We start from the raw sequence: 57,671 nt of genomic DNA on the forward strand, positions 1-57,671 counted from the left end.
GGCCGGTGCGATCGCGGAGACGGGCCGGCGCCACGGTCACGAGCTCTCCCGCTGCCACGCTTACTCGGACTCGACCGCCGACCTGCCGATGCTGGAGCTGGTGGGGCATCCGACGGTGATCAACCCCGACCGCGAACTGCGCAAGGAAGCCGTGCAGCGCGGGTGGCCCTCGCTGGCCTTCGAGAACCCGGTCTCCTTGCGGGCCCGGTTCCCCACCCCCTCGGCCACCACGGTCACGGCCGCTGCGGTGGGTGTCGGCGCCGCGGCCGCCGGAGCGGCCTGGTACGGACTGTGGCACCGCCAGCGCAAGCACCGCTACAGGTGACTCCGGAGGCGAGCGATCCGGCACGGTGCCCGCCCGACGGGACCGACCGCTCCCCCGCGCAGGCCGGACCGCGTGCCCACCGGGAACGAGTGGAGCGAAAATTCGCCGCAGACCTTGCGGTGACGCGCATCACGGCCTACAAAGGAAGTACGGACCCCTGAACAGGGACGTTGTGGAGGAGAAACAACGTCCTCCACAGGGCTCCGTGCGCGATGGCGGGAACCCACGCGCAGCCGCTGAATAAAGGCAAGGTCGTTCTCAGGGTTGCGTCACCGGGACGCCGGACGCCGAGCCCGCAGGATACGACGACGAGAACGCGCTTGGTACCCCGCAAGTTCGCGCCAGGGGGCGGCGCCCGTCGGTCGAACCGGCGGGCGCCGTCGTTCGCGCCGCTCCCCTCGTCCCGGGCAACACTCCGAGTCCCGGGCAACACTCCGATGCTCCCTCCGAGTGAAATCCCGTGCACTCGTTCCTGCCCGCTACGCGGCACTCCGAGTGATCGTTCCGGCGCGTAGCGTTGACCGCCCGATCCTCCGTGGGTAGCTTACGAATCCGACCGGGTATCCGGTGGAACAGTTGCGACCGAGGGCCACACGCCGAGATCGGCCACGGCGGTGCGGCGCGGGTCCGGTCGCGGTAACCGGGAGGTCACCGTGCCCTGGATGTTAGGCCGACGCCACCTGCTGGCAGCGGCGTTCGGAACCGTGACACTGGGATCCGTGCGATCGACGAACAGCACCGGGACCTCCCCGCCCCGCGCGGACCGGACCTCCGCCGGGGCGGAGTCCGCTCCGGCGGAGCGCTCCGCGGACGAGTCCACCCCCGACCGGGTGAGCAGCATCGTCGCGGCCATGTCGTTGCGCCAGAAGGTGGGGCAGCTTTTCGTCACCGTCGCCCACGGCGCCACCGCCGACGCCCCCCATCCGGGCAACCGGGAGGACTACGGAGTCGACACTCCCGCCGAGGTGGTGCGCGAGTTCCAGCTCGGCGGGGTCATCCACTTCTCCTGGACCGACAGCCTGCGGGAACCGCGGCAGATCGCGGAGCTGTCCAACGACCTCCAACGAACCGCGCTGGACTCGGGCGCGGGGATTCCGCTGACCATCGCGACCGACCAGGAGCAGGGAGCGGTCACCCGCATCGGCGAGCCGGCGACCGCGCTGCCGGGCAACATGGCTCTCGGGGCCGCGCGCGACCCGCACCGGGCCGCGCAGGCCGCGGACGTGACCGGGCGGGAGCTGCGTGCCATGGGCATCACCCAGAACTTCGCCCCCGTCGGCGACGTCAACGTCGACCCGGAGAACCCGGTGATCGGGGTGCGCTCGTTCGGCTCCGATCCGGAGCTCGTCGCCGGGTTGACCCGTGCCCAGGTGCGCGGTCACCAGGACTTCGGATCCGCCGCGAACACCGTCTCCGCGACCGTCAAGCACTTCCCCGGCCACGGGGACACCTCCGTGGACAGCCACACCGCGCTGCCCGTGGTCGACCACACCGCGGAGCAGTGGAGGCGGCTGGACGCCCCGCCCTTCCGAGCAGCCATCGCGGCGGGAACGGACTCGGTGATGACGGCTCACATCAAGTTCCCCCGGCTCGACGACTCCGGAGAACCGGCCACCCTCTCCCGCGAGATCCTCACCGGCATGCTCCGCGAGGAGCTCGGCTTCGCGGGGGTGGTGGTCACCGACTCGCTGCGCATGGAAGGGGTGCTCGAACTGCACCCGAACGAACCGGTGTCGGTGCTGGCGTTCCGCGCCGGGGCGGATCAGCTGCTGATGCCACGCGACCTGGGCTCCGCCATCGAGTCCGTCGTCGCGGCGGTGCGCTCGGGCGAGCTGTCCGAGCGGGACGTCGATCGCAGCGTGACGCGAATCCTGCGGATGAAGGAGCGGCGCGGTCTGCTCGACGACCCGCTGGTGGACCCGAACGCGGTCGGACGCGTGGTCGGCAGCGAGCGGAACGCTCACCGGGCGCGTCGGATCACCGACTCCACCGTCACCGTGCTGCGCAACGACTCCGGGCTGCTTCCACTGCGCGAACGACCGCGCGACGTGCTGGTCACCGGCTGGGGGACGGACGCGGTGGCGGAACTCGCCCGGCTGGTGCGCAAGCGCGGCCCGCGCGCGGAAGCCCTTCCGACGGGCTCCTCGCCCGACAGCGGGACCGTCGAGCGGGTGACTTCCCTGGCCCAGCAGCACGAAGCGGTGATCGTGCTGACCAACGCGGCCTGGAAGGAGTCCAACTCGGCTCAGCGCGACCTGCTGCGTTCGCTGGGCGGGACGCGCACCCCGGTGATCGCCGTGGCCGTGCGCGATCCCTACGACGCCGCCTACGCCGAGCAGGTGCGCACGTGGTTGGCCACCTACTCGCACCGCACCGTGTCCCTGGAATCGCTGGCACGGGTGCTGTTCGGCGAGGTCGCGCCCGTGGGCAAACTCCCGGTGCCTGTCCCCGACCCGCTGCGTCCCGGCAAGGATCGTTACCCGTTCGGTCACGGAGTGACCTGGTGAGGTGTTCAGCGGCATGAGCGAGTTGGACCGCAGGAGGTTTCTGCTCTCCTCGGCGGTCACCGCACCCGTGCTCGGAGTGGGCGGGGCCTCGAGCGCCGCCGCCGAGCGAAGGCGCGCTCCGGACGGGCGAGTGCGCACCGGCGCCGACGTGCTGGCCGCCGAGGGGTGGCGCAGGCTGCGCGGAACCCCGGTCGGAGTGATCGCGAACCCCACCTCCGCGCTCTCGGAGCCCCGAGCCGGACTTCCGCACATCGTCGACGACATGCACTCCGCAGCGGGGGTCACCACGGCCGCGGTGTTCGGCCCCGAGCACGGGTTCAGGGGAACCGCGCAGGCCGGGGGCTCCGAGGGCGACCACACCGACCCGCGCACCGGGATCCCGGTCTACGACACCTACGGTGCCGACGTCGGCGGACTGGCCGGAATGCTGCGCGACTCCGGGGTGCGGCACCTGGTCTTCGACATAGCCGACGTGGGAGCGCGGTTCTACACCTACATCTGGACCATGTACACGGCGATGCGGGCCGCCGTGCGCACCGAGGTCCCCTTCACCGTGCTGGACAGGCCGAACCCGCTCGGCGGCTCCGCGCTCGGCCCGGTGCTGGATCCGGGGTTCGCCTCCGGGGTCGGCGAACTTCCCGTCGCCCAGCAGCACGGCATGACCGTCGGGGAGCTGGCGCGCATGTTCGACGCGGAGTTCCTGCCGCGGGACGAGAACGCGCGCCTGCCGCGACTGGAAGTGGTCCGGGCACGCGGCTGGTCGCGGGAGCTGGGCTTCGCCGACACGGGGCTGCCCTGGATCGCCCCCAGTCCCAACATGCCCACTCCGGACACCGCTGCGGTCTATCCGGGCACGGGGATGTTCGAGGGAACGGTTCTCTCGGAGGGCAGAGGCACTACCCGCCCCTTCGAGACGATCGGGGCCCCGGGGATCGACTGGCGGTGGGCCGAGCAGCTCAACTCCGCGGGACTCGCCGGGGTGTTCTTCAACGAGACCTACTTCGTGCCGACCTTCTCCAAGCACGAGGGCTCCACGTGCGGTGGGGTGCGGCTCCACCGCACCGGCAGCGGGGACTTCGACGCGATCCGCACGGCAGTGGCCATGATCGTGCACGCCAAACGGCTTTACCCGGACGTGTTCGGCTGGCGCGCGGACAACTGGATAGACCGGCTCACCGGCTCGGACCGGCTGCGGAGGATGGTCGACCGGGGCGCGGACACCGCCGAGGTCGTGGGGGCCTGGCGTGCCGAGCTCGACGAGTTCCGCCGCGCGCGGGAGCCGTACCTGCTGTACCGCTGAAACGGGACGGGCGAAACCGAGATCCGGCGAGGTGGAGATGCGCAAGCCGATGTTGGCGACGGTGCTGGTTTCGATGTTGACCGCGACCACCTGCGCGGCCTCCTCCACCACCGGTGCGGAAGGAAGGTTCGACCTGCCGAAGGAGGGCTTCGCCCCGGTCGACACCCGGTTGCGCGACTCGTCCCCGCGGGAGGCCGGGCTGGCCCCGTGGCCGCTCGTCGAGGCCAACCGCAAGATCGCCGACTGGACCGAGGAGGTTCCCGGACGACAGCGCCCGATGTACGGCGGGGCCGTGAGCCTGGTGGCGCACAACGGCCGGGTGGTCAGCCACGAGGCCGCAGGCTACGAGCTGCGCTACTCCGACGCCGCGGGAACCGAACTTCCCCCCGAGGAGCGCGAGCGGGCCGAGACCTCGACCATCTTCGACATCGCCTCGATGACCAAGCTGTTCACCTCGATCGCCGTTCTCCAGCAGGTCGAGCGGGGACGGGTGGAGCTGGAGGAGCCCGCGGCGCGGTACCTGCCCGAGTTCGGCAACCACGGCAAGTCCGGGATAACCGTGCGCCAGCTGCTGACCCACACCTCGGGGCTGCAGTCCGTGGTGCGCCTGTGGGAGCTGCCCGCCGCGGAACGCATCCCCCACGTGATGAACCTGGAGCCGGTGAACGAGCCGGGCAGCAGCTACAACTACTCGGACCCGAACATGATCGTGCTCGGTGAGCTGGTCGAGCGGGTGTCCGGCAAGTCGCTGGATCGGGTGGTGCGGGAGCGGATAACGGAGCCGCTGGGCATGCGGGACACCGGCTACCTCCCCCCGCGTTCCGAAGTGGACCGGATCGCGGCCACGGAGTACCAGCGGCAGCCCTCGCGCGGGATGCTGCGCGGCAGGGTGCACGACGAGAACGCGTGGTCGCTCGGAGGCGTGGCCGGGCACGCGGGGATCTTCTCCACCGCGCGGGACCTGGCCGTGCTCGGGCAGGCCGTCCTGAACGGAGGCAGCTACGGGGGCGCGCGGATACTGCGGGAGCGCAGCGTCGAGCTGATGCTGACCGACTACAACGGCGAGTTCCCCGAGCACTCCCACGGCCTGGGGTTCGAGCTGCAGCAGCGCTGGTACATGGCCGGGTTGACCGGGCCACGCACGGCGGGGCACACCGGCTACACGGGGACCTCGATCGTGCTCGACCCGGCCTCGCGCTCGATGGCCGTGCTGCTCACCAATCGGGTGCATCCCTCGCGGGAGTGGGGATCGAACAATCCGGCCCGCGTCGAGCTGGCCGAGGGACTGGCCCGTTCGATGTCCGTGGAACCACGTCACGGGCCGACCGCCTGGTTCACCGGCGGCGGCAGCACGGAAGACGAGGCCACGCTCACCACCGAGCGGGTGCGGGCCACCGGGCGAGTGCGGGTGTCCTTCGACGCCTTCGTGGACACCCAGCGCGACACTGACGGGGCCGACCCGCTCCGGCTCGAGTACAGCCGGGACGGCGGGGAGAGCTGGCGGTCCGTCCCGCTGCACGTGCGCGGCCGCGGGGCCCCGCGCGGCCCGGTCACCGAGCTGGCCGGTTCCGGGCACCGCTCCTGGTGGAGGGTGCGCGGCACGGTCCCCGGTGGCGAGTCGGACTCGCTGCTGGTGCGCTGGCGCTTCTCCCCGGACGAGCGCTACGTGGGACGGGGCGTGTACCTGGACGGGATCAAGCTCTCCTCCGGAGGGGAGACGCTGTTCGACGGGGAAGCGGACCCGAGCGGTCTCACCGGTTCGGGTTTCCTGGTCGCCCAGCGCTGACCGGTGGGCCCGTCTCGACCGAAGGGAGGCTCACCGGCGCGCCCTCCCGCTGTCCCGCGACCGGGTGTCCCGATGACGAATAGCGACCCACCGGCGATTTCGTTGCGGCTTCGGTCGACTACCTCGGGTAATCTCGGGGTCGATTCCAGGCGTTGGCACAACGGAAGGGAGAACACCGTGTCCGTGGTTCCGCAGGATCTCGAGGACATCCTGAACAAGCGTTCGTTCGCCCACATCGCCACGACCGGTCCGAAGGGGGAACCGCAGTCGAGCCCGGTGTGGATCGACTGGGACGGCCAGTACGTCAAGTTCAGCCAGACCACCACCCGCCAGAAGTACCGCAACCTGCAGCGGGAACCGCGGGTGGCTCTTTCCGCGCTGGACCCCGAACAGCCCTACCGCTACATCGAGATCCGCGGAAAGGTCACCCGGGTGGAGGACGACCCGGACAACACCTTCATCAACAAGCTGGCGAAGAAGTACATGGACGCCGACGAGTACCCGTACCACCAGCCGGGCGATCACCGGGTCATCCTCTACATCGAGCCGGAGCACTCCACGCGGATGTGAGGGCCGTCCCGCACGATCCTCCCGCGCGGAGAACGTCGGGCGGAGGCGCCGAATACGATCGCCGCACGGACCCGGACCTCGACGCGGTCGTCGCGCACGAGATCGCACTGCTGGATCCGGCCGTGCGCGGCGATCCCGCCGCAGTGCGGAGATTGCTGCACGAGGACTTCTCCGAGATCGGGGCCTCGGGACGGTGGTGGGCCCCGACCACGGTCACCGAAGCCACCTCGGCCACGGCCGAGGGGCTCACCGCCGACGACTTCCGACCGGCACGACTGCCCCCGGACGTGGTCCTGCTGACCTGCACCGCTCGCCGGAACGACGAGACCACCCCGCGCAGCTCGGTGTGGGTACGCACCAGCGCGGGGTGGCGCCTGCGCCACCACCAGGGAACACCCCGCTGAGCGCGAACCGCCGAAAACCGGTTGGCCGCACTGCTACTCTGCACGGTGTGTTCGCACATCACCTGAGCTGCTTCTACATCAGGCCCCGCCGCTGACGGCGGCGGGCTGATCCCTTCTTCTCTCGGCTCCGCCGCCTTTCGGAGCAATCGCCGGTCCGGCCCTCTCCTCGGCCGACCGGCTCCGAAACGTCTTCAGCGGAGTTTCTCCATGTCCAAGCGACGTTCTCGCTCGTACACTGCTGCCGCCGCGCACCAGGGCGGCCCGCACGAACTGGGTCAGAACTTCCTCGTCGACGAGGCGACGATCGACACCATCACGCGGCTGACCGAGTCGGCACCGGATCCGATAGTGGAGCTGTGTCCCGGCGGTGGAGCGGTCACCGTTCCGCTCGGCGAGTCGGGAAGGCCGATAACCGCCGTGGAGCTGGATCCACGGCACGCGGGCCGACTCGAACAGCGCACACCGGACAACGTGCGCGTCGTTCGGGAGGACGTCCTGCGCTTCCGGTTTCCCCGGCACCCCCACACGCTGGTGGGAAACCTGCCGTTCCACCTGACCACTCCCATACTGCGGCGGGTCCTCGCCGCGGAGCACTGGCGAACGGCCGTGCTGCTGGTCCAGTGGGAGGTCGCGCGTCGCCGCGCCGGTGTCGGCGGTGCCAGCATGCTCACCGCCAGCTGGTGGCCGTGGTACGAGTTCGAGCTACACTCCCGCGTCCCCGCGCGGTCCTTCCGCCCGGTCCCCTCCGTGGACGCCGGTCTGATCACGGTGCACCGCCGCCCGCGTGCGCTGGTGACCGAGCGGGAGGCGTACCAGCGCTTCGTCAAGCGGGTGTTCACCGGCCCCGGGCGCGGGCTGCTGCGGATTCTGGTGCGCACCGGTCTGCTGAACGGAGCCGGTGCCGCGCATCGGCTGCGTGACCTGGGGATACCGCCCGACGCGCTGCCGAAGGACCTGACGGCCGAGCAGTGGGCGCAGTTGTGGCGGCTGTGCTCGGGGCCCGCGCGGAAAAGCCGCGGGCCCCGCGACCGAACCCCCTGATCGGGGCGAACGTGGCTCGCCGGGGTGGGCGTTCCCGCCCCGGCGACGCCGCCGGCGCTCCGGAGGGGCGGAGCGGCGTTTGACCGCCCAACAGTGATGTTAGTAACTTTCCCACATGGGCACACTCGACGAAGCGGGTTCCGAGTCCGGCGAGCACAGCCCACTCGTGCGGATCCGCTCCCTGCTGCCCGGGCTGGCACGCGCCGAGCAACGTGTGGCGCGGATCGTACTCGCCGACCCGTCCTCGATCGCCCACCGCAGCATCACCGAGGTGGCCGAAGCGGCCGAGACCAGCGAGACCACGGTCACCCGATTCTGCAAGGCCGTCGGGGTGACCGGATATCCCGAGCTGCGGATAGCGCTCGCTGCGGACACGGCGCGCACCACCAGCCGGGACCGGGACCTGGGCAGCGACATCTCCGAGGAGGACGACCTCACCCAGATCGTCGACAAGATCGGCTACGCGGACGCGCGAGCGGTCGAGGAGACCACGGGACAGCTCGACACGAACGCCCTGGCCCCGCTGATCGACGCCGTGTCCGGAGCCGGGCGCATCGACGTCTACGGCGTCGGCGCCAGCGGATTCGTCGCCCTCGACCTGCAGCAGAAGCTGCACCGCATAGGCCTGACGTGTTTCGCGTGGCCCGACACGCACAACGCGCTCACCTCGGCCGCGCTGCTGCGCGAGGGGGACGTGGCCATCGGGGTCTCGCACACGGGAGCCACCACGGAAACGGTCGAGATCCTGCGGGAGGCCCGCACCCGCGGGGCGACCACGGCCGCCATCACCAACTTCGAGCGCTCCCCCGTCACCGAGACGGCCGACCTGGTGCTCACGACGGCGGCCAGGGAGACCACCTACCGGTCGGGGGCGATGGCCAGCAGGATCGCCCAGCTCACCGTGATCGACTGCCTGTTCGTCGGGGTGGCCCAGCGTCACCTGGAGGACGCCAGGCAAGCCCTGCAGGCCACTTCCAGAGCGGTCGGCGGGCACCGCCTGCAGGTGCGTCCCGACAGGCGCAGACAACGGGAGGAACACCGGTGAACCACCACGAGGCGCGACGCTCCTCCGCCGGTGGGCGGGGCTCCGCGGCGGACGCAGCTGCGGAACGCTCCCCGACCGAGCTCGTGAACCCGCGAACCACCGACATGGACCGGCTGGGCACGCTGGAGCTGCTGCACCGGCTCAACTCCGAGGACCGCTCCGTACCGGAGGCCGTGGGCGAAGCGCTTCCCGAGCTCGCGCACGCGGTGGACCTGGCCGTGGACGCGCTGCGTGCCGGTGGTCGGGTGCACTACGTCGGGGCGGGCACCTCGGGACGGCTCGCCGTGCTGGACGCGGCCGAGCTGGTACCGACCTACAACGTCCCTCCGGAGTGGTTCGTGGTGCACCTGGCCGGTGGCAGCTCGGCCGTGTGGAGCTCCGTGGAGAACGCCGAGGACGACTCCGCGGCCGGAGCCGACTCCGTTGAGCGGACGGCCACGGGGTCCGACGTCGTGATCGGCCTGGCCGCCTCCGGGAGCACCCCCTACGTGCTGGGGGCGCTGGAGGCCGCGCACGGTTTGGGGGCCTCGACGGTCCTGATCTCGTCCAACCCGAATCGCTCCCGCCTGCAGGCCGTCGACGTGGCCGTCACCGTGGACACCGGAGCGGAACCGCTCACGGGTTCCACGCGGATGAAGGCGGGCACCGCGCAGAAACTGGTGCTGACGTCCTTCTCCACCGCCGTGATGGTCCGGCTGGGGCGTACCTACTCCAACCTGATGGTCAGCGTGGTGGCCACGAACGCGAAGCTGCGCACGCGCACCGTGCGGATCCTGCAGGAGGCGACCGGGGCCGCGTGGCCGGAGTGCGAGTCGGCGCTGCACGAGGCGGACGGCGACCTCAAGACGGCCCTGGTGCACCTGCTCGGCGGGGTGGAGGTGACCGAGGCGGCCGCCGCCCTGAACCGTTCGGACGGGCACGTGCGGCAGGCCCTGCGCGCGCTGGGCTCGTGAGGACCGAGCGCGGGACCTCGCTTCAGCCCGCGGTTCCCTCCGAGCGGACGGGCAGCTCGTAGGTCCTGCGCACGCTGGTCCCCAGCTCGCCGATGTCGGCTCCGTAGACGTGCAGCGAGATCGCGGTGTCCCGCCCGCAGTTGCGGACGAGGTGGATGTCTCCGGGAGGGGCGAAGCCGCAGGCCTGCCCCTGGTGGTTGGTCACGAGCGCCCCCGGGACCAGGTGAGGACCGTCCTCGGGCGACTCCCGCAGCTCGTAGTGCTGCTCGCTTTCCGCGCCCTGGTAGACACCGGTGACGCACCAGGCGACGTGGTCGTGGATCGGTGTCTGCTGACCGGGCAACCAGACCAGCGCCACGATGGAGAAGCTCGCGTCCGGTTCCACGTGCAGCACGTGCTGCAGGTACCGCTCCGGATCTCCCCTGCGCTGGTCCTCGCTGAGCAGCCCGGGAACTCCGAGGAACGGGCGCAGCGCCTGCCTGACCAGTTCGGCGGTGTGCGCCTGGCTGTGCCCGGGGCGCACGCAGTCGCGAATCGCGTCGGCCAGCTCGGCCAGGCCCTGATTCCGATGTCCGGTCCGCATGGTGGTCATACTCGAACCATGCCCAGCGGTCCGTGGTCCCGTCGACCACCGGATTCTTGGGTGGGGGCCAACTCCGACTTATAGCCGCACGATGCGCGGGCGCTTCCGGTCCTGCCGGAGCGCAATTTTGCCTATAACTGGGAGTTGTCCCCGAGGCTCATCTCCGTGCCCACCTCGCCGAAGATCTCCAGCATCGAAGCGGTGGCCGGGATCCGGTGCTGCTCCCGCAGCGCGTAGGCGGTCACGCGCCGGTGCTCGAGCCCGGCGACCCGCCTGCCCACCACGTTCGGGTGACGCAGGAAGGACAGCACCAGCGCGGGCATCACTGCTATTCCCACCCCCGCCGCGACCAGCCCCTGCACCGCGAGGTTGTCATCGGTGGTGAAGGCGATGTCCGGTTCGAATCCGGCCGCTGAGCACGCCCGGGTGAAGTGCTCCCTGCACCGGGGGCAGCCCGCGATCCAGCGCTGTCCCGCCAGCTCGGCCAGTTCGACCGACTCGCGCTCGGCGAGTTCGTGCCCGGTGGGCAGCACCGCGACCAGCGGATCGTCCAGCACTGCCTTGCCCACGATCTCCTCACCGCGCGGTTCCGCGGTGTCCGGGTAGCTGAACGCCAGGGCCACGTCGCAGTCGCCCCGGCGGAGGGCCTCCAGGGAATCGGGAGGCTCGGCCTCGCTGAGGCTGATGCGCAGGTCCGGGTGTCGCTCGGTGGCCCGGGCCACCGCCCGGGGGACCAGGGTCGCGCTCGCACTGGGGAAGGCGCAGAGCCGGATGTTGCCGCTGCGGAGCTCGCGCACCGCGGCGATCTTGTTGCCCGCCGCGGTCAGGTCACCGACGACCGACTCGGCGTGCGCCGCGAGGATCCGGCCCGCCTCGGTGAGCTCCAGCCCGCCTCCGGCGCGGAGGAACAGCGGAGTGTCCAGGCTCCGCTCCAGCGCCCGCATCTGCTGACTGACGGCGGGCTGGCTGTAACCGAGGCTGCGCGCCGCAGCCGTGTAGGACCCGTTGCGCACGACGGCGTGGAACACGCCGATATAGCGGGGATCTACCATCCTCGCAGGATACGAGCCGGTTCACCCGGAAGGCATCCACCGGAGGCGGGCCGGGACGCGCTCCCGGCGCCGGACGCTCCGGTGGACGATCCGCGCGGGAAGCGCTCAGGCCACCCCCACTGCGCGGCGCGCGAAGTGGATCTCGGTGGCGACCTGGCTCAGGGTCTCCGCGATCACGAGGGAACCGTGCCCCGCGTCGTAGCGGTAGAACTCGAACGGGTGCGCGCGCTGCTGCAGGCGGTCCAGGTAGTTCAGCACCTGCTGTATCGGGCACCGCGGATCGTTGTCCCCGGCCAGGACCAGCACGGGAGCACGCACCTCGTCCACGTAGGTGATCGGCGAGCAGTCCCGGTAGACCTGGGGAACCTCCTCGGGGGAGCCGCCGAACAGCGCCCGGTCGTAGGCCCGGAGGGGTTCCATCTCGTCCGCGAAGGCGGAGACGTAATCGGCCACCGGAACCCCGGCCACACCACCGGCCCAACGGTCCGGCTGGGTGCCCAGGGCCAGCAGCGCCAGGTACCCGCCCCAGGACGCGCCGGAGACCACGCTGAGCTCCGGAGTGGTCAGCCCGTCCTTGACGGCCCAGTCCTGCACCCGGGCGACGTCCTCCAGCTCGGTGAGCCCGGGCCTGCCCTCGATGGAGTCGCGCCAGGCCGATCCGTACCCGGTCGAACCGCGGTAGTTGACCTCGACCACGGCGAAGCCCGCCTCCAGCCACGCCGCGCGGTAGGACGAGAAACGGTCCTCATCGGCGGCGTGCGGACCACCGTGCAGGTTGAACACCGCGGGCATCGGCCCCTCGCCCGCGTCCTCCGGACGTGCGACCAGGGCGTGCACGGTGTCGTTGGGCCCGTGGGGAATCTCCACGAACACGTCCTCGACGGGCCTCGACTCCGGAGCGCGTTCACCTCCCGGAGTGAGCAGCACGCTGTCGGTGCCCTCCGCGGAGAGCACCCGCACGCGACCGGGGACCGCGGCCGAGGACCAGGTGTACTCCACCGAGAAGTCCGGGCGGACGGAAGCTCCGCCCACGGTCCCCTGCGAGGTGGGCAGCGGCGTGAGCGTGCCGTCGGCGAGGTCGTAGCGGTGGAGCGTCGTGCGCGCCTGGTGGGTGTGCGCGATCAGCAGCGCCGAGCCGTCCGGGTACCAGTCGGCGGAGACCTCGCCCGGCAGACCGAGATCGAGCTCGGTCTCGGTGTCCGTGGCCACGTCCCAGACGAGCAGTTCCTCGCGTCCGCGCCGCTCGTGCGAGACCAGCAACCGGGTGTCCCCGGTGACCGGGGCGAAGTCCAGGGCGGCCAGTCCCAGCCCCGAACCGTCCCACTTCTCGGCGAGCCTGGACCCGTCCGCCGTGCGCAGGACCCGCAGAGCGGGGTGACGGCTGTCGCCGTGCTCGGAGTGGGACAGCACCAGCAGGCTCTCGTCCCAGGACAACGTCGCCAGACCGCCGTCCTGTTCGTGCTGGTACACCACTCGCGGGGTCTCGCCGTCGCGGGAGACCCACACGGTCACCCCGTCGTCGGTGGACATCCCCAGCGCGATCACCCGCGAGCCGAGCTCCAGCCCCGCGGGGTAGCCGGCGTGCGTGGTGGGCAGCGGGTTCTCGGCACCTGCCGCTTCCCGCTCGTCGAACGGTTCGCTCTTCCAGGTGCCGAACTCGTCGCCGTCGGTGTCGTCGAACCACCAGACGCGGGTGCCGTCGGCCGAGAGCGTGCCGTGGAAGGTGCCGTTCGACCGGTCGGTGACCTGACGGTGCGTGTCCGCGGAGCGGTCCCAGGCGTAGAGCTCCCAGGTGCCGCTCACGTTCGACACGTACAGACTCCGCCAGGGTGCGTCCCTGGCCCAGTCCGGCAGCGACACGCGCGGAGCGCTGAATCGGGCGCGCCAGCGCGCCTCCTTGTCCGGATCGTCGAACAGTTTTTCCGGAATGTTGGCGCCTGGATACGTGCTCACCTCACCGATCCTGCCCGATCGGGGCAACGGGATGGGCACTGGGTAGGCGTTGTCGCTCGACCAGGCGAGGGAATGCAATCCGGTCGGTTGATTGTCCCGAGCAGCTCCCCGGGAGATGATCGAAGGGCTGGTGCTCACCCGGGCGTACCGAGCGGATACCCGCCGTCGTCGTACCCACCCGGCGGGGCAGAGCGAGAGCACGAGGGGGCCGCAACGCTCGCGGATTCCGCACCGCGAACACACGTGGAGTGACAATGATCTACGGGATCGACGTTTCGCATCACCAGGGACCGTTCGACATGCACCGCGCTCGGGCCGAGTCGTTCGAGTTCGTGTTCATCAAGGCCACCGAAGGGGACGGCTTCGTCGACCCGCGGTTCCGGGACAACCTGGCGGCCGCACGGTCGGCCGGCCTGCTGACCGCCGCCTACCACTACCAGCGCGAAGGAAGCACCGCCGCGGCGCAGGCCGATCACATCGCCGCGACCGTGCCCACCGACGTTCCCGTCATCCTCGACGTCGAGGACGGCGGTGGTGGGACCCGGCTCACCCGGGCGCTGACCGAGGAGCTGCACGGACGCGGTTTCCGAACCCCGCTGCTCTACCTGCCGGAGTGGTACTGGCAGCAGCTCGGAAACCCCGACCTGTCCGGATTCCCGCCCCTGTGGAAGTCCCGGTACCCCGACAACCGCGGCGGCTACGCCAGCGAGATCTACCAGCGCGTCCCCGAGCACTTCTGGAACGGATACGGCGGCAACCAGGTCGCCGTTCTGCAATTCACCAGTTCGGCGACGGTCGCGGGGCAGAACCCCGTCGATGCCAACGCCTACCTGGGAACCCGTCAGGACGTGGAAAACCTGCTCGCCTCGGAGGGAGAGGACATGCGCGACGACGAACGGAACGCCCTGTTCGACATACTGCAACAACTCACGGCCAGCCGCACGCCCGGAGAGTTCACGGGGTGGCCGTCTTATGTGGACCAATCAAAGCGCTTCACCCTCGTGGATTTCACGCGCTGGATCGACAAGCACGCCTTCGAGCTCCACCAGCAGTTCGCCCAGGGCAAGAACACGGCCGAGCTCGCGGCGGGCGGAGACGGCCAGCAGGCGGAGAACGAGCAGGCGCTCCGCTCCGTGATCGCCGAAGCGGTGAACTCGGTGCTGGACGCGGAAGATCCCCGCCGGGAGGAGGTCGTCGACGCGGTCACGGCCCGTCTCACCTCCGCGGCACCGCCGCACAAGGCCGAGCAAAGCAGCGAGGGCTCCGAGAGCTAGCGCTCCCGCGGGACAGGCGAGCAGCCCCCCACTCGCGCATAGCACCCGTCGCGTATCACACCCGGCACAGCCGAGCGAGCTGCAACCGAGCGAACCGCCGGCCACACGAAACGAAAAAATCCGGTTACCGAATGCCCTGGCACTCGGTAACCGGATCACTCAACGTCGGGGTGGCGGGATTTGAACCCACGACCTCCTCGACCCGAACGAGGCGCGCTCCCAAACTGCGCTACACCCCGGCTCGTCCCATCGGGACTCACCCTCGGCCTTCGACGGAGCCGCCGCCGACCGACAACTCACAGTCTATCTGATCCCCACACGGTCCTCGACGGGGGCCCCTTCCAAGCCCGGAACCACCTCCGAACCGCCGCCTTCCGAGCGCGGAACGAGCGTCAGCAGCGAAGCCTCCGGCGGGCAGGCGAACCGGACGGGAGCGTACGGAGAAGTCCCCAGACCAGCCGAAACGTGCAACCGCATGTGCGCTCCCCAGCTGGAAGGTCCCTTGGCCCGCGCGCGGTCCAGCTCACAGTTGGTCACGATCGCCCCGAAACCGGGCAGGCAGAGCTGACCACCGTGGGTGTGCCCGGCTAGCACCAGGTCGTATCCGTCACCGTCGAACGAGTCCAGCACCCGCGGCTCCGGGGAGTGCGTGACTCCCAGCCCCAGCTGGACGTCCTCCGCGGGGCTGCCCTCGATCTCCGAGTAGCGGTCCCGCTTGAGGTGCGGATCGTCCAGACCCGCCGCGTGCACGCGCACCCCGCCCACGTTCAAGTGGCTGCGCCGGTGCGTCAGATCCACCCAACCGCGCTCGGTCATGGCCGCACGCAGATCCCGCCACGGCAGCGGGTTGCCCCGGATGCGCTTCTTCTTCCCCGAGGGCAGCAGGTAGCGGGCCGGATTCTTGGGTTTCGGCGCGTAGTAGTCGTTGCTGCCGAAGACGAACACGCCGGGACGGTCCAACAACGGCCCCAGGGCGCGCAGCACCCCCGGGACCGCCTGCGGGTGGGCCAGGTTGTCACCGGTGTTGACCACCAAGTCCGGTTCGAGCTCGTCCAGGCCGGCCACCCAGCGCTGCTTGGACAGCTGGTTCGGCGTCATGTGCAGATCGGAGACGTGCAGCACGCGAAGTCTGGGGCTTCCCTCCGCGAGCACCGGCAACGTGGCCTTCCGCAGGGTCCAGTGCCTGCGTTCGATCCCCGCCGCGTAACCGAGCGTGGAGGCGCCCAGCGCCCCCGTGGCAAGCAGAATCCGACCGAGCGTGTTCACACCGTCCACCCTACGGCGCTTTTCCCCGCCCCGTGCGACGGCCTGCGGAGGCCGCTGCGCACTACTGTGCCGAACTGCGGGGCGGCGCGGGACAATCGTGGGCATGTCCGAGTTGAAGGAACGCCTGCGAAGCGATCTGACCGCGGCGATCAAACAGCGGGAAACCACGCGTACCGGGGTGCTGCGAATGGCCCTCTCGGCCATCGGAGCAGAGGAGGTGTCGGGCAAGGAGTCCCGGGAGCTCTCCGACGAGGAAGTCAGGGCGGTGCTGTCCAAGGAGGTCAAGAAGCGCGACGAGTCCGCCGCGGCGTTCGACTCGGCCGAACGCCCCGACCAGGCCGCGTCCGAACGTGCCGAGGGCGAGATCCTGCGGGAGTACCTCCCCGCTCAGCTCGACGACGAGGAGCTGGCCCGCATCGCCGGAGAAGCCGTCTCGGAGGTCGCCGAGGAGATCGGAGACACTCCGGGCCCGAAGCAGATGGGCCAGGTCATGAAGACCGCGAACGCGAAGGTCGCCGGCCGCGCCGAGGGCGGCCGGGTCGCTGCCGCGGTCAAGGCCGAGCTCGGCATCTGACGGCACCGGACGGCAGCTGACGGACGGTCCCGGCTCGTTCCGCGTGGCGGAGCGGGTGGCGCCCCACGGTCCCGTGGGCGGGTGACCCGTCCCTCGGACAGCGGTGCTTCCACGGGAGAAGCACGTCCGGAGGGCGGGCTCACCGTTCGGCGCGGTTCGATCGCCAGTAGGCCAACGCGTACAGCCGGGAACGCCCCAGTCCGAGCTCCGTTTCGCAGAACCGCCGGACGCGGTGCACGACATCGGCCTCGGCGCCCACCCACACGTGAGGGTTCGGCCCCAGGTCCGCCCTGCTCACCGCGTCCGGAAGCGACTCGGTGCCGTCCGCGGAAGCGGTGTCGCGGAACAACCAGGCCCAGTCCCCCGGCGCCGCCGCGGGGACGTACGCGCGCTCGGCGGAGTCGGCCACCTCGACGAACACCTTGACCGGGATCGTGCCGGGCAGCTCCTCCAGGATCGCGGTGATCGCGGGCAGGGCGCTCTCGTCGCCGACGAGCACCAGCGGATCCGCCTCGGGGGCGGGGTAGTAGGAGGGACTGGGGCCCACCGTGACCACCCGGTCCCCGGCCCGGACGTTCGCCGCCCAGCTCGCCCCCGGTGCCTCGTGCTCGTGCAGTACGAGATCGACGGCGAGTTCACGGCGCCGGGCGTCGAACCAGCGAACGGTGTAAGTGCGTTGCTTGGGCTGCTGCTCTCGGGGAGCGGCGAACACCTCTTCCCTGCTGTCCCCCAAGGGGGTGGGCATCCCGGGACGAGGCAGGCACAGCTTGATGCGCTGGTCGGTGCCGCTGCTGACGAAGTCCGCGAGCTCCTCGCCTCCGAGAACCACGCGCACCACTCTCGGCGTGAGCCGCTCGACCTCCCTGACCTCCAGCTGCCTGTAACGGGACCGCACCGGCGTCTTCCCTGGTTGTGTACTCGTCACGGCGAACCAGTGTAGAACCGTCGAGCCCACGCGCACCCCGAGCGACGACGCGAAGTCCCGTTCGACGGCACCAGCTCACCGCCCCTTTTCCGGAGCGGGCGGTGCGGGGCTGCGTGCGTGGTGTGGGGCAGCGCCGCGGAAGTCCGTTTCGGCCCCCCCACACCGACCGGGGCGACGAAACCCCGCCGGGGAGCGGGAGGTCAGCCTCCCCCGGAACCGCTGCCCCCCTCGTTGTTCTCACCTCGCCCGGCCTCGGCCTCGGGTCGTCGGGTCTCGGTGCGCGGTGGCGGGACATAGCCGGTACTCACCGAGAGGTTGATCGGCTTCCCCCCGGAGACCACACCGCGCGGGGACTGACCGATCACCGTCCCCTGGGGCTCCCTGCTGTCGACCTCGCGGCGTTTCACCTCGTAGCCGGCATCGCGCAGCTTCTTCGCCGCCTTCTCGACCTTCATCTCCACGACTTCGGGAACCTGCTTGCCCGAGCCACCGCTGCGGTAGCGGTCGGTGGTGGTCGGCAACTGTTCGACGGGCAGCCCCTCGTGGGCGCTCTTCATCGCTCTCATCCAGGTCTTGGCCGGGATCGTGCCGCCGTAGATGTTGCCGTCCCCGCAGACCGAGGGGGTTCCTCCCAGACAGATCCCCGCCCCCGACCAGGACGGAGGACGATCGATGAACGTCAGCGCCGCCCCCGCGAACTGCGGTGTCGCCCCGATGAACGCCGCGGAGGCGAACGTCTCGGTGGTTCCCGTCTTGGCCGCCGTGGGGCGGTCCCAACCCGTCGAGCTCGCCGCTCTGGCCGCCGTGCCGGAAACGGTGTCGTCCGACATCCCCTGGGCCATCGCGTCGGCCAGCTCCCGGTCGACTGCCTGCTCGCAGGGCGGTTCGGTGATGGAGACGGGGTTACCGTTCCGATCGGTGATCTCCTTGATCGGTGTCGGCGGACACCACTTCCCCCCGCTCATGATCGTGGCGGAGACGTTGGACAGCTCGAGCGGACTGGTGGGGCTGAAACCGAGGGTGAACGCCCCGATCTTGCGTTGCTTGATCTCCTCGGCCTGGGTGCGGTCACGCGCTCGCTCGGAGGCCATCGGCACCCCGGCCAGATCGTGGTTCTTGAGCGTGCGACGCATACCCAGCCGCGCGGCCATGTCGACGGTGTTGTTCAGCCCCGCGCGTTCCTCGAGGATCACGAAGGCCGTGTTCGGGGAGGTGGACAACGCCTCCTTGATCGAGCGCGGTCCCGCTCCGACCCCTTCGGCGTTTCCGACCGTGTAGGGGTTGGTCCCGTTGCTGAACTTGGCCGAGGTGTAGGAGGAGGGTGCCGGGATCACGTCGTTTATCCCCATCCCGTTCTCCAGAGCGGCCGCGGCCGTGAACGTCTTGTACACCGACCCAGCCCCCTTCTGGACCATCGTGGTGGGCAACGCGTAGGCGCTCTCCCCCTCCTGCTTGTCGAACCCGAAGTCGCGGTTGGCCACCAGCGCCCGGACGCGGTGCTTGTTCTGCCCCGGCTCCACCACGGACAGCGCGTTCGCGATCCGCTTGCTGTCCTTGGGCACCCCCTGCTCAGCGGAGTCCTTCGCCGCCGCCGTTATCCGCTGGTCCAGCGTGGTGCGTATCGTGTAACCGCCGCGACGCACCTGGTCGAGGGAGAACCCGGCGCGCTGCAGGTAGTTCTCGACGTACTTGCAGAAGAAGCCGTTCTCGGCTCCCGCCCCCACGCAACCGTTGGGCAACTTCTCCAGCGGCTTCTCGATCCCGAGCGGGGCCTGCTTCGCCTCGCGGGCTCTCTCCGCCGAGATCCGGTTCTGCTTGGCCATGGCGTCGATGACCAGGTCGCGCCGGTACTTGGCCTCCTCTGGCTGCGTGGCCGGGTTCAGGGATCCCGGTCGGTTGACCACTCCGGCGAGCAGCGCCGCCTGCGGAACGGTGAGCTGGTCCGGGGTGGTGTCGAAGTAGGCCTGCGAAGCAGCGGCGACTCCGTAGATCCGGTTGCCGTAGGGGACCACGTTCAGGTAGCGCGTGAGGATCTCGTCCTTGCTCAGCCGTTTCTCCAGCTGCAGGGCGATGCGGATCTCGCGCAGCTTGCGCGCCACGGTCTGCTCGCTGGCCTCGGCCTGCTCGACCGGCTCCCCGGCCGCGTCCACGTGCACCAGGTAGTTCTTCACGTACTGCTGGGTGATCGTCGAAGCGCCCTGGGTGATCTCGCCCGCCATCTGGTTGCTGACGAAGGCGCGCATCGTTCCCGGCCAGTCCACGCCCTCGTGCTCGTAGTAGCGTTGGTCCTCGATCGCGACCATGGCCGCCTTCATCGTGTTCGCGATCTGGTCGGAGCTCGCGGGCGTGCGGTACTGCTCGTAGAGGTGAGCGATCGGGTTGCCCGCCCGGTCCGTGATGGTGCTCACCAGGGGTGGTTGCTCGGTGAGCAGCTCCGTCGAGATCCTGTTCACCGCGTCGCTGGCACGGTTCGAGACCACTCCCAGTGACCCCACGGCGGGGAACAACATGCCGGCGACCAGGACGCCGGCCAGCACACAGAGACCGAACAGCTTGAGCACGCCGTTGCGAATCCGCACAGCACTCACGGTAGGACGTGTGCGGGGAAGTCACTCGCTGTCGCGGTCAATAACGCCCGATGTGATGAGTGCGTAAGAAAAATCCCACGAAAGTCGGTTGGCCTTGGAACCGAGATCTCCTAGTGTGCGTCCACGTCTAGCGACGAGATGTCGTAGCGGGCCGTGGGCGCGCTGCGACAGCCGGTGCCGGGGGCCCGGAGATCGCACGGTCGCCGACGATCCAGTGAGGAGCTGGGGGCTTGATGCTCGAACAGGGGGACTGGCGGGTTAACGCGGCATGCCGCGACAAAAACCCGGACCAGCTTTTCGTACGGGGCGCGGAGCAGCGCAAGGCGCGCACGATCTGCTTCGGATGCCCCGTCCGCACCGAGTGCCTCGCCGAGGCACTGGACAAGAAAATCGAATTCGGAGTCTGGGGTGGGATGACCGAACGCGAACGCCGGGCGCTGCTGCGCAGGCGCCCGGACGTGCGCAATTGGCGTGAGCTGCTGGAAGCCGCTCGCGAGGACTACACCAGGAGTGACGCCTACCAACTGGGCTGACCCGTCTCCATCGGAGGCCCGTCTCCGTCGGAGGGTCGGCGGGTCTTCTCGCGTGGCCGGTTCCGGTCGATCGGGACGAGGAAGGCGACCGCGCCGCTCGTCCGACGACCGGACCGACCGAGCAGCACCGCCCGACCGGCTCGGCCGTGGAAGCGTTGCCGCGAGGACCGGCTCAGCCGGCCAACCTCTCCCCGATCTCGGTGAGTCCGGCCAGGTCGTGCACGTCGTGCGGCATGGCCGGAACACCGACGAGTTCCACCTCAGGGTGCGCCCGGGTGAACCTGGCCAACAGCCTCTTCTCCCGCTCGGCCACGGCGACCCTGTCCGCGTGCAGCCGGAGCACCGAGGCGGCCAGCGGTGAGCTCCCCGCCGACTCGAGCTCCTCCGCCGCGGAGAGGGCACGAGCGGCGGGCAGATCGGCCAGCACCGGATGCGTGCGGTTGGCCACCAGACCGGCCAGTGGCATGGAGTCCGTCGAGAGCCGTTCGACGAAGTAGGAGGCCTCGCGCAACGCGTCCGGCTCGGGCGAGGCCACCACGAGAAACCTGGTTCCCGGGGAGCGCAACAGCCGGTAGGTGTGGGCCGCGCGTTCCCGGAAACCGCCGAAGGTCGAGTCGAAGGCCTGCACGAAAGCCGCCGCGTCGGCAAGCAACTGGTGTCCCACGACCGTCGAGACGGCCTTGGAGAACACGCCGAATCCCGCGCCGACTATTCTGCGGATCCCCTTTCCGCCCGCCCGGGCCGGGCTGGCCAGCATCCTGATCAGCTTCCCGTCCAGGATCGTGGAGAGCCGTTGGGGCGCGTCCAGGAAGTCCAGCGCGGATCTGCTCGGCGGCGTGTCCACCACGATCAGGTCCCACTCCTGCTCGGCGGTCAGCTGACCGAGCTTCTCCATGGCCATGTACTCCTGCGTTCCGGAGAACGAAGTGGACACGGTCTGGTAGAAGGGGTTGTCCAGGATCTGCCTGGCCCGCTCGCGCCCGGCGTGCGCCAGGACCATGTCGTCGAAGGTCCTGCGCATGTCGAGCATCATGGCGTGCAGCTCCCCCGGGACCTCGGGGCTCAGCTCCACGCGCCGCGGGCGGTTGTCCAACTCGGCCGTCCCCAGCGCCTGGGCCAGCCTGCGGGCCGGGTCTATCGTGAGCACCACGACCTTGCGCCCGCGCGCGGCCGCCCTGATCCCGAGAGCCGCGGCCGTCGTGGTCTTGCCGACCCCTCCCGAGCCGCAGCACACCACTATCCCGGTTTCCGGGTCGTCGACGAGCGCGTCGATGTCGAGCTTTTCGGGACCGGTCCGCTCGTTCATCCGTTTCCTCCGACACCGCGGGCGACGAGTTCCTCGGCCAACTCGTACAGCGCGGCCACATCGATCCCGTCCACGTACTCGGCCAGCTCGAGCGCGGGCAGACCGGTGCCGTGGAGCTGTTCCCGTGCCGCGAGTTCCGCGCTCGCCCTGGTCGCGTGCTCGACCGTCTCGGCGACCAGTCCGTCGAGCACTTCGTCGTCCCAGTCCAGTCCGGCCGACTCCAGCCCGCCTCTGATCCGGTTCGCGTCCACCCTGCCATCGGCCGCGGCCGATACCGAGCGGGTAGCCAGTCGGGCGGGCCGGGACCGGTTGAGCAGCACGGCCCCCGGCCGCAGGTCGGCCGCGGCCAGCTCGTCCACCGTCTCCAGGGTCTCGCGGACCGGCAGCTGCTCCGGCAGAGTCACCAGATGCACCACGGTGTCCGCGGAGTGCAGCAGCGCTACCACGTCCTCGCTCTGACCGTGGATCGGCCCCATCCGGGCCAGATCGGCCATCGCACGGGTGACGTCCAGGAACTTGACGATCCTGCCGGTCGGGGGAGCGTCGACCACCACCGCGTCGTAGCTGTACCTCCCGTTGGAGTCGGTGCGCCGCACGCACTCCTTGAGCTTTCCCGTGAACAGGACGTCGCGCAGCCCGGGGGCCAGTGTCGTCGCGAACTCGATGGCCCCCATCTTGCGCAGGGTGCGACCGGCGAAGCCGAGGCTGTAGTACATGGCGAGGTACTCGAGCAGGGCCGCCTCCGCCTCGATCGCCAGCGCCTTCACCTCGCCCCCGCCGGGGGCCGCGGCCAACCTGCGTTCCGAGTACTCCAGCGGCGGGGTGTCGAACAGCTGCGCCAACCCCTGCCTGCCCTCCACCTCGACCAGCAGCACCCTGCGCCCTCCGGTGGCGAGCGCCAGCGCGAGCGAGGCCGCCGCGGTCGTCTTGCCCGCGCCGCCCTTCCCGCTGACGAAGTGCAGCCTGGCCTGGTCCAGTTGGCGGTCCCATTCAGAACTCACGCGATCAGCCTAGGCCCGCCCGGGGGGCCGTGTCCGCCCGCGGCGGCAAAACACCACTCGGTCGGTTCCGCGGAGCACCGGTTCGCCGGGAGTGCTCCTCGCTTCCCCGCTTCGTGCTCCGACGCGGCCACCCACGCGAGTCACCAGGAGCTGACCTCGGTTAGTAGGGTGGCGCCATGACCAAGTGGGAGTACTCGACAGTGCCGCTGCTCAGTCACGCGACCAAGCAGATACTCGACCAGTGGGGCGAGGACGGTTGGGAGCTCGTCGCCGTGCTGCCCGGCCCGACCGGTGAGCAGATGGTCGCCTACATGAAGCGCGCCAAGGAATGACCGCCAACCCGCACGGCGGGTCCGCTCGGCGTGCGGGTTTCCCGTCGTAGTTTTTTCGCGGGCTTTCCGGGTCGCGCCGAAAAGTCCCGTCCCCCGCCCCGGCGGGGCACCTCGCACCGCGGAGTACCGCGCGGAGACGCCCCCTCGGGGAGGAGATTGGGTTGTCGAATGCGCAAGTGGACACGGCGACTGGCCGAGATCGGGGTGGAGCTGCCCGAGGTGGCCCGTCCCGTCGCCTCCTACGCCCCTGCCGTGCGCAACGGGAATCACGTGTACACGGCGGGCCAGCTCCCGATCGTGGGTGGCGAGCTGGTCACGACGGGCAAGCTCGGCGCCGAGGTGGACCAGGATGCGGGGCAACGACTCGCGCGCACCTGCACGCTGAACGCTCTCGCGGCCGTGCACGGTCTCGTGGGGTTGGACTCGCTGGCCGGCGTGGTCAAGGTCGTCGGTTTCGTCGCCTCGGCCGAGGGGTTCAACGCGCAGCCCGCGGTGCTCAACGGAGCCTCGGAGCTGCTCGGCGAGATCTTCGGTGACGCGGGCACCCACGCCCGCTCCGCCGTGGGGGTGGCGGAACTCCCCCTCGGCGCACCGGTGGAAGTCGAACTGATCGCGGAAATCGACACCACCGCGTGAACCACGGGCGGCTGTGGCCACACGAAGGGGTGGGGAACCGCTTCCACACGGCGCACGGCCTCCCGTACTACCGGCCCGCTGAATACGCTGACGGGGGGGCAGCGGGCACGGCGCTTCGTGGCGCGGGGAGGACTCCCCGTGAGGTGCCTCCCCTGCGAACACTCGGTCAAGCCTGCTTACAGTGAACCGTGTGTGATCCTCCCGCGCGTGTCGCGGGTTGATCGCTGAGATTTCCGGAGGAAAATCACCCGTACGGATGTACGGCGAGGGTGATCATTCAACGCAGCGTGCTGGGGAGAGCCCCAGGAGGGGATGACAAGAGGTGACCGACCGCGAAACCGGCCTGTTGTGTCACGAGCTGCTGCTCCACCTCGCCGACCGGATCCCGAGCGATTCACTGTGGCGTTACCGCGACTGGCTGGCCGGTGGCGCCGCGGAGGTCCTCGCCGTTTCCCTGCCCAAGCACCTGCTGCGCGAACGCATCGGGCTCACCGACGAGGAGCACCGCCTGCTCTCCGACGCCCTGCTACCTCTCGGAGCCGATCCGGCGGCGGTGGGCGCGATACTTCCGGCCGAACCGCTCCCCGGCGGAGCCGGCACCGGGAGGTACTCGTTCAGCGCGACGGGGCCCACCGACGACAAGGGTGACTCGGAAGCCCTCGTGCTCGGCGCCTCCCTGAGAGGACGCCCCGGTGTCCACGAAGTGCGCGGCAGCTGGCGACGGGACACCACGAACGAAGACTCACCGGCCCGGGTGGTGTTGGTGACCACCTCCGGAGACCCGGTCGAACTCACGGGGGAGATCCAGCGAATCCTCCGTGCCCTCGGCAACCACGCCCCGCTCGTCGAGGTGCTTCCCGCCGACGTCGAGCTCACCGATTACCACAGTCGAGCGCACACCGCGTCGAACCTGATCTGCACGGGCAGCGGCGAACTCGTGGGCCAGAGCTGACCGCGCGGAACAGGACAGGACACGCCCGCAGAATTAAGGAGAGCCCCGTGGTGGACGTGGCAGACGGCGCCGGACCGGCCGAGCGGCTGCACGACCTGCTGCTGAACCTCACCGGACGGTTGGACGACGACGCGGTCAACACCGCGCGCGAGCTCGCGGGAGCGGGCCAGACCGATGCCGCCGCCGAGCTCGTCACCGGATCGCTGCTGGCAGGCGGAATCGTGGTGAACCGCGCGGAGCAGCGCGAGCTCGCGACGATCCTCGGCCAGGCCAATTCGCGCAGCGGGCTGGCCGAACGGCTCGTACCCGGCGAGACCGGAACCCCGGAGCCGCACAGGTTCACCGAGCCGGAGCGGGTCGACGACCTCGTCGCGGCGCTGCGCGCGGTGGCGCCCCGCCTGCCGAACCTGCGTTCGCTGTGGTGCGCGGCGCGGACCACGGCGGCCGGCGTCGCGGCCGAAGCGGTGCCCCGCAGAGTGCTGCTGGCCGAAGTGGACGGATCGACAGCGGTCGGGCCCACCGGGTACCAGCTCGTGCAGGCACTGCGCCGTTCCGGCACGGCCTGCTCGGTCGAGGCCTTCGAGACCGGCAGCGAGCTGCCCGAGTACCACCGCGACGCGCTGGCCGTCTCCCACGAGGTGGAGCTGGACCAGGCCCCCGTCGATCTCCCCGGGGCCACGCGGCACGAAGCACGCGGGAATCACTCCTTCGAGGACTTCACGAAGCAGGTCCACCACCAGGAGACGTTTCCCGAACCAGCGCCGACGCGGGCACGGCAGCAGCACGAGTCCTCCACGCTGGGGGAGGAGCCCGACCTCGGCTCGCCCGCGGTGAGCACCACGGCCGAGTGGCCCGTTGTCGAGCAGGAGGAAACCGACCGGTCCGACTACCTCCCGCAGGGACTGCCTCCCATCGAGGACCTGCCCCCTTACGCCCCGTACCAGGGGGAGCGGTCCTCATCGGGCGAACCGGACCCGGAGCAAACCGGCTTCATCCTCGACGACCGCCCTGCCGCCGACATCTCCGGATCGGCACCTCGCGAGTTCCCCGAGCAGGAGTTCCCCGAGCGAGGGGGGTTTCCCGAGCGGGAGTTCCCCGAGCGGGGGAACCAGCCGGATTCGATGAGCTTGCCCTCCTCCGCGGCCGGGCCCCCCGCGCCCGCGGCGGAGCCCGCTCCCGCGGCGGACGACGACTCGGACCGCGCGCACTCCCCGCAACCCGAGCCGGACGAGCCCGCGTCCAACCCGAACGTTCCCGCGGCCGTGGACGCCAAACTCACCGACCGGGAGCGCAACCTGCTGCGGAAGCTGCACGAGGAGCTGGCGCAGCGGGAGCAGGACAGGGAACCGGACCAGGCCGAGTCCCAGGACGCGTTCGCGGAGCCGGCTCCCCGGGCGAGCGGTGAGACGCAGCAGGACCCGCGCACCACGACCGTGCCGGGGACCGGGAACTTCCCCCCGATCGGCTCGGTCGGACCGCAGCAGCCGTGATCCCCGCGGAGGACGAGTTCCCCGCACGCCGCACGGTGCCGTCACCCCGGTGGTGGCCGCTAGGCTCGCGTTCATGCGTCTGCCCGCCGAACTGACCCTGCCGGACGAGCTGGTCCCCGAGCGACCACCCGACCCGCCGGTCACTCCGCGCGACGCGGCCACGGTGATCCTGCTGCGGGACGGTCCGGGAGGGCCCGAGGTGTTCCTGCAGCGCCGGGTCAGGGGCATGCCCTTCGCCGGTGGCATGACGGCCTTCCCCGGTGGAGGCGTCGACGAGCGCGACGACGACGCGGACATCGCGTGGGCCGGCCCCTCCCCCGGGTGGTGGGCCGCGCGCTTCGGTTGTGACGAGCAGCGAGCTCGCTCGCTGGTCTGCGCGGCCGTGCGCGAGACCTTCGAGGAATCGGGGGTCCTGCTCGCGGGGGAGAGCCACGAGAGCGTGGTCGGCGAGGCCGCGCGCTACGCGGAGGAGCGGCAGGCCCTGGTCGCCAAGGAGCTCTCCCTGGCGGGGATGCTCGCCGAGCACGGGCTGGTGCTGCGGGCCGATCTGCTGCGTCCCTGGTCGAACTGGGTGACCCCGGCCGTGGAACCACGTCGGTACGACACGCGGTTCTTCCTCACCAGCATTCCCGAGGGACAGCGCGCCGACGGTCTCACCGGGGAGGCCGCCGAGGCCTACTGGCGCCTGCCCGCGGAGGCGCTGAACGACTGGCGTTCCGGCGAGTGCGGTCTGCTCCCGCCCACCTGGGTGACGTTGACCGAGTTGGCGGACTGCTCCGACGTCGCGAGCGCCTTGACCGTCGAGCGGGAGATCGACAAGGTCATCCCGAAGGTGGTTCACCGCGACGGAGCCTGGCGCGTGATCCTGCCCGGACAGGAGTGAGTTCCCGGCTCGGGCTGCTCGGGTGGCGCGCTCGGCGCTACCCCGCCGCCAGCGCGCCACCGAGGCCTCGGTGGCGCGACGCGAGATCCGGAAAGGAACGACGAGTGAGTACGCGGTCCTCGGCACACCCCACCTACGGGGTGCTGCGTCCCGTCCTCGAGTACGCCGCCGTACGGCTGGCGCACAACCCGGGGCCGATGACCCTGGACGGCACCAACACCTGGCTCGTGGGCGCTCCCGGAGCGGGCGAGTGCGTGGTGGTCGACCCGGGCCCGGCCGACGCGGAGCACCTGCGCGCCGTCGGCGAGCACCTCCCCCTCGCCGGGGTGCTGCTGACGCACCACCACCCGGACCACACGGACGGCCTGGAAGAGCTGGTGGAGCTGACCGGGGCGCCGGTCCGCGCGGTGGACCCCGCGTGGTGCACGAGCGCCACGCGGAGCACGTCCGGGGGGTTCGGTTCCGGACCGCTGGAGGACGGCGAGGTCGTCGAGGCCGCGGGCCTGGAGCTGCGGGTGCTGGTAACCCCCGGGCACACGGCGGACTCGATGTGCCTGCACACCGAGCACGGCGGAGTCCCCGCCCTGTTCGCGGGCGACACCCTCCTCGGCCGCGGGACCACCGTGGTGATGGCCGATGACGGCCACCTCGGCTCGTACCTGAGCTCGCTGCGCAGGCTGGGCGAGCTCGCTCCGGGCACCCGGTTGCTGCCGGGGCACGGCCCCGAGGCCCCCGATGCCCGCGAGGTCGCCGAGCACTACCTCGAGCACCGCAGGCAGCGGATCGACCAGGTGCGCGCCGCGATCAGCGGGATGGAGGGGGAGGTGAGCGCTCGGCGGGTCACCGACGTCGTCTACGCCGATGTCGATCCCTCCGTGCGGCCGGCGGCCGAGAGCACGGTGCTGGCCCAGCTGGAGTACCTCCGCGAGCGGGGAGAGCTCTGACCGCTCGCTCTCCTCCCGCGCGAGGCCCGGTTCGCGCCGCCCCGGAGTCGAGCTCCCGGAACCGGTCGGAGTCAGACCGCCGCCTGCTGCGGAGTTTCGGTTCGCGCGGGCAGCAGCGTGCGCCGCCGTGTCCAGAGCAGCCCGCCGAGGACCAGACCGATGGCGCCCGCCGTGGCGAAGGACAGCGGCGGGGCCTGCAGCTCCACGAGCTGGCCGCTGAGCGACTGCCCCGCCGCGGCTCCCAGGGTCACGGAGGTGATGACCCATCCGAACGCCTCCGTGGCCGTGCCCTTCGGCGCGGCCGCTTCGAGGGCGACCGAGTGCGCCGTGGACTGAGGGGTGACCAGGCTTCCCGCGATCAGCAGCGCCACTGTGAGCCCCAGGAGGCTCTCGGGCAGGATCAGCAGCATGACCAGCGCGCCGAAGGCGGACAGCAGGGCGGGCAGCCTGAGGTGCATCGGACGTGGCCACGGGCGCATCCCGTACAGCACTCCGACGATCACGGAACTCACCGACAGCACGCTGAGCAGCAGTCCGCCCACGGCGGCGTGCCCGGTGCGCTCGGCGGCCGCGGGGACCGCCACCTCGACCATTCCCAGCACCGCCCCGAAACCGAAGGCCGCCAGCGCTACGCTGCGCATCCCCGGTGTGGCCAGCGCCCCGAGTACCGATCCCGCGGTGGAGGACTCCGTCCGGGGGCGTTGAGCGCGGGCCGCCGGAGTCAGCGCGAAGCCGACGCTTCCCACGACCATGCACGCCGCTCCGGCGACCAGGCCGGTCCCCGCCCAGGGCATGGTCACGAGCAGACCGGCCAGCCCCGGGCCCAGGATGAAGAACACCTCCATGCTGATGGCCTCGTAGGAGTAGGCCGCGTCCCGCACGCGCCCCTCGGGCAGCAGCAGCGTCCACAGCGCCCTGGAGGCGGGGCCGGTCATGGGCTCACACGTCCCCACGGCCACGGCCAGCGGAACCAGCGCGACCGCGGGGCCACCCGACTCGATGACGGCTATCTCGGTGGCCACGAGCACGACGAAGATCCCGGAAACCACCAGCAGCGGGCGGGTGGGTCCGACCCGGTCCATGATCCGCCCCTGGAACACCGAGCCGAAGGCCACCCCGAGGAGGTTGCCCGCCGAGACCAGACCGGCCACTCCGAAGGAGTCGGTGGTGCGCTGGATGTAGAGCAGCAGGGCCAGGCCGATCATGGCCACGGGCAGCCGCGCCAGTATCGAGGTCACCACCGGCGCCGTGGCGCCGCGGGTGCGCAATGCCGTTCGGTAATCGGTGAGGGTCACGGAGTTGGACACGCGGCCCAGTATCACGAAAGTGGTACGGCAGTACCAATGAATTTCGGGGTTAACCGAATCACCAGCACGGCAGGGGTGAGCGGGCGCCGGGGCCGCCCGCGCGCTCGGAGGGGTCGCGCTCGAAATTCCCCGAAGAAATTTCCACGAACACGCAACCCCAACTCCGCCCAGTACGTCTTCACGGGTGAAAGGGCTTGGCAAGGCCGCTGCAGAAGGCGCAAGCTAAAGGTGAGCAACGTACGGGTGATCGATGGAACACTCGGCGTGGCCACCGGGATCCAGTCAGCTGGACCGGCGCCAGGACCTTCCGTCGTCGCACGGGAGTTCGGCGGCGGAACAACCGGAAACAAGCCTTCGATGTGCTGGTTCGGGGCCGACACATCGAGGGATCGGGGAAAAGCGTGGTTGGTCGGGGGACGGACCACGCGGTGAGAAGGGACCGGAGCGCCGCGTCGGGGGTGGCGCCCGGCCCCTTCTTTTTTCGGAACCCGGCGTCGCACCGTTCTCTCCGGCGGGACTCCAGTCAGCCGCGGCAGGCTCCGCGAGCCCCGCGTCGAACCATCCGATTCGCCTGCGGGGCTCGCCGCACGGCCTCCCGCACTTCCCGTACTTCAGCGGGCACGCGCCCGCGCCACCTCCGCTCGCCCGAGCTCCGAACCGGCTCGCAGGAGCCGCGCCCGGCGTCGGACGGCAACCAGCACCGTCCAAGGCGAACCTAAGGTGAACAACCTCACGCGGACACGAAAAACCGCACCGCCCGTCCCCGTCCGAGTTCTCCGGACGCGGTGAACGGTCGGCGCTGCGGCCACGCTCGAGGGAGCGTCGGAAGTACGGTCGTGTCTGTTCGCGGAGCGCGGATCAGCGGGCCCGGCGAGCCAGCCGTTCCGGATCGAGAATCAGCACGCTCTTGCCTTCGAGTCGAAGCCAACCGCGGTGCGCGAAATCGGCGAGCGCCTTGTTCACCGTCTCCCGCGAAGCCCCGACGTACTGTGCGATCTCCTCCTGGGTGAGATCGTGCGTCACCCGCAGCAGACCGGACTCCTGGCTGCCGAAGCGTTGCGCGAGCTGCAACAGCGCCTTGGCCACCCGACCCGGGACATCCGTGAAGATGAGGTCGGCCAGCATGCCGTTCGTCCTGCGCAGCCTACGGGCGACCACGCGGAGCAGCTGCTCGGCGATCTCCGGGCGCGTTCCGATCCACTGGCGCAGCGCACTCCGGTCCATCGTCAGCGCGCGCACGTCGGTGACCGTCGTGGCCGTCGACGTCCGCGGCCCCGGATCGAAGATCGAAAGCTCACCGAACATGTCCGAAGGGCCCATGATCGCAAGCAGGTTCTCCCGGCCGTCCGGAGACTTCCGACCGAGCTTGACCTTGCCGGACTGGATGATGTACAGGCGATCCCCCGGCTCACCCTCGGCGAAAATCACGTGGCCCCGCGGGAACTCAGCCGGTTCCAGCGATTGCGTCAGTGCCTCCGCGGCCGCCGGCTCCACTCCTTGGAAGATGCCGGCCCGCGACAGGGTCTCGTCCACCTCGTCCCTCCATGTTGAGACGCGGCGGCTGCTCTCTACGCCGATACCGCCATGGAGCGGCTACCGGCGTGTGCCGCCTATCACCACAACCAGTCTACGACCGATCGCGTGACCGGCGGGTACGTAGTCTGCCGGCGCGTCCCACCCTGCGAAGCTGGAACAGCTCCAGCGCACGTCCAATTCCCTGCCGGAACAGCGCCCGGACCTCATCGGGCCGGGCGTTCTCCAGCAGCTCCTCCACCTCGTTCTCCTGCACCGCACCATGCCGAAGCCGAGCCTCGACACGCTCCATGAAGAGCGTGAAAAACATGATCACAAGCGGTACGACGATCACGAACCAGGCAGTCATTGTGACCCAATCTTCGCTCATAGCTCGGTGACACTCGCAACCGGGGTGCGTCAACAGCACTCCGGCCTCGCTCCGCACGGAACCGTGAAACGCGCGATCACGGACGACCCCGGGAACGCCGCACGGCCTTCCCGCCCCCTCCCATCGGGCGAGCACGAGCGCACCACAGCACTCGCGAACATGACACGGATCACACGACGGCGCCGGGTCGTCCCCCGCTCATCCCTCGGACGGAGGTCCGCACGCCTTCCCGGGCCGTAGGCTAGTGGAGTGTCCGACCCAGCTCCAAGCAACACGCAACGCAAACGCTCGTCCGAGACCAGGCTCGGACTGGTAAGGCGCGCACGCAGGATGATGCGCACGCTCACCACGGCGTACCCCGACGCGCACTGCGAGCTGAACTTCGAGGACCCGCTGCAGTTGGCGGTGGCCACGATCCTCTCCGCCCAGTGCACGGACAAGCGCGTCAACGAGGTGACGCCGAAGCTGTTCGCCCGCTACCCCACGGCGGCCGACTACGCGGCGGCCGACCGCACCGAGCTGGAGGAGCTGATCCGCTCGACCGGTTTCTACCGGAACAAGACCAACTCCCTGATGGGGCTGGGGGCCGCCCTCGTCGAGCGGCACGGCGGGGAGGTGCCCGCGACGCTGGAGGAACTGGTCAAGCTGCCCGGCATCGGCCGCAAGACGGCCAACGTGATCCTGGGCAACGCCTTCGACGTGCCCGGTCTGACGGTGGACACGCACTTCGCCCGCCTCGTCGGGCGCTGGGGCTGGACCGAGTCCTCCGACCCGGTCCGGATCGAGCACGCCGTCGGCGAGCTCATCCCCCGCGCGGAGTGGACGATGCTCTCGCACCGGGTGATCTTCCACGGTCGGCGGGTCTGCCACGCCCGCAAGCCCGCGTGCGGGGCCTGCCCGCTGCGCAAGGACTGCCCGTCCTACGGGATCGGCCCGACCGATCCGGGCGAGGCGGCCGAGCTGGTGCGCGGTCCGGAGTCCGAGAGGTTGCTCGAACTCGCCGGAGTGCGTACCGAGGTCGGGGGAGACGAGGCACGCACGGCTGGATCCGGGGAGTCGACGACGCGATGAGTTCCGAGCAGCCGGATCGGCGCGGGTTCGGCCACGAGATCCGCTGGACGCTGATCGTGGTGGTGGTGGCCGTGCTCGGCGCGGTGGCGCTGTGGCCGCGCGGCGAGGACCCCTCCTCCGGGACGGCCCCCCGGCCCGGAGCGGCCGAGCGCTCCCGCCCCGGTGTGGACACCCTGCGCCAGCGAGCCGACCTCGCGGGATGCGTTCCCCCCTCCGGCACCGGCACCTCCACGGCGGCGCGGGATTCCCCGCTCAGCGGGGTCACGGGGACCTGCCTGGGCGACGGTTCCCGGACCGACCTGGCCGAGACGCTGGCGGGACGGACCACCCTGGTCAACGTGTGGGCCACCTGGTGCCCGCCCTGCCGCGAGGAACTGCCCGCCCTGCAGGAGTACTCCGAACAGCCGAACTCGGTGCGCGTGGTCGGCCTGCAGGTCCAGAGCCGGCAGGAAGCGGGACTCGAGCTGCTGGACGGCCTGAACGTGCGGCTGCCGGTGCTGCACGCGAAGCGGGAGCGCGTCGCCGAAGCGCTGCCCGCTCCCAGACCACTGCCCGCCAGTTACCTCGTCACCCCCGAGGGCCGGGTCGAGCGGTTGCCTCCCGAGGTGTTCGAGAGTCCCGAACAGATCCGCCGGGCGGTGGACGACGAGCTGGAGGCGCGGTGAACGAGGAACACGGCCCGCTGGTGGACCCGAGACGACTTCCCGACTGGCTGCGGCCACTGGTCGAGCGAACCGCCGAGGTCGAAGCGGAGGCACTCGGCTGGCCCCGGACCCCCCGCGGGGAGGACGTGCGCCCGGCAGCGGTGCTGATCCTGCTCGGTGAGGAGGACGAACGGACCGGTCCGGACGTGCTGCTGCTGCGCCGCGCTGACGGGTTGAACTCGCACCCCGGGCAGGTCGCCTTCCCCGGAGGGGCCGTGGACAGCGGCGACGCGGGGCCCGTCGACGCCGCTCTCCGCGAGTCGATCGAGGAGGTCGGCGTGCTGCCGTCGGGGATCACCCCGGTGGCGAAGCTGCCCGAGCTCCACCTGGCCTACAGCTCGTTCCGGGTGACCCCGGTGCTCGCCCACTGGCACGAGCCCGCTCCGGTGCAGCCGGTGGATCCGGACGAGACCGCCGCAGTGGCCCGAGTGCCCATCGCGCGGCTGTCCGACCCGGCCAACCGGTTCAGGGTGCGCCTGGCTGGCAGGACCTCGCCCGCCTTCCTGGTGCCGGGAATGCTGGTCTGGGGGTTCACCGGTGGCCTGCTCTCCGGCCTGCTCGACCTCGCGGGCTGGTCACGGGAGTGGAACCGTGGGGACGTGCGGGATCTGGACGAGGCGTGGAGAGCCGCGGTGGAGGCGGCTGATCCCGGTTGCCAGCGTTGAGATCGGATCCGTTGGAATGGGCGGCGAACCCTTCGGGAGGTGATCACCTTCGGTCGGCCCGCGTGCGCGACTCTGCCCGGCGCGACTCGACCCGGACGGAGCAATCGCCACTCGAAGTCCCCTGACGTCCGCAGCCGGAGGGAGCGCGCGGATGGAGCGAGCACGCGCTCGGTCGGATCGGCGGCCAAGCCGCTTCCCCGCGCCCACGCAGTCGGCCCCGCCGAAGTGCCCGTCCGACGCGGATGCTTACGAGTCCGGGCAGCTCGACCGACCGCGGGTTCTCTCGTGGTGCTCTCGCGAGGAAGGCCCGACGTTGTGTAGGCCGCTACCCGATGTCGGGCCTGGTCGGAGCGAGAGCCCGCGAGAGGTTCCGCCACGGAACCCACCAAGCAAACCGAACCGCGCACTCTCCAGATCGAGGTGATCGGTGAACTGGGTCGACTTACTAGTAGTGCTGCTGGCACTGCTGGCAGCGGTCTCGGGCGCGCACAACGGCCTGGTCACCGCCTCGCTCTCCTTCATCGGGGTGATCGCGGGAGCGATCATCGGTGTGCGCTCGGCCCCGCTGCTGCTGGAACGGCTGGACAGTCCGGCCGCCAGGATCGGCTTCGGCGTGGGGATCGTCGTGCTGCTCGTGGCCCTGGGCGAGACTCTCGGCATGTGGGTGGGCAGACAGCTCCGGGACCGCATAACCGGGCACCGCAGGCTCATCGGCGTCGACAACGCGCTGGGAGCGCTGCTGCAGGGGATCGCCGTGTTCGTCGTGGCGTGGCTGGTGGCGCTGCCGTTCACCGCCGCCTCGGCGCTGCCGAGCCTGGCCTCCGCCGTGAGCGACTCCAGGGTGCTGCGCACCGTCGATTCGATGATGCCCGAATCGGCGCGCTCCCTTCCCTCCGACCTGCGGAGCATGCTGGGGATCAGCGGGTTCCCCCAGACCCTGGAACCGTTCTCGCGGACCCCGGTCGCCAGCATCGAGCCCCCGGACCCCGCGTTGGCGCACAGCGAGGTCGTCCGCCAGGTTCGTCCCAGCGTCGTCAAGGTGCGCGGTCGGGCGCCCGACTGCGGACGCGCGTTGGAGGGAACCGGCTTCGTGGTCTCCCCGAACAGGGTGCTGACCAACGCGCACGTGGTGGCCGGAACCGACAGCGTCTTCGTCGAGATCGGACGCGGCCAGTTCGCCGCCAAAGTGGTCTCGTTCGATCCCGAGGAGGACGTCGCGGTCCTGTCCGTGCCCTCGCTGAACGCCGAATCGCTCGATCTGAGTCCCGGGCAGGCCACCTCCGGGTCCGACGTGCTCGTGCTCGGCTATCCGCTGGACGGGCCCTACACCGCTTCCGCGGGCAGGGTTCGGGAGCGGATCGACCTGCGCGGACCGGACATCTACGGAGACTCGACCGTGATGCGCGACGTCTACACGGTGCGGGCCCAGGTGCAGAGCGGCAATTCCGGGGGTCCGCTGGTGAACGACCGCGGTGAGGTCGTGGGGCTGGTCTTCGGCGCCGCCGTGGACGACCGCAACACCGGGTTCGCCCTCACGGCCGAGGAGATCTCCGACGAAGTGGCCTCCGCCTCCTCGCTGACCGCCGAGGTGCCCACCGGCCCGTGCACGGAGTGAGCCCGCGGGCTCCCTCCGGGAGCCTCGCGCCTGCCGAGCGGGATCGCCTCGCGGCGCGGGCGCCCTGCCGAGATCACCCCGAACGCCTCGCGGCGCGACGGGCGGGGCTCACGAGCTCTCCTGCTGCTCCGCGCCGTCCGAGTGCCGGTGTCGCAGTTGTGCCGTGTCCTTCAGGGTGTCGATCGTCCGCCGCGGAGCTCGCACCTTGCGCACGCGCAGGTAGCCGAGCAGGGCCAGCAGGATGGCGACCACCAGCATCAGCAGGAACACGATCCCGAACGCGGCCCACCGCCACAGTCCGACGGCCGCCAGCCCCTCGGCGAGGGTGAAGAACAGGAAGAAGCTGCTGAAGGCGAGCACGGTCAGCGCGAGGACGAAGAAGACGCTGCCCTTGAGCGCCTTGCGCACCTCACCGGCCACTTCGGCCTTGGCCAGCTCGAGTTCCCCGCGCACCAGCGCCGAGAGGTGGGTCGCGACGTCCCGCGCGAGAGTTCCGATCGACTGCTCCCCCCCGGACCCGGTGTCCTCTTCGGACATCGGGATCGACGTGGCCGTCGAGACCGTGGTGGCGTCGGAGTCTTCGTGTCGTTTGTTCTGGGCACTGTTCACGATCGTCATCGTGCCACGAAGCCGTGATCCCGACTCAGTGACGCGCCCGACAGCGGGGTCACCACGCCCGCCCGGGTCCAGCTGGTCGCTCCAGCGGCCGGAGGCCGTTCGCGGGGATCGACGTCGCGCCGGGACCACACGACGTTCCCACCACGGCACGGGGCGCATCGCACGGCGGGACCAGCGCACTCGGCCGCGGGCGCAGCGCCGCGAGCTGCGCCCGGAGACGAGGCGAATCGACCGGAGCCCGCCCGGCCGCGGGGCCCGACCGCGGCGAAGCGCTCACTCGGGAACGATCCTCACCCGTGGTCGCGCCGTCCCCCGCGGGAGTGGATCACGCCTGCTCGCCCTGGGGCTGGACCTGGGGCTGGGAACGATCGCGCTTCCTGCGCAGCACCAGCATCGCCGTGGCGACCACGGAGGCGACGGCGGACGCGATCAGCACGGCGGCCTTGGCGCGGTCCGCGGCGGCGCCGGTCAGCGAGAGGTCGGCTATCAGCAGGCTCACCGTGAATCCGACCCCGCCGAGCATCGCCAGCGCGAACAGGTCGCGCCACGCCACACCCTTGGGCGGCGTTCCGAAGCCGAGCTTGACCGCTATGAAGGAAGTACCGAATATGCCCAGCATCTTGCCGAACACCAGACCCACCATGACCGCGATGGCGATCCGGTCGTGGAAGACGGCACCCAGCGCGTCCCCGCCCACCGGAACTCCGGCGGCGAACAGGGCGAAGATCGGCACCACCAGGGCGGCCGACCAAGGCTGGAGCCGGTGCTCCAGCCGCATGGAGGGCGAAGCCCGCTCGTACGGGTCGGTGCGCACCCTGGTCAGCAGGCCGAGGGCCACCCCGGCGATGGTGGCGTGGACGCCGCTGCTGTGCACCGCCACCCAGGTGGCCACGGCCAGCGGGACGTACAGCCACGACGTGCGGATGCGCTTGCGCTGGGCGTACCAGTAGCCCGCGCACAGCACGACGGCGATCAGCAGGGCGAGCAGGTTCAGACCCGAGGTGAACAGCACCGCGATGACCACGATCGCCCCGAGGTCGTCGACCACGGCCAGACTGAGCAGGAACACCCGCGCGGTGGTCGGCATGGCCGAGGAGGTCAGCGAGAGCACGCCCAGGGCGAAGGCGATGTCGGTGGCCACCGGGATGGCCCAGGCCTGCGCCGCCCCCGGCGCTCCGAATCCGATGGCGGCGGCCACCACGGCTGGCACGATCATGCCGCCGAGCGCTGCCAGCACCGGAAGCGTCGCCGTCTTGCGATCGGAGAGGTCCCCGAGGATCAGCTCCCGCTTGAGCTCCAGCCCCGCGACGAAGAAGAAGATCGCCAGCAGGCCGTCCTTGGCCCACTCCCCGAGCGTCAGGTCGAGGTGCAGGGCGTGCGGCCCGACGGTGAACTCGCGGGCGGCCTCGTAGAAGCCGGAGATCGGCGAGTTGGCCGCGACCAACGCGACAACGGTGGCGGCGAGCATGAGCATGCCGCCGACGGTTTCGTTTCGCAGGTAGGAACCGAAGTCAAACCCCCGGGCCTCCTCCGGGGCGGCGGACCGTTTTGCTCGGTTGCGCTGCGATTTCGCCACGGAGTTGCTCCCGAGATTGATTACGCCACTTGCTCCACAATGACCAGTGTTCCGACTCGCCCCGCGAGTGACCTTAACACGGCCGAACCCACCGTACGGCGTTTCGCGAGCAGCACGGCGCGTGTTCGCCCGCGCTCGCCCGGGACGGCTTGTCAATCTTCGACGAAGTTGCTAAGGGGCACGTCGAAGCCGGCTGAGCTGGTGTTTCGACGCGGGCCGCCCGGGCGCTGACCGCACTGCTCCAGTCGGGTGAGAAGCCGTTCGGGGTCCCCGTGTGAGAAAAATCGAGGGGAGGCGCCCTTCCGCGTCCTCCCCTCGACAGCGTGTTCAGCCGAACACGTTCAGCCCTCGTCCTTGCCGGACTGCATGCCCGCCGTGATCTGGTCCATGACGCTGGAGTCGGCGAGCGTGGACACGTCGCCGACCTCGCGGTTCTCCGCGACGTCCCGCAGCAGCCTGCGCATGATCTTGCCGCTGCGCGTCTTGGGGAGCTCGGACACGACCATGATCTGACGCGGCTTGGCGATGGGACCGATCGACTGGGCGACGTGATCGCGCAGGGCGCTGACCGTCGTCTCCCCGGCGTGGTCCCCGCGGGTGATCACGAAGGCCACGATGCCCTGCCCGGTGGTCGGGTCGGATGCTCCGACCACGGCCGCCTCGGCCACGGTCGGGTGCGAGACCAGCGCCGATTCGACCTCGGTCGTGGAGATGCGGTGCCCGGAGACGTTCATGACGTCGTCCACCCGGCCCAGCAGCCAGAGATCGCCGTCGTCGTCGTACTTGGCCCCGTCCCCGGCGAAGTAGTAGCCCTGCTCCGCGAAGCGGGACCAGTAGGTGTCCACGAAGCGCTGCTGGTCGCCCCAGATACCGCGCAGCATGGACGGCCAGGGCTTGTCCAGCACGAGCAGTCCGCCCTCACCGTTGCCGACCTGGTTCCCGTTCTCGTCGACCACGCTCGCGGACACGCCGGGCAGCGGCTGCTGCGCCGAGCCGGGCTTGGCCGCCGTCACACCGGGGAGCGGGGAGATCATGATGGCGCCGGTCTCGGTCTGCCACCAGGTGTCGACGATGGGAGCGGTGCCGCCGCCGATCTGGTCGCGGTACCACATCCACGCCTCCGGGTTGATGGGTTCACCCACCGTGCCCAGCACCCGCAGGGTGGACAGGTCGTACTGAGCCGGGATCTCGGCTCCCCACTTCATGAAGGTGCGGATCGTGGTCGGGGCCGTGTAGTACAGCGTCACCCCGTACTTCTGCACGATCTCCCAGTGCCTGCCCTCGTGGGGGCTGTTCGGGGTGCCCTCGTAGATGACCTGGCTCGCGCCGTTGGCCAGCGGGCCGTAGACGATGTAGGTGTGGCCGGTCACCCAGCCGATGTCGGCCGTGCACCAGTACACGTCCGACTCCGGCTTGAGGTCGAACACCGCGTTGTGGGTGTAGGCGGCCTGGGTGAGGTAACCACCCGAGGTGTGCAGGATGCCCTTGGGCTTACCCGTGGTGCCCGAGGTGTAGAGGATGTACAGCGGGTGCTCGGAGTCGAAGGACTCGGCCGCGTGCTGCTCGGGCTGGCGGTCGACGACGTCGTGCCACCACTTGTCCCTCTCCGAGTTCCACTCGACCTCGGCCTCGGTGCGCTGCACCACCAGCACGTGCTCGACGCTCGGCGTGCCGGTGACCGCCTCGTCCACGTTGGCCTTGAGCGGCATGGCCTGACCGCGCCGGAACTGGCCGTCGCAGGTGATCACCACCGTGGCCTCGGCGTCGTTGATCCTGCTGCGCAGCGCCTCGGCGGAGAAGCCGCCGAAGACCACGCTGTGCAGCGCGCCCAGCCGGGCGCAGGCCAGCATCGAGAAGACGGCCTCGGGCAGCATCGGCAGGTAGATGGCCACCCGGTCGCCCGAGCCGACTCCGAGCTCGGCCAGCGCGTTGGCGGTCTTGGACACCTCGCGCTGCAGGTCGGAGTAGGTGATCCTCCGGGAGTCACCGGGTTCGCCCTCCCAGTAGATGGCGACCCGATCACCGTTGCCCGCTTCGACGTGCCGGTCGACGCAGTTGTGCGCGACGTTCAGCCGGCCCCCGACGAACCACTCGGCGAAAGGAGGATTCGACCAGTCCAGAACCTGGTCCCACTCGGTGTCCCACTGTAAGCGCCGTGCCTGCTCGGCCCAGAAGCCCAGACGGTCCTCGTCGGCTTTCGCGTACAGCTCGGCCGTGGCGTTCGCGTTGGCCGCGAACTCCGCAGTGGGAGGGAACGTTCTGTTCTCCTCGAGCAAATTGTCCAACGTGTTGCTCTGCCCCTCGGGCTGACTCATCGCTGTCGAACCTCCGTCGCTGCTGGCACAGCTCTGTCTGTGACGAACGGTAGTGCGATCCGGCTCACTTCGATAGAGATGAACTGGGGGAAGGTCGATACCAATTCCCCTGTTCGGTGCTGCACATCACTGACAAGTCACAATGAGTGTAATACTTCTCACTTTGCTACGCCCGTCCGAAGGATTCACTTTGCCCCGTGTGGCGGAGGGCGCATCGTTTTTTCGTCACCAACGGGTAGCGTCTCGTGACGTGAACGCGCAGGAGTCGCTACGCCCGCTGGTCCAACTGCCGGGCGTCCCCGAAGCGGTCGAAACCGCCAGGTCGGCGATCGACGAGGTGCACGAGCACCCGGCGAACCGCAGAGGCTGGCCCACCACCGCGGCCGAGGCCTCGGTGCGCGCCGCGCGGGCCTCCGCCGCGGTCGCGGGCGGAGCCGCCGAAATCCCGGAGGGCGGCGAGGTGAGCGATCCGCTGCTCGCCGGTTCCCTGCGGGTCGCCGAGGCGATCGGCCCCCTGCTGCCGACCTGGCAGCGCGCCCCGCTGCAGGCCCTGGCCAGGTTGCACGTGCTGGCCGCGGCCGACCTCGTCGGCGAGCACGAGCAGGAGCGCCTCGGGCGTCCCCGCGCGGACGAGGAGGTCTCCTCGCGGCTGGACCTGCTGGCCCGCACGGTCACAGAGGTGAGCGGGAACGCCCAGGGCACGATCCCCGGACCTGTGCAGGCCGCCGTGGTGCACGGGGAACTGCTCGCGCTGGCGCCGTTCGGCGAGGTCGACGGGATCATCGCCCGCGCGGCCTCCCGGATGACCGTGATCGCCAGCGGGCTGGATCCCAAGGGACTCGTGGTCCCCGAGGTGGCCCACTTCCGCCGCCAGGAGGACTACGCCGCGGCCGCCCGCGGGTTCGCCTCCGGCGGATCCGAGGGGGTCTCCTCCTGGATCGAGTACTGCTGCAAGACGCTGGAGACCGGATCCCGCGAGGCGAAGTCGATCGCGGACTCCGTGCAGGGATGACCGTCCGCCGGACGGCGGACCGACCGAGAAAACAGGGGTTCGGCGCGGACCGTGCGCACGAGGCGACCGGTTCGTGGGCCGCGCCCGCGAAGCACAGAAGGCGACACCGTGAAACGAATCCTGCTCGACTGCGACCCCGGAATCGACGACGCGCTGGCGATCGCCCTCGCCCACGGCAGCCCCGCGGTCGAGGTGGCGGGCATAACCACCGTGTCCGGCAACGTGGGGATCGAGCACACCACCCCGAACGCCCTGGCGCTGGCCGAGTTCTACGGCATGGACGTCCCGGTGGCGCGCGGGGCGGCGCGCCCGCTCGTCCGGCCCGGCAGCGCAGCGTCCAACGTGCACGGCAACACCGGGCTCGGTGACGTGGTCCTCCCGACGGCCAAGGCCGACCCGGTGCCCGAGCACGCGGTCGACCACATCGTGAGCACGATCGCGGCCTCCCCCGGGGAGATCAGCCTCGTGGCGGTCGGTCCACTTACCAACATCGCGCTGGCGCTGCAGCTGGAGCCGCGCATCACCGAGTGGGTGCGGGAGTTCGTGATCATGGGGGGCTCCTACACCCGCGGCAACTTCAGCCCGGCGGCAGAGTTCAACATCGCCGCCGATCCGGAGGCGGCGAGCGTGGTGTTCGAGGCCCCGTGGCGCACGGTCATGTTCGGTCTGGACCTGACCCACCAGGCCAGGGCCACGGCCGCGGTGCGGCAGCGCTTCACCGGGCTGGGACGCCTGCAGGACGAACTGCTCAGCCCCTGCCTGGACTTCTACGAGAGCAATCGGCAGTACCGCGAGCACGGGCCCGCGATCCACGACGCCTGCGCGGTGGCCTACGTGATCGCTCCCGAGCTGTTCACCCTCGCCGAGGCGCGAGTGGACGTGGAGACCTCCGGCCGGTTCAGCTCCGGGATGACCGTGACCGACTTCGAGCCGGAGGCCGCGAGCAACGCCGCCGTGGCGACCGCTCTCGACCAGGAGGGTTTCTGGGACCTGGTCACCGACTCGTTCGGTCGGGTGGCCACCGGGATGGGCTGAGCGGCCGTTCGGAAGTGACGTACGGAACGTAGCGGAATATTCCGCTCCGCTGCGGAGTCCCAGCAGATGTGAGTCAACTGTTCGAACCCGTCAAGTTCCGTGACGTAGACATCCGCAACCGCGCCTGGGTCTCGCCGATGTGCCAGTACTCGGCCACCGACGGCGTGCCGGACGACTGGCACCTGGTGCACCTGGGGCAGTTCGCCACCGGGGGCGCCGGGCTGGTGATCAGCGAGGCCACCGCCGTGACCCCGGAGGGCAGGATCAGCCCGGGCGACACGGGGCTGTACAACGACGAGCAGGTGGCCGCCTGGAAGCGGATCACCGACTTCATCCGCGCCCAGGGCGCCACGAGCGGCGTGCAGCTCGCCCACGCGGGGCGCAAGGCCTCCACCTCGGCCCCGTGGGAGGGCGGCCACAGCCTCTCGGAGGAGGACGGCGGCTGGACCACCGTCAGCTCCACCTCCGCGGCGTTCGGTGAGCTGACCGCTCCCCGCGCGCTGAGCACCGAGGAGGTCGCCGCGCTGCCGGGACGGTTCGCCGAGGCGGCCCGCCGGGCCGACGAGGCCGGCTTCGACGTGGTGGAGCTGCACTTCGCGCACGGCTACCTGGCCCACCAGTTCTACTCGCCGCTGGTCAACGACCGCACCGACCGGTACGGCGGCGACTTCGACGGCCGCGTGCGAGTGCTGCTGGAGATCACCGAAGCGGTGCGCGAGGTGTGGCCGGAGGGCAAGCCGCTGTTCGCGCGGATCTCGGCGACCGACTGGACCGAGGACGGCTGGAGCGGTGCGGACTCCGCGCGGCTGGCCGGGCTGCTGTCCGAGCGCGGTGTCGACCTGGTCGACGCCTCGACCGGCGGGGCGGTCCCCGGGGTCTCCATCCCGGTCGGCGCGGGCTACCAGGTGCCCTACGCCCGGCAGATCAGGCAGGAGTCGGGGGTGCCCACCGGCGCCGTCGGCATGATCACCTCCCCCGAGCAGGCCGAGGAGATCGTGGCCTCCGGGTCGGCCGACTCGGTGCTGCTGGCCCGCGAGCTGCTGCGCGACCCGCACTGGCCGCTGCACGCGGCCGACCGGTTGCGCGCGGACTCGCTGTGGCCTCGCCAGTACGAGCGGGCCGCCCGCTGAGCGTCCGCTGCCGGTGGACCGCCCGGTTCCGGTCGAGGGGGATTCCGGCGGTCCCCTGACAGCGGGCCCTTCGGGGAGGAATCGGCCCGGTTCCCCGGCGACCGCGTTGCGCGGTGCCGGGGAACCGGGCCGACCGAATCACCACCGAAAACCGACCACGTGGTCGAAACGGATCACCCGGTGGTTCTTCGTCCCCGATCCGCGCGAACGCCACCCGGAGGTCCACATGGGACGGTCGTCGTCCCCGGGCGCGACCGCGACCGATCGGGAGTCGTCGCACGCGGCGCGGCTCGCTTCCCAGCGGCCCAACACTCGGCACCGCCGCGGGGGTCTCGTGCCGCACGAGGGGAACGTTTCGCGCGAAACCGCGCAACCCGAGGTGCCGAGGGGCGCCTACCCGGTGCTGGGCCTTCCGGAGCGAGACCCCGCGAGAGGTTCCGCCACCCGCACCGCCACGCAACCACCCACGACAAGCCAGCCCCCGAAAAGCCTCACCCCAACGCAGGCGCTTTGAGCCTGGGCAATCGGCACCGCCGCGGGTTCTCAGTCGAGTGCCCGGCGAGGACAGCCTCGACGTTGTGTAGGTCGCTACCCGATGTCGAGGCTCCCGGAGCCGGGCGCCGACTGAGGTTCCGCCACGCAACCACCTACGACAAGCGAGCCGAACAACCTCACAAAGTCTTGGCCTGCCACATCCAGTGCGCCTCCTCGAGCTTCGCCGCTATGGAGATCAGCAGGTCCTGCGTCACCTGATCGGTCTTGTCCGTCTCGTCGATCCGGGCCCGCAGCCTCCTGATCAGCTTGTCCAGCACCTCCACCATCGCCGCGATCACGTCGCTGTCGCGGCGCCAGCCGGACTCGAACTCGGGCACTCCCGAGCTCTCGGCGACCGTGTTCGCCCGCGCGTCCGGGGAGGCGCCGATGGCGGCGGCGCGTTCGGCGACGCTGTCGGCGAACTCGCGCGCGCTGCTGACCAGCTCGTCCAGTTGCAGGTGGACACTGCGGAAGTCACTGCCCACCACGTTCCAATGCGCCTGCTTGGCAACCAGGTGCAGGTCGACGAGGTCGACCAGAGTGCCTTGCAAAGACTTGGCCGTTATGTCCCGTTCGGAGTCACCAAGCGGGCTGGTGATCGGACCCTTCTCGGCCATTTCGTCGCACCTCCTCGCAGCCCCCACTACGGCATTGGAATCCGGGGGCTCGCGTGGAGTACCCGGGCGATCGAACCGGCAAACCCGCGCCCGTCGCGCGGGCGGCCCGGGCAGCGCGGGTGAGCGCCCCGGTCAGCGTCCCAGCGCGAACTCGGCCACCTGCTCGCCGATGGTGTGCAGCGTCGAGGCGACCTTCTCGTCGGCGCACTCCCCGCCGGGCCCCAGCCTGCTCTCGGCCGAGTTGACCGCCGCTCCCAGCGGGGTCGGCCAGCCGCGCAGCGCGTGAGTCACCGAGCGCAGCGCCTGCATGGTGTTCACGGTCGCCTGCCACCCGTAGGCGATGCCCACGCACCCGACCGCTCTGCCCTGCAGGTAGGGACGTCGGTCGTCCCGCAGGTCCTCCACGTGGTCCAGGGCGTTCTTCACCAGCCCGGACACCGTTCCGTGGTATCCGGGGGAGGCCAGCACCACCCCGTCCGCTTCCCGCAGGGCGTCCACGAGTTCGCGGGCGTTCGTGACGCGTTCGGTGACCGCCGGGTCGTAGAAGGGCATGACCAGCCCGCTCCCGGTTATCGCGTGGACCTTCGCTCCGCTGTCCCGCGCGCCGGCCAGCGCCGCGTGCAGGGCACGTTCGGACTGCGAATCGGCCCGCACCGAGCCGCCGATCCCCACTACGGTCACCGACATCGAAAAATTCCTTCCCGAATCCGCGTGCTCGCCGGACCTCGGCCGAGAAACACGCACTTCACTACCCGGTGTAACCACCCATCGAGGTCACCACCATTCGATCGGTCGAGCCGACCGAGTCACGGTATGGGTTCGACCGCACTCCAAGTCAATCCTCGGCCGCGTGGCTCGCACCACGCACTACCGAGCGGTAGCCTCAGCGTAGTGCGCCTCACGCGGCGAGAACCAACCGAGATCGTCCCGGGGGGTTCGAGCCGGGTGATCCGCTCCGACGTCCTGGTCCGACTCACCGCGAGAAGCAGAGCACGTGGCACATCGCCGCACGAACGAGCCGCTGTGGACGTCTCGCCACGCGCTCGAGGCGGGAGCCGGGACGAGGGGCCGCCGAAGTGCACAACTCCGAAACAGGCACCGAGCCACCCGGCGGGGTGGAGGCTACCGCCCTCCATCGTCGGTTCCGATCGTGGAAAGGTCCAGCCGTGTCCAACGCTGTCGACATCATTCCGCAGTCCCTGCAGAAGCGCGCCCAGTCCGCCGTGCTGCACGGGCTGCTGAAACTCCCGCGCCCGCTGCTGCGCCGCATCGCGGGGCCTCCCGTCCGGCTCGACGGCCAGGAGCTCGCGCTGGAGGTGCAGGCGCTGCTGCGGCTGCAGGCACTCGCGGGGCAGGAACGCATGGCCGCCGACACACCGGAGAAGGCGCGCTCGGGGATGCTGCAGGGGCTGGAGGTCACGCGCGGCGCCGAGATCTCTGGAGTGCAGGTCAGCAAGCGCTCGGTGCGAACCCGCTCCGGCGAGCTCGACGCCCGGCTGTACCGCCCCGAGGGGTTGACCGAGCCCGGCAGCCTGCTCCTGTTCTACCACGGTGGCGGCTGGGTGGTCGGTGACCTCGACACGCACGACGAGCTGTGCCGCTTCCTGGCCAAGTACGCCGACGTCCGGGTGCTGTCGGTGGACTACAGGCTCGCCCCCGAGCACCCCTTCCCCGCTGCCGCCGAGGACGCCGTCGACGCCTACCAGCACGTGCTGGACAACGCCGCCGACCTCGGTTCCAGCCCCGACTCCATCGCGGTCGGCGGGGACAGCGCGGGCGGGAACCTGGCCGCGGGGGTGGCCCAGCACGCCGTCGCGAACGGGCTCAAGAGCCCGGTGCTGCAGTTCCTGCTCTACCCCGCCGTGGACGCCAGCACCCGCAGGCGCTCCCGGGAACTGTTCAGCAACGGCTTCCTGCTCACCGACGGGGACATGGACTGGTTCATGGACATGTACCAGCCGAACGTGGCCGAGCGCGCCGATCCGCGGCTGTCGGTGCTGTTGAACGAGGACCTGAGCGGGCTGGCACCGACCGTGCTGATCACGGCCGGATTCGATCCGCTGCGGGACGAGGGCGAGGAGTACGCGCGGCGGCTGTCCGCCGCGGGAGTCCCGGTGATCTCCCGACGGTTCCCCGACCTGGTCCACGGGTTCGGCAACCTGCTCGGCGCGAGCACCAGGCTGCGCGAGGTCATGTTCGAGACCGTGGGTCACCTGCGCGCCGGCCTCGCGCTGCACTCCGAGTAGGAGCCGCCTCGTCCGGCTCACGCGAGCCGCGGCGGATGCCCGGAAGTTTCGCGCGAAGCGTTTCCCCGGAACGGCCCCGAGGTGACGGTTTCGCGCGAAACGTTCCGCCGAGCGAGTCGGACGCCGACCAGGGCGGAGGCTCACTGCCCCAGCAAGGAGCGCAGCCTGGCGAGCAGCTCCTCGCGGGTCGAGCAGTCCAACCGCTGCTTGATCCTGCCGATGTGGTGCTCGACGGTCTTGGCCGAGATGAACAGGCGCTGGCCCACCTGCTTGTAGGTCATCCCGCCGAGCACCAGTTCGGCCACTTCGCGCTCCCGGTCGCTCAGCAACTCCCCCTCACCACCGGAGGGGCCGACACCGCTCGTGCCGTCGGCCGGGTGCCGGTACGGGCGGGGGCTCTTGCCCTGCAGGGACCTGGCGCACTCCAGCAGCGCCAGCATGGTGCCGCGGTCCTTCGTGCGGAGGGCCGCCTGCCCGGCCAGTCCGGCACCGTCCCACACCAGCCCGACTCCGCACAGCCCGCGGGCGGTCTTCCGGACCAGCTCCTCGTCCACCTCCCCGTCCAGCAGGCGCAGCCACACCTCGGCCGCCTCGGACAGCGCGGTGGCGAACTGGCCGCCCCCGGACACCCGCGCGAGCGCGGCCGCGTGCTCGGCGGCACGCTCCCGGTCGTCCAGCACGATCGCCGCCTGCAGCTCCCTCCAGTACAGCGGAGCCGCCCACAGCGCGGGCTCGTCGAACTTGTTCAGCAGCTCGTGCGCCTCGCGCAGCTGCGGCAGCAGCCAGTCCCGGTCGCGCAGCCGCGCCCCCGCCACGGCCAGTTCGCTCAGCGGCAGCAGGGCGAACAGGTCGGCCGGGTGCTCGGCCACGGCCTTGCGCGCCCGGAACACCGCGCGCTCCAGCGCCGACATGTCGTTGTCCCTGCTGGCGATGCCCGCTTCCAGCGCGATCGCCACGAGTCTGTCCTTGACGGGCAGGACGGCCGGATCGTCGACCACCCGGTCCAGTTCCCGCCGTGCCGTGGTGGTGTCGCCCTTCAGCAGCGGCGGCCAAACCGCGAGCAGCCGGTGCCGCACCCGTGCCAACGGCCCTCCCGCGTCGGCGGCGAGCGCCCTATCCAGCACGGAGTCGGCCACGTCGAACTCTCCGCAGTGGGTGGCGACCGTGGCCGCGACGGCGGCGGGCGTGTCCGGGGCCAGCAGTTCCGCACCGACGGGCTCGGCCAGCGACGCCGAGCGCACCAGCGTCGACAGCGCATCGGGGGACGACCCGGTGACCGAGTCGTAGAACCCGCGGGCGAGCTGCTCGCCCGCTCCGGAGACCGAAGTCGGCGGCCCCGCGTCCGGCCAGTCGCGCAGCAGCTCCCCGGCCTCGGCGATCCGTCCGGTGTCCACCAGTCCCAGGACGGCGAACGCCGTGTCCCCCGCCCAGGGGACATGACGCGCCGACCAGCGGCACAGCTCCGCGGAGCGCTCGGGCAACCCCCGGTGGGCCAGCACCGTCGCCGAAACCCTGATGGCCAGGTCCCGCTCCGGCGCGGACTCGTCCACGATGACCCGGTCGGCAGTGCGCACCGCCTCGTCGAGCTCTCCGCGCAGTGCCACGGCCCTGGCCCTGCGCGCGGCGACCGAGACGGCGGGCGAACCGGTAGCCACCGCCGAGTCGAACATGCGCACGGCCAGCTCGGGCGAGTCGAACAGCACCTCGCGACCTGCCGCCTCGAAGCCGGAGGCCAGGACCGGATCGGTGGGCAGCGCGGAATCGGTGCCGAGCAGCGGGCACATCAGCCGCGCGACGGAGCCCGCCCGGTCGAGCTGGTTGCGCACGAGCACGCGCAGCACGGCCAGCCGCTTCTCCCAGGAAGTGAGCGCGAGCACGGCGTTGCGCACGAACGGGTGGGGAGCGTCCAGCTCGTCCAGCAGGCCGGCCGCGCGCAGCTCCTCCAGCGCGGGCGCGACGTCGGTCGACTCCACGCCGAGAACTGTGCCGAGCAGCACCGGGTGCGTGGTCCCGCCGACGGAGAGGGCGGTCAGGCAGCGGCGCGCCAGTTCGTCCAGCGCCCCCAGTTCCTCCCCGAAGCGGTCGAGCACCAGCCGCGACAGCCGCACCTCCTCCGGCTCGGTGAGCTCACGCGGATCGCACGCCTCCAGGGTGTGCCCCAGCAGGGCGGGGATCCCTCCGCTGAACGCGCGGATCCGCTCGACGGTCTCGGGCTCGTGGGAAGCGCCGGACATCCGGCGCAACTGCTCACCGATCTCCCCGGAACTCAGCTCGCCGAGGTTGACCACGGGACGATTGCGCCCGAAGCGCGAGATCAGCTCGGACAGCGGTTCGGGACACGGCCACGGGCGGCAGGCCAGGACCACCCGCACCGGACCGGCGGACACCAGCGGAAGCAGCTCGCGCAGCGTGCTCTCGCGCAGCAGCTGGGCGTCGTCGAGCAACAGCGCCGCACCCCCCGGATCCGGCTCCGCGAGCGCGGCCTCCACCGAATCGTGCACCGCAACGCCCGCGTCCCTGTAGATCCGGGCCAGCCTGGCCAGCAGCGTCGTCTTCCCGCTTCCGCCGACGCCGCGCACGACGGCGGTGACCGGTTTGGACGGGTTGGCGGCTATCTCCTCCCGAAGTCCTTCCGCCGCGCGCGGTTGGACGACCTCCCACGGGTGGTGTGCGGACCCCGCGTCCGGCGCGGGCCGTGTGGCGCTGGGGTGGTTCACGAACGGTCCCAATCGGTGAGCGGTGTTCGGTGTTCGGGTCTCGCGTTCCGTCTTCGCCTTGCCCGTACGACGGGGTTCACTTGCCGACCTGTTGCATTACTCCCGGAGACGCGGGTTGTTGGCTCCCGCCGAAGCCCTGCATCACTGTCATCACCAACCCGAAAATGATCAGCAGTGCCGCCAGCGACAGCTTGGCTACCTTGAGGGCTTTCCGCTTCGGAGGGGGTTCGACGTGCATCGGCTCGACTTCCACCGGTGGGCGCGGTGGCTCTGCGGTGGAGTCCGAGGACACATCGTCGATCTCCGCCTCCGCTCCGTCCACATCGTACTCATCGGAGGACGCGGGGGAGGAGTTGTCCTCCCGGTCGCTCACGCGCATCAGCACGCTCGTCTCCGCCCCGGCCACGGCGCGGTCGGTCGCCGCGGACAGCGCCTCCGCCGCCCAGCACGCCGCCCCGCGCGCGGCCACGAGCTCGGGCGATCGGTCCACTCGCACCGGTGACTCGATTGTTTCCAGGCCGGGCTGCGTCTCGTAAAGACGTTGTTGGACAAGATTTCGCAACAACGGAGTCCGGGCCGGACCGCCCGCGAGCACGACCGCTTCGAGGTCCTCCGGGCTCAACGAGGCCGACTGGATCGCCTGGACCAGGATCTCGGGGACCCACTCCAGGTACGGACGCGCGAGTCGCTCGTAGTGCGCGCGGGCCAACGGCACCTCCCCCGAGCTCCCGGGAAGCAGCACGTTCACCCGAGTCGACTCCCGCTGGGAGAGCTCCTCCTTGGCCTTGGAGCACTCCGCCCGCAGCCGGAGCGCGGCACCGCGCTCCCGCGGTTCGGTCGGGTCGAGCCGGCTCAGGGCCTCCCCGAAGTCGGGGCGGACCCGCTCGAGCACCAGGTCGTCCAGATCGGCCCCCGCGGATTCGCCCGAATCCACGGGAGTCCCGAGGAAGTCCAGCCCCGAGCCCGGCCCCCGCTCGGTGGCCACGGTGCCGTCCGAGTCGTGCGGTTCGTCCTTGCGCAGCACGGCGGCGCTGGAACCGCTGCTGCCGAGGTTCCCGACGGCGATCGAACCGCCGTTCGCAACGCCCTGCCTGGTCGCGTAGTCCACGGCCACGGCGAACGGCTCCGACAGGAGGGTGACGTCGGTCAGCCCCAGTTCGGCCAGCGCCAGGTGCAGCAGGTGCGTCCTGTGGGGGCCCCAGGTCGAGCTGTGCGTGACTGCGATGTGCTCGGCCGGATGGCCGTGCCGGTGCGCCACCTGGTCGGCCACCCACTCGATCATCGCGGCCGCCAGTCGGTGCGCGTGCACGAATTCGCCACCGAGGAGCAGCGGCGCGTCCTCGCCCAGGGCGGAGACGAAGCCGGAACAGCCCCATTCGTGTGACTCGGCCTGTTTCGCGGCGGCGGCCTCTCCCGCCAAGTACCCACCGTCCGGTGCGCGAGCCACGACGCTCGGAACGTCGGGCCGCGCGGACCCGAGCGGGAACGGGGTGGCCGCCGTCCAGCGCCCACCGTTTCTGCCCATCACAGCGGCCGAGGTCGTGCTCGTACCCAGATGAACCCCGAGAACGTAAGGCATGTCATCCCTTCCGACCTACCCGGCCACACTTCCCGTCACAGGACGATCACACGGGGTTCGCCCGGAGAGCCCGCCGGTCCAACCTAGCGCGGACTCGATTACGCAAAGATGTGACCCGCCCCATTGATCCCCTAACGAGTGACGCATCAAAGTCCCCTAACAGGTTCACCAATAACTAGGAGTGGCTCCCGATGGGCGACCCCCATTCCCCGCCGTAACTTGTTGGGCAAGGAACAAGGGGATCGGTCAACTCGCCCTGGCAGCGGACCACCTACGGCTTGAGTTCAGGAGAACGCCAGCGATGCCGAACGCACAGCCGGAGCAGGCCACCGGGCGGGACGACTCCGAGTTCCCCACTCCAGAACCGGCCACCTCGCAGGTAGCCGCACCGGGGCAGCCGACGCTCCAGGAATTCCTGACCCGCCTCGTCGGCAATCCGGAGACGCGTTCGGCGTTCGACGCCGATCCGCGCGGCACGCTGGACAACGCCGGACTGGGGGAATTGAGCGCGACGCAGGTGCTGCACGCCTCGTCACTCATGCTGGACTACGCACCGGCCGACGTCGTCACCGAGTACGACCGGACCGCACAGCCCAGCATCGACACGTTCACGGCGAGCACGCAGCACGTCGCGATCAACCAGCTCGAACCCGGACAGAACAACGAGCAACAGGAAGCGACGGAAACCATGAGCTCGGACAACTCCCCCGCCGCGGTCTTCTCCTCCGAGGGCGACGTCGACAAGTCCATGGAGCAGGCCCAGGGCAGCAGCGTCGAGAACAACGTCGACGTCGAGAACCAGGACTCCCAGAACCTGGTCAACGTGCACGACGTCGCCAGCGGTAACGACGTCGCCAACAGCGCCGTCGGCTCCGTGGACAGCACGGTCGACACGGCGGGCGACACCGTCAACGGCACGGTCGACACCGCGGGCGACACCGTCAACAACACGGTTGACGGCGCCCTGGGCACCGTCAACGGCACGGTCGACACCGGTGTGGACGTGGCCGCCGGTGCGGGCGGTGCCGCGCTCGGCACGGTGAACAGCACGCTGGACGACGCCACCAGCACCGTGGACACCACCGCCGGCAACGTCACGGACGGCTCCACGCTGGAGGGTGCCACCGGTGCGGTCGACAACACGCTGGACGGCGCCACCGGCGCGGTCGGCGGTGTGGCCGGCGGCGCGGTCGGCGGCGTGGTCAACGAGGCCGAGGGCGTCGTCGGGGGCGCCACCTCGGACCTGCCGCTGGACCTGCTCTGATCCACTCGGAGACCGAGCGGTCACCGCGAACGGTTTCCGGAAGACTCACGGCACCGCCGTGAGCGTGCTCTGACCTGAGCGGGCAAGGCCGCCGGGTTCCGTGTGCCCCCTCTCTCCACGGAGCCCGGCGGTCACCGATCGGCAGCCGCGGTAGCGCGCCCGCGGCGGTCGGCGACCCGCTCGGCACGCCGTTTCGACACCAGCGCCTCCACGAGGCCGGCGCACCGAGCTCGCGACCCCGGCAGCGCGGCCCCGGCCCCCGTTGCTCCGGTTACTCGCATCGAACTTTTCTCCCAACGCTCCGTAGCTCCGGCTGGCCGATTTTTCCTCCGATCGTGTAGCCGTGCACAATCTCAACGTGATCGAAACGGCACTCGTGGAACTCATCGACCGCGCGGAGGCCGAGTGTGCCGAGGCGCAGCGGACGGATCTGGAGAACCGATTACGGCAGATCCGCAGCCGGGTGCTCGATCCAGCACAGCTCGTCCTCGTCGTCGGTGAGCCGGAGCAGGGCAAGAGCGAGCTGATCAATTCTCTGGTCAACGCGCCCGTGTGCGCCACGGGCGAGAACGTGAGCACCGCCGTCCCCACGGTCGTGCGTCACTCCTCCGAGCCATCGGCACAGCTCGTCGAGCAGGAGACCACGCAGAGCGCCGTCGGAGGCGACCGGCTGCCGGTACCGGTGGACCAGCTGCACGACGAGCTGGACCGGGCCGTGCGCAACGGCCGCTCCGTCAGCAGGACCGAGGTCGGCCTGCCCCGCGCCCTGCTGGAGAACGGGCTCGCCCTCATGGACACCCCGGCCGTCGGCGGCGCGGTCAGCTCGCTGGGCGCGATCACCGAAGCCGCCGTGGCGGAGGCCGACGCCCTGCTCATGGTCTCGGACACCACGCAGGAGCTGACGACCAACGAGCTGAACTTCCTGCGCAGAGTGACCGCGATGTGCCCGAACATCGCACTCGTGCAGCCCAAGGCGGACTTCGTCCCCGACTGGCGCCGGATCGTCGAGCTCAACCGCAAGCACCTCGCCAACGCGGGCATCGCGGGCAAGATATTCCCGGTCTCGTCCAAGATCCGCGCCCGGGCGATGCGGGAGAAGAACCAGGACCTCAACGCCGAGTCCGGTTTCCCGCCGCTGCTGGACTACCTCCGCAAGGAGATGGCCAGCGCCCACGAGCAGCTCACCCGCAAGCTCGTGGCGCACAACGTGACCGAGGCGATCGACCAGATCACCAACTCGCTCCGCGAGGAGCTGAACAACCAGAGCCCCCGCACGGCCACCGAGACGCTGCTGGAGCTGGAGGCGGCGCAGCGCCGGGCCGAGGACCTCAAGCGGTTGTCCGGGCGCTGGCAGAAGACCCTCTCCGACGCGGTGCAGGAGCTGTACTCCGACATCGAGTACGACTTCAGGGAACGCAGCTGGGCCGTGCTGCACCAGGCCAACGAAACGCTGGACGAGGCGGATCCGAGCACCACGTGGGAGGACTTCGAGGACTGGCTGAAGGAGAACCTGTCCGAGGCGGTCGCGGAAACCTTCGGCTGGCTGGACCGGCGCAGGGAGCGGATAACCGAACAGGTCTCCGACGAGCTGCTCCGGGAGCACGTGCGAACCCTGCCCAGCAGCGACCCGATCCCCGTCCCGGACCCGCTGCAACGGGTCCCCGACCCCAAGGCTCCGAAGAACGCGAGCTTCCCGCGCAAGGACCAGATCCTGACCGGGCTGCGCGGGTCCTACGGCGGTGTGCTGATGTTCGGCCTGGTAACCAAGATGGCGGGGCTTCCGCTGATGAACGTGGTCTCCATCTCCGCGGGGCTGGTGCTGGGCAGCAAGAGCCTCAACGAGGAGAAGGACAGCAGGCTGAAGCGCCGCCAGGCCGAGGCCCGCACGGCGGTGCAGCGCTACGTCGAGCACGTGGTGTTCCAGGTCAACAAGGAAGCACGCGACTCCATCCGCCACATGCACCAGACCCTGCACGACCACTGCAATCAGATCACCGAGCAGGCCCAGATCAGAATCAGCCGATCCATTCAGGACACCAAGCGCATGGCAGAGCAGGACGCCGTGGACAGGGACGCGCGCGCCAGGGAGATCAAGAAGAAGCTCGAGGAGCTCAACGTGCTGCGCAAACGGGCCAGCACGCTGACGTCCAACCGCATAGCAGCAGCATGAACGCACCGAACGACGACGAGAACGCCCCGACGGGACTGCTGGGGCAGGCCAGGGCGCTGCTGCTGCGGACCATGACCTTCTACCGCGACGACCCGCGCACCGCGGGTTGGCTGCGCACCCGTCTGGAGAGGTTGTCCGAACCACTCCGCATGGCCGTGACCGGCCGGGTGAAGTCGGGCAAGTCCACGCTGATCAACGCGCTGGTCGGCTCCGAACTAGCCCCGAGCGACCCCGAGGAGCGCACCCAGGTCAACACGGTGTTCCGCTACGGCACCGAACCCAGGATCACCGTGCACACCCCGCACGGGACCCAGCAGACCATGTCCACGGGCAAGCTGGACCCGGCCACCATCCGCGACCTGCAGCGCTGGCGCCCCGACGAGGTGGCCCGACTGGTGATCGAGTCCCCCTCGCCGGGGCTGCAGGCGATCACGCTGATCGAGACCCCCGGTGTCGCCTCGACGGCCGTGCAGGAGACCGGCAGGTCCGCGCTCGCGCAGATACTCTCCGAGGCCGATGCGGTCCTGTACCTGACCCGGCACCCGCAGCAGACCGACATCCAGTTCCTGCACTCGGTGCACGAGCTGCGGGTCGCGCGCAGGGCCCCGATCAACACCGTTCTCGCGCTGTCCAGGGCCGACGAAGCGGCAACCGGCAGTGACGACTCGGTGGACACCGCGGAGCGGATGGCCGCCCACCACCGGCAGGACCCGAAGGTGCGCTCCTTCGCGCAGTACGTCGTCCCCGTGGCCGGGCTGCTCGCCCAGGCCGGGGCCACGCTGGACCAGCAGCGCTTCGACGCGCTGCTCGCCCTCGCCGCGCTGCCCCGGCAACGGCTCGAGGAGCAGCTGCTGTCGGCGGACAGGTTCTCGAAGGCGACCGAGCCGGAGGAGCTCGACACCGAGACCAGGCAGAACCTGCTGCGCGAGTTCGGCCTGTTCGGGTTGCAGCGGGCCCTGGCGCTGCTCGGGCAGGGAACGAGCGACTTCGCCAGGCTGCGCACGGCGCTGCTGGACGAGAGCAGGATCGGTGCCCTGCAGGAGGCGGTGCACCTGCAGTTCGTGGAGCGCCAGGAGGCGCTGCGCGCGCGTTCGGTGCTGATGGCCGTGGACATGGTGCTGCGGGCCAACCCTCGCCCGGGGAGCAGGCAGCTCCAGGGGGAACTGGACCGGTTGCTGGCCAACGCCCACGAGTGGGACGAGCTGCGCACGCTCTCCGGGCTGTGGTCGCGGCAGCTGCGGCTGCCCCCCGGGCTGCGCGAGGAGGCCGAGAGGCTGCTGGGGGCCTACGGTCCCCAACCGCAGGCCCGGCTCGGCCTGCCGGCGCAGACCCAGCCCCGGGAGCTGGTCGAGCGCGCGGGAGCGGTCACCCGACGCTGGCGGGCGCTGGCCTCCGATCCGCTCTTCGACCGGGCGCACCGCGAAGCCGTCCGCACCGTCCAGCGCAGCTGCGAACGGATGCTGGCCGCGCTGTGCAACGCCCAGTGACCGGGGTGCGCCGCTCGGTGCGGGCCGGGACTCCGGCGTAGGGAGGCGCGGTGGGCCGCCTCCGACTCACCGGGAGCTCGTCGGTTCGACTTCCCGCTGCGGTGGGGCGGGAGCACCGCTCAACCGCGCCGGGGACGGCCCCAAGTGCCCGGTGGGCGCGGGTGCGGCACCGCGATTCCGCCACGGCGGCTCGCCCGCGGAGACGTCGTGGGCCAGCAGGGTCACCAGCAGCGCGAGAACCAGCCCCGCCCCCAGCAGGACGTAGGAGGCGGCGCTCAACTGCTCCAGCACCCCGAGCTCGACCATGCTGTCCCGTTCGGCCGGGAGATCGGTGTACGGTGCCGCCCTGATGACCAGGATCGAGGCCACGGCCGCGAACAGCCACGGGAAACCGCGGTCGAGCAGCCCGTGCACGATCATCAACAGGATGGCGGGGACGATCCACACCCAGTGGTTCGACCACGCCGTCGGTGAGACGAGCAGGGAGAACACGCCGATGGTCGTCACGGCCAGCGGCGTGCTGCCGCGGTGGGCGCAGTAGGCGGTCGCGGCGGCCAGCAGCAGGCAGAGCACGATCCAGCCGACGAAGCGTGCCGTCGGTTCGAGATCCGTGCGGGACAGCACGGCCAGCACCGACTGGTTGCCGCGCAGCGGCGAGCCGAACGCAGCGGCCGCGGGCCCCTGCCCGAACCAGTAGTCCATCGAGGCGCCGAAGTCCACCACGAAACCGCTCAGCGTGGCGCCGAGGAAAGTGGCCACGACCGACGAGACCGCCCGGAAATTCCCGCGCACCAGAAACAGCAGCACGAAAGCCGCCGGAACCAGCTTCACCGCTGCTGCTGTTCCGATCAGCATTCCGCGCGGCCAACGCGGCGTGGAAACGAGGCAGTCGAAGGCCACGAGCCCCATCAGAACTATGTTGATCTGGCCCTGCCCGAACGAATTCGCCACCGGGTCGATCAGCAGGCAGGACTGCGCCGCGACGACGGCTACCGCCAAGGCCGTCCTGCCGCCCAGCCGGGGGACCGCGCGGCGCAGCACCAGGTACAACGTCCCCACCAGCGCGACCACGTTGACCAGGTAGAGCAGCGTGATGTCCAGCTTGAGCGGCAGCACGGCCAGCGGGGTCAACGGCAGCAGGGCGAACGGGGGGTAGACCCAGGGCAGCGGACCGTCGTTGCTTACCGGGGCGTGCGAGGTCAGCACCTCCCCACCGGAGATCCAGGCGTGCACCGCTCTGCGGTAAACCTCGTGATCGGGCCAGGTCTGCTGACTCGCCACGTCGGAGAGCAGCGTCCACAGAAGCAGTCCCGCCGATACCACCGTCACGAGGGGAGCGCATTTCTCCACTAACCGGTATAACTCGCCTCGCGAATCGGTTCCCTCTTCGTCCGGCAGGAGTTCCGATCTCCTGGTCAGGACAGCACGACCTTCGAACATCTCCAACAAGCTACATCAACTACACACGGTCACATCCCTATCTCGATCCGATAACTGGATTTTTCCCATTCCGCCGCGTCCCGTCTTCGGAATCCCCGCCGGGGGCCGGCCCTCCCGGAAGCGGGGCCCGGTAGCTGGCCCGGGACAGAAATCGGGCCCGGCGGTGCGGCGTGCACCACCGGGCCAGATCACGTGGTGGGAAGCGCGGTCAGCGGCAACCCGGTCGACCTCCGGGGCCGACCCGGTGGTCACGGGGGAACCTCCCGCGACCACCGCGACGCCTCACGCGAGTCCGCGAAGCGTCAGTTCTGGACCTTCTCGGCGATCTTGTCGCCGGTGTCCTTGTCCACGTTCCGCCAGTACTGCAGCGCGCGGTCCAGGATGGGCTGGCTGACGCCCTTGGACAGGTGGCCCGCGACGTTGTTCACGAAGCGCTGCCGCTC

General features: G+C 70.5%; 49 protein-coding genes and 1 tRNA gene (2 of these 50 cut by a window edge). 29 read left to right on the top strand and 21 right to left on the bottom strand.

Annotation, left to right across the window (positions count from 1 at the left end):
* The 9 genes from G9Q41_RS19245 to murQ all read left to right on the top strand — a co-directional run.
* On the top strand, positions 1-325 hold the 3' end of the coding sequence (locus G9Q41_RS19245) for an HAD-IB family hydrolase (RefSeq protein ID WP_165633708.1). 521 nt of this gene lie to the left of the window's left edge; the window shows 325 of its 846 coding nt (coding positions 522-846); the start codon falls outside the window, past its left edge; the stop codon is at positions 323-325.
* 719 nt (positions 326-1,044) lie between these two features.
* Positions 1,045-2,832, top strand: a complete 1,788-nt coding sequence (locus G9Q41_RS19250) for a glycoside hydrolase family 3 protein (RefSeq protein ID WP_347567613.1) — start codon at positions 1,045-1,047, stop codon at positions 2,830-2,832.
* Between the two features lie 13 nt (positions 2,833-2,845).
* Positions 2,846-4,132, top strand: a complete 1,287-nt coding sequence (locus G9Q41_RS19255) for a DUF1343 domain-containing protein (protein WP_165633709.1) — start codon at positions 2,846-2,848, stop codon at positions 4,130-4,132.
* A gap of 37 nt (positions 4,133-4,169) precedes the next feature.
* Positions 4,170-5,918, top strand: coding sequence for a serine hydrolase domain-containing protein (locus tag G9Q41_RS19260; protein WP_165633710.1), 1,749 nt, complete (start codon positions 4,170-4,172; stop codon positions 5,916-5,918).
* A gap of 177 nt (positions 5,919-6,095) precedes the next feature.
* Entirely contained in the window at positions 6,096-6,488 is a 393-nt protein-coding gene (locus tag G9Q41_RS19265; RefSeq protein ID WP_092524660.1) for a PPOX class F420-dependent oxidoreductase, read from the top strand.
* Complete coding sequence (locus G9Q41_RS19270; protein ID WP_092524662.1) at positions 6,485-6,892, top strand: DUF4440 domain-containing protein; 408 nt, start codon at positions 6,485-6,487, stop codon at positions 6,890-6,892. Before G9Q41_RS19265 ends, G9Q41_RS19270 begins: the two co-directional genes overlap by 4 nt.
* Before the next feature lie 207 nt (positions 6,893-7,099).
* Positions 7,100-7,933: a 23S ribosomal RNA methyltransferase Erm gene (erm, locus tag G9Q41_RS19275; protein WP_165633711.1), complete on the top strand. Its 834-nt coding sequence runs from the start codon at positions 7,100-7,102 to the stop codon at positions 7,931-7,933.
* Positions 7,934-8,048: 115 nt separating this feature from the next.
* Positions 8,049-8,978 carry a MurR/RpiR family transcriptional regulator gene (locus G9Q41_RS19280; protein WP_092524666.1) on the top strand — a complete coding sequence of 310 codons (930 nt, stop codon included), beginning with the start codon at positions 8,049-8,051 and terminating at the stop codon, positions 8,976-8,978.
* Positions 8,975-9,931, top strand: coding sequence for an N-acetylmuramic acid 6-phosphate etherase (murQ, locus tag G9Q41_RS19285; RefSeq protein WP_165633712.1), 957 nt, complete (start codon positions 8,975-8,977; stop codon positions 9,929-9,931). Before G9Q41_RS19280 ends, murQ begins: the two co-directional genes overlap by 4 nt.
* A gap of 22 nt (positions 9,932-9,953) precedes the next feature.
* Here murQ and G9Q41_RS19290 read toward each other — a convergent pair whose 3' ends face one another.
* The 3 genes from G9Q41_RS19290 to G9Q41_RS19300 form a co-directional block, all read right to left on the bottom strand.
* Positions 9,954-10,514 (bottom strand): cysteine dioxygenase family protein, encoded by a 561-nt coding sequence (locus G9Q41_RS19290; RefSeq protein ID WP_165633756.1) that lies wholly within the window; start codon positions 10,512-10,514, stop codon positions 9,954-9,956.
* Positions 10,515-10,645: 131 nt separating this feature from the next.
* Entirely contained in the window at positions 10,646-11,566 is a 921-nt protein-coding gene (locus tag G9Q41_RS19295) for a LysR family transcriptional regulator (protein WP_092524670.1), read from the bottom strand.
* Positions 11,567-11,671: 105 nt separating this feature from the next.
* Positions 11,672-13,519 carry a prolyl oligopeptidase family serine peptidase gene (locus tag G9Q41_RS19300; RefSeq protein ID WP_165633713.1) on the bottom strand — a complete coding sequence of 616 codons (1,848 nt, stop codon included), beginning with the start codon at positions 13,517-13,519 and terminating at the stop codon, positions 11,672-11,674.
* A 254-nt stretch (positions 13,520-13,773) separates the two neighbouring features.
* Between G9Q41_RS19300 and G9Q41_RS19305 the strand changes: the two genes are divergently transcribed.
* A complete protein-coding gene (locus G9Q41_RS19305) occupies positions 13,774-14,793 on the top strand; it encodes a glycoside hydrolase family 25 protein (protein ID WP_165633714.1) in 1,020 nt (339 codons plus the stop codon).
* A 165-nt stretch (positions 14,794-14,958) separates the two neighbouring features.
* Here the strand turns inward: G9Q41_RS19305 and G9Q41_RS19310 are convergent.
* A tRNA-Pro gene (locus tag G9Q41_RS19310) sits at positions 14,959-15,032 on the bottom strand.
* 64 nt (positions 15,033-15,096) lie between these two features.
* Positions 15,097-16,059: a metallophosphoesterase gene (locus G9Q41_RS19315; RefSeq protein WP_092527680.1), complete on the bottom strand. Its 963-nt coding sequence runs from the start codon at positions 16,057-16,059 to the stop codon at positions 15,097-15,099.
* Between the two features lie 103 nt (positions 16,060-16,162).
* Here G9Q41_RS19315 and G9Q41_RS19320 point away from each other — a divergent pair, with 103 nt between their 5' ends.
* A complete protein-coding gene (locus G9Q41_RS19320; RefSeq protein WP_092524675.1) occupies positions 16,163-16,633 on the top strand; it encodes a GatB/YqeY domain-containing protein in 471 nt (156 codons plus the stop codon).
* A 139-nt stretch (positions 16,634-16,772) separates the two neighbouring features.
* On the opposite strand, the gene G9Q41_RS19325 is transcribed toward G9Q41_RS19320, so the two are convergent.
* Both G9Q41_RS19325 and G9Q41_RS19330 read right to left on the bottom strand, forming a co-directional pair.
* Entirely contained in the window at positions 16,773-17,528 is a 756-nt protein-coding gene (locus G9Q41_RS19325) for a siderophore-interacting protein (RefSeq protein ID WP_165633715.1), read from the bottom strand.
* A gap of 230 nt (positions 17,529-17,758) precedes the next feature.
* Positions 17,759-20,137 carry a penicillin-binding protein gene (locus G9Q41_RS19330; RefSeq protein ID WP_165633716.1) on the bottom strand — a complete coding sequence of 793 codons (2,379 nt, stop codon included), beginning with the start codon at positions 20,135-20,137 and terminating at the stop codon, positions 17,759-17,761.
* A 242-nt stretch (positions 20,138-20,379) separates the two neighbouring features.
* Between G9Q41_RS19330 and G9Q41_RS19335 the strand changes: the two genes are divergently transcribed.
* Entirely contained in the window at positions 20,380-20,679 is a 300-nt protein-coding gene (locus G9Q41_RS19335) for a WhiB family transcriptional regulator (protein WP_165633717.1), read from the top strand.
* 172 nt (positions 20,680-20,851) lie between these two features.
* Here the strand turns inward: G9Q41_RS19335 and G9Q41_RS19340 are convergent, their stop codons facing one another.
* Both G9Q41_RS19340 and G9Q41_RS19345 read right to left on the bottom strand, forming a co-directional pair.
* Positions 20,852-21,985 (bottom strand): ArsA family ATPase, encoded by a 1,134-nt coding sequence (locus tag G9Q41_RS19340; protein ID WP_165633718.1) that lies wholly within the window; start codon positions 21,983-21,985, stop codon positions 20,852-20,854.
* Positions 21,982-22,986 (bottom strand): ArsA-related P-loop ATPase, encoded by a 1,005-nt coding sequence (locus G9Q41_RS19345; RefSeq protein ID WP_165633719.1) that lies wholly within the window; start codon positions 22,984-22,986, stop codon positions 21,982-21,984. The genes G9Q41_RS19340 and G9Q41_RS19345 overlap by 4 nt, the downstream gene beginning before the upstream one ends.
* A 176-nt stretch (positions 22,987-23,162) precedes the next feature.
* On the opposite strand from G9Q41_RS19345, the gene G9Q41_RS19350 reads away from it, so the two are divergent.
* From G9Q41_RS19350 to G9Q41_RS19375, 6 genes are all read left to right on the top strand, one after another.
* Entirely contained in the window at positions 23,163-23,318 is a 156-nt protein-coding gene (locus tag G9Q41_RS19350; protein ID WP_092524685.1) for a DUF4177 domain-containing protein, read from the top strand.
* 168 nt (positions 23,319-23,486) lie between these two features.
* The gene (locus G9Q41_RS19355) at positions 23,487-23,954 is read left to right on the top strand and encodes a RidA family protein (RefSeq protein ID WP_165633720.1); all 468 of its coding nucleotides are present in this window, start codon (positions 23,487-23,489) and stop codon (positions 23,952-23,954) included.
* Between the two features lie 322 nt (positions 23,955-24,276).
* Positions 24,277-24,906, top strand: coding sequence for a hypothetical protein (locus G9Q41_RS19360; RefSeq protein WP_092524690.1), 630 nt, complete (start codon positions 24,277-24,279; stop codon positions 24,904-24,906).
* Between the two features lie 47 nt (positions 24,907-24,953).
* Complete coding sequence (locus G9Q41_RS19365) at positions 24,954-26,396, top strand: hypothetical protein (RefSeq protein ID WP_165633721.1); 1,443 nt, start codon at positions 24,954-24,956, stop codon at positions 26,394-26,396.
* 73 nt (positions 26,397-26,469) lie between these two features.
* Positions 26,470-27,279, top strand: a complete 810-nt coding sequence (locus tag G9Q41_RS19370) for an NUDIX domain-containing protein (protein WP_092527686.1) — start codon at positions 26,470-26,472, stop codon at positions 27,277-27,279.
* A 104-nt stretch (positions 27,280-27,383) separates the two neighbouring features.
* Positions 27,384-28,223 (top strand): MBL fold metallo-hydrolase, encoded by an 840-nt coding sequence (locus G9Q41_RS19375; RefSeq protein WP_347567614.1) that lies wholly within the window; start codon positions 27,384-27,386, stop codon positions 28,221-28,223.
* 71 nt (positions 28,224-28,294) lie between these two features.
* On the opposite strand, the gene G9Q41_RS19380 is transcribed toward G9Q41_RS19375, so the two are convergent.
* The 3 genes from G9Q41_RS19380 to G9Q41_RS19390 all read right to left on the bottom strand — a co-directional run bounded on the left by G9Q41_RS19380 (position 28,295) and on the right by G9Q41_RS19390 (position 31,412).
* The gene (locus G9Q41_RS19380) at positions 28,295-29,530 is read right to left on the bottom strand and encodes an MFS transporter (RefSeq protein ID WP_245695832.1); all 1,236 of its coding nucleotides are present in this window, start codon (positions 29,528-29,530) and stop codon (positions 28,295-28,297) included.
* Between the two features lie 858 nt (positions 29,531-30,388).
* Positions 30,389-31,063 (bottom strand): Crp/Fnr family transcriptional regulator, encoded by a 675-nt coding sequence (locus tag G9Q41_RS19385; RefSeq protein ID WP_017972868.1) that lies wholly within the window; start codon positions 31,061-31,063, stop codon positions 30,389-30,391.
* Between the two features lie 94 nt (positions 31,064-31,157).
* On the bottom strand, positions 31,158-31,412 hold the full coding sequence (locus G9Q41_RS19390; protein ID WP_017972867.1) for a hypothetical protein: 255 nt from the start codon (positions 31,410-31,412) through the stop codon (positions 31,158-31,160).
* A gap of 351 nt (positions 31,413-31,763) precedes the next feature.
* On the opposite strand from G9Q41_RS19390, the gene nth reads away from it, so the two are divergent.
* From nth to G9Q41_RS19410, 4 genes are all read left to right on the top strand, one after another.
* The gene (nth, locus tag G9Q41_RS19395; RefSeq protein ID WP_207631550.1) at positions 31,764-32,504 is read left to right on the top strand and encodes an endonuclease III; all 741 of its coding nucleotides are present in this window, start codon (positions 31,764-31,766) and stop codon (positions 32,502-32,504) included.
* The gene (locus G9Q41_RS19400) at positions 32,501-33,169 is read left to right on the top strand and encodes a TlpA disulfide reductase family protein (protein WP_165633722.1); all 669 of its coding nucleotides are present in this window, start codon (positions 32,501-32,503) and stop codon (positions 33,167-33,169) included. The genes nth and G9Q41_RS19400 overlap by 4 nt, the downstream gene beginning before the upstream one ends.
* Positions 33,166-33,873, top strand: coding sequence for a CoA pyrophosphatase (locus G9Q41_RS19405; RefSeq protein ID WP_165633723.1), 708 nt, complete (start codon positions 33,166-33,168; stop codon positions 33,871-33,873). Before G9Q41_RS19400 ends, G9Q41_RS19405 begins: the two co-directional genes overlap by 4 nt.
* Before the next feature lie 427 nt (positions 33,874-34,300).
* Entirely contained in the window at positions 34,301-35,488 is a 1,188-nt protein-coding gene (locus G9Q41_RS19410; protein ID WP_092524703.1) for a MarP family serine protease, read from the top strand.
* A gap of 108 nt (positions 35,489-35,596) precedes the next feature.
* On the opposite strand, the gene G9Q41_RS19415 is transcribed toward G9Q41_RS19410, so the two are convergent.
* The 3 genes from G9Q41_RS19415 to acs form a co-directional block, all read right to left on the bottom strand.
* A complete protein-coding gene (locus tag G9Q41_RS19415; RefSeq protein ID WP_092524706.1) occupies positions 35,597-36,106 on the bottom strand; it encodes a phage holin family protein in 510 nt (169 codons plus the stop codon).
* Between the two features lie 325 nt (positions 36,107-36,431).
* On the bottom strand, positions 36,432-37,682 hold the full coding sequence (nhaA, locus tag G9Q41_RS19420) for a Na+/H+ antiporter NhaA (protein ID WP_165633724.1): 1,251 nt from the start codon (positions 37,680-37,682) through the stop codon (positions 36,432-36,434).
* Positions 37,683-38,023: 341 nt separating this feature from the next.
* Entirely contained in the window at positions 38,024-39,997 is a 1,974-nt protein-coding gene (gene acs, locus G9Q41_RS19425; RefSeq protein WP_092524710.1) for an acetate--CoA ligase, read from the bottom strand.
* A gap of 250 nt (positions 39,998-40,247) precedes the next feature.
* Between acs and G9Q41_RS19430 the strand changes: the two genes are divergently transcribed.
* The 3 genes from G9Q41_RS19430 to G9Q41_RS19440 all read left to right on the top strand — a co-directional run bounded on the left by G9Q41_RS19430 (position 40,248) and on the right by G9Q41_RS19440 (position 43,174).
* Positions 40,248-41,009, top strand: coding sequence for an oxidoreductase (locus tag G9Q41_RS19430; RefSeq protein WP_092524712.1), 762 nt, complete (start codon positions 40,248-40,250; stop codon positions 41,007-41,009).
* A 108-nt stretch (positions 41,010-41,117) separates the two neighbouring features.
* Positions 41,118-42,044 (top strand): nucleoside hydrolase, encoded by a 927-nt coding sequence (locus G9Q41_RS19435; protein WP_165633725.1) that lies wholly within the window; start codon positions 41,118-41,120, stop codon positions 42,042-42,044.
* Positions 42,045-42,112: 68 nt separating this feature from the next.
* The gene (locus tag G9Q41_RS19440; protein WP_165633726.1) at positions 42,113-43,174 is read left to right on the top strand and encodes an NADH:flavin oxidoreductase/NADH oxidase; all 1,062 of its coding nucleotides are present in this window, start codon (positions 42,113-42,115) and stop codon (positions 43,172-43,174) included.
* A 671-nt stretch (positions 43,175-43,845) separates the two neighbouring features.
* On the opposite strand, the gene G9Q41_RS19445 is transcribed toward G9Q41_RS19440, so the two are convergent.
* Together G9Q41_RS19445 and G9Q41_RS19450 are read right to left on the bottom strand one after the other, a co-directional pair.
* The gene (locus tag G9Q41_RS19445; protein ID WP_092524716.1) at positions 43,846-44,325 is read right to left on the bottom strand and encodes a DNA starvation/stationary phase protection protein; all 480 of its coding nucleotides are present in this window, start codon (positions 44,323-44,325) and stop codon (positions 43,846-43,848) included.
* A gap of 132 nt (positions 44,326-44,457) precedes the next feature.
* On the bottom strand, positions 44,458-45,012 hold the full coding sequence (locus G9Q41_RS19450; RefSeq protein WP_092524718.1) for an NAD(P)H-dependent oxidoreductase: 555 nt from the start codon (positions 45,010-45,012) through the stop codon (positions 44,458-44,460).
* A 479-nt stretch (positions 45,013-45,491) separates the two neighbouring features.
* Here G9Q41_RS19450 and G9Q41_RS19455 point away from each other — a divergent pair, with 479 nt between their 5' ends.
* Positions 45,492-46,571, top strand: a complete 1,080-nt coding sequence (locus G9Q41_RS19455; RefSeq protein WP_347567615.1) for an alpha/beta hydrolase — start codon at positions 45,492-45,494, stop codon at positions 46,569-46,571.
* Between the two features lie 140 nt (positions 46,572-46,711).
* Here G9Q41_RS19455 and G9Q41_RS19460 read toward each other — a convergent pair whose 3' ends face one another.
* On the bottom strand, positions 46,712-49,288 hold the full coding sequence (locus G9Q41_RS19460) for a LuxR C-terminal-related transcriptional regulator (protein ID WP_347567616.1): 2,577 nt from the start codon (positions 49,286-49,288) through the stop codon (positions 46,712-46,714).
* Positions 49,289-49,364: 76 nt separating this feature from the next.
* Complete coding sequence (locus G9Q41_RS19465; protein WP_165633728.1) at positions 49,365-50,867, bottom strand: Hsp70 family protein; 1,503 nt, start codon at positions 50,865-50,867, stop codon at positions 49,365-49,367.
* A gap of 301 nt (positions 50,868-51,168) precedes the next feature.
* Here G9Q41_RS19465 and G9Q41_RS19470 point away from each other — a divergent pair, with 301 nt between their 5' ends.
* From G9Q41_RS19470 to G9Q41_RS19480, 3 genes are all read left to right on the top strand, one after another.
* Positions 51,169-52,131 (top strand): IniB N-terminal domain-containing protein, encoded by a 963-nt coding sequence (locus tag G9Q41_RS19470; RefSeq protein ID WP_165633729.1) that lies wholly within the window; start codon positions 51,169-51,171, stop codon positions 52,129-52,131.
* Positions 52,132-52,489: 358 nt separating this feature from the next.
* Positions 52,490-54,301: a dynamin family protein gene (locus G9Q41_RS19475; protein WP_165633730.1), complete on the top strand. Its 1,812-nt coding sequence runs from the start codon at positions 52,490-52,492 to the stop codon at positions 54,299-54,301.
* The gene (locus tag G9Q41_RS19480; RefSeq protein WP_092524768.1) at positions 54,298-55,788 is read left to right on the top strand and encodes a dynamin family protein; all 1,491 of its coding nucleotides are present in this window, start codon (positions 54,298-54,300) and stop codon (positions 55,786-55,788) included. The genes G9Q41_RS19475 and G9Q41_RS19480 overlap by 4 nt, the downstream gene beginning before the upstream one ends.
* A 66-nt stretch (positions 55,789-55,854) precedes the next feature.
* On the opposite strand, the gene G9Q41_RS19485 is transcribed toward G9Q41_RS19480, so the two are convergent.
* A complete protein-coding gene (locus G9Q41_RS19485) occupies positions 55,855-57,117 on the bottom strand; it encodes a glycosyltransferase family 87 protein (RefSeq protein ID WP_245695837.1) in 1,263 nt (420 codons plus the stop codon).
* A gap of 413 nt (positions 57,118-57,530) precedes the next feature.
* Positions 57,531-57,671 carry the end of a catalase gene (locus G9Q41_RS19490; protein WP_092524772.1) on the bottom strand. The gene runs 1,305 nt beyond the window's last position, so only the last 141 of its 1,446 coding nucleotides appear in the window; its start codon lies off the right edge, out of view — the gene reads right to left on this strand; the stop codon is at positions 57,531-57,533.

The sequence above is a fragment of the Actinopolyspora sp. BKK2 genome, from assembly GCF_011291845.1.
GTDB lineage: Bacteria > Actinomycetota > Actinomycetes > Mycobacteriales > Pseudonocardiaceae > Actinopolyspora > Actinopolyspora saharensis.

Excerpts from the sequence above, each read along its gene's own strand:
- G9Q41_RS19450 (WP_092524718.1), bottom strand. The coding sequence starts at position 45,012 with ATGTCGGTGACCGTAGTGGGGATCGGCGGCTCGGTGCGGGCCGATTCG.
- G9Q41_RS19290 (WP_165633756.1), bottom strand. The coding sequence starts at position 10,514 with ATGCGGACCGGACATCGGAATCAGGGCCTGGCCGAGCTGGCCGACGCG.
- G9Q41_RS19400 (WP_165633722.1), top strand. The coding sequence starts at position 32,501 with ATGAGTTCCGAGCAGCCGGATCGGCGCGGGTTCGGCCACGAGATCCGC.
- nth (WP_207631550.1), top strand. The coding sequence starts at position 31,764 with ATGATGCGCACGCTCACCACGGCGTACCCCGACGCGCACTGCGAGCTG.
- G9Q41_RS19350 (WP_092524685.1), top strand. The coding sequence starts at position 23,163 with ATGACCAAGTGGGAGTACTCGACAGTGCCGCTGCTCAGTCACGCGACC.
- G9Q41_RS19415 (WP_092524706.1), bottom strand. The coding sequence starts at position 36,106 with ATGACGATCGTGAACAGTGCCCAGAACAAACGACACGAAGACTCCGAC.
- G9Q41_RS19320 (WP_092524675.1), top strand. The coding sequence starts at position 16,163 with ATGTCCGAGTTGAAGGAACGCCTGCGAAGCGATCTGACCGCGGCGATC.
- acs (WP_092524710.1), bottom strand. The coding sequence starts at position 39,997 with ATGAGTCAGCCCGAGGGGCAGAGCAACACGTTGGACAATTTGCTCGAG.
- G9Q41_RS19280 (WP_092524666.1), top strand. The coding sequence starts at position 8,049 with ATGGGCACACTCGACGAAGCGGGTTCCGAGTCCGGCGAGCACAGCCCA.
- G9Q41_RS19480 (WP_092524768.1), top strand. The coding sequence starts at position 54,298 with ATGAACGCACCGAACGACGACGAGAACGCCCCGACGGGACTGCTGGGG.
- G9Q41_RS19355 (WP_165633720.1), top strand. The coding sequence starts at position 23,487 with ATGCGCAAGTGGACACGGCGACTGGCCGAGATCGGGGTGGAGCTGCCC.
- G9Q41_RS19295 (WP_092524670.1), bottom strand. The coding sequence starts at position 11,566 with ATGGTAGATCCCCGCTATATCGGCGTGTTCCACGCCGTCGTGCGCAAC.
- G9Q41_RS19390 (WP_017972867.1), bottom strand. The coding sequence starts at position 31,412 with ATGACTGCCTGGTTCGTGATCGTCGTACCGCTTGTGATCATGTTTTTC.
- G9Q41_RS19335 (WP_165633717.1), top strand. The coding sequence starts at position 20,380 with ATGCTCGAACAGGGGGACTGGCGGGTTAACGCGGCATGCCGCGACAAA.
- G9Q41_RS19370 (WP_092527686.1), top strand. The coding sequence starts at position 26,470 with ATGCGTCTGCCCGCCGAACTGACCCTGCCGGACGAGCTGGTCCCCGAG.
- G9Q41_RS19445 (WP_092524716.1), bottom strand. The coding sequence starts at position 44,325 with ATGGCCGAGAAGGGTCCGATCACCAGCCCGCTTGGTGACTCCGAACGG.
- erm (WP_165633711.1), top strand. The coding sequence starts at position 7,100 with ATGTCCAAGCGACGTTCTCGCTCGTACACTGCTGCCGCCGCGCACCAG.
- G9Q41_RS19305 (WP_165633714.1), top strand. The coding sequence starts at position 13,774 with ATGATCTACGGGATCGACGTTTCGCATCACCAGGGACCGTTCGACATG.
- G9Q41_RS19470 (WP_165633729.1), top strand. The coding sequence starts at position 51,169 with ATGCCGAACGCACAGCCGGAGCAGGCCACCGGGCGGGACGACTCCGAG.
- G9Q41_RS19260 (WP_165633710.1), top strand. The coding sequence starts at position 4,170 with ATGCGCAAGCCGATGTTGGCGACGGTGCTGGTTTCGATGTTGACCGCG.
- G9Q41_RS19255 (WP_165633709.1), top strand. The coding sequence starts at position 2,846 with ATGAGCGAGTTGGACCGCAGGAGGTTTCTGCTCTCCTCGGCGGTCACC.
- G9Q41_RS19465 (WP_165633728.1), bottom strand. The coding sequence starts at position 50,867 with ATGCCTTACGTTCTCGGGGTTCATCTGGGTACGAGCACGACCTCGGCC.
- G9Q41_RS19340 (WP_165633718.1), bottom strand. The coding sequence starts at position 21,985 with ATGAACGAGCGGACCGGTCCCGAAAAGCTCGACATCGACGCGCTCGTC.